General features: G+C 70.1%; 69 protein-coding genes (1 of these 69 cut by a window edge). 30 read left to right on the top strand and 39 right to left on the bottom strand.

Annotated features, from left to right (window positions below):
* From VGT80_RS04440 to VGT80_RS04345, 20 genes are all read right to left on the bottom strand, one after another.
* A protein-coding gene (locus VGT80_RS04440; protein WP_327453264.1) for a hypothetical protein crosses the window boundary here: on the bottom strand, positions 1–1,631 show its 5' portion. The gene continues 937 nt to the left of window position 1, outside the view; only the first 1,631 of its 2,568 coding nucleotides appear in the window; it begins with the start codon at positions 1,629–1,631; its stop codon lies beyond the left edge, outside the window.
* Entirely contained in the window at positions 1,631–1,792 is a 162-nt protein-coding gene (locus VGT80_RS04435) for a hypothetical protein (RefSeq protein WP_327453263.1), read from the bottom strand. The genes VGT80_RS04440 and VGT80_RS04435 overlap by 1 nt, the downstream gene beginning before the upstream one ends.
* Before the next feature lie 8 nt (positions 1,793–1,800).
* Positions 1,801–4,830: a transglycosylase SLT domain-containing protein gene (locus tag VGT80_RS04430; protein ID WP_327453262.1), complete on the bottom strand. Its 3,030-nt coding sequence runs from the start codon at positions 4,828–4,830 to the stop codon at positions 1,801–1,803.
* Complete coding sequence (locus tag VGT80_RS04425; protein WP_327453261.1) at positions 4,831–5,328, bottom strand: hypothetical protein; 498 nt, start codon at positions 5,326–5,328, stop codon at positions 4,831–4,833.
* The gene (locus tag VGT80_RS04420) at positions 5,329–5,790 is read right to left on the bottom strand and encodes a hypothetical protein (protein ID WP_327453259.1); all 462 of its coding nucleotides are present in this window, start codon (positions 5,788–5,790) and stop codon (positions 5,329–5,331) included.
* Positions 5,783–8,008 carry a hypothetical protein gene (locus tag VGT80_RS04415; RefSeq protein WP_327453258.1) on the bottom strand — a complete coding sequence of 742 codons (2,226 nt, stop codon included), beginning with the start codon at positions 8,006–8,008 and terminating at the stop codon, positions 5,783–5,785. The genes VGT80_RS04420 and VGT80_RS04415 overlap by 8 nt, the downstream gene beginning before the upstream one ends.
* A gap of 47 nt (positions 8,009–8,055) precedes the next feature.
* Positions 8,056–8,706 (bottom strand): hypothetical protein, encoded by a 651-nt coding sequence (locus tag VGT80_RS04410; RefSeq protein WP_327453257.1) that lies wholly within the window; start codon positions 8,704–8,706, stop codon positions 8,056–8,058.
* A gap of 115 nt (positions 8,707–8,821) precedes the next feature.
* Entirely contained in the window at positions 8,822–9,295 is a 474-nt protein-coding gene (locus VGT80_RS04405; protein ID WP_327453256.1) for a hypothetical protein, read from the bottom strand.
* A gap of 119 nt (positions 9,296–9,414) precedes the next feature.
* Positions 9,415–10,431 carry a phage capsid protein gene (locus VGT80_RS04400; RefSeq protein WP_327453255.1) on the bottom strand — a complete coding sequence of 339 codons (1,017 nt, stop codon included), beginning with the start codon at positions 10,429–10,431 and terminating at the stop codon, positions 9,415–9,417.
* Positions 10,432–10,630: 199 nt separating this feature from the next.
* Entirely contained in the window at positions 10,631–11,329 is a 699-nt protein-coding gene (locus VGT80_RS04395) for a hypothetical protein (RefSeq protein ID WP_327453254.1), read from the bottom strand.
* A gap of 56 nt (positions 11,330–11,385) precedes the next feature.
* Positions 11,386–11,550, bottom strand: a complete 165-nt coding sequence (locus tag VGT80_RS04390) for a hypothetical protein (protein ID WP_327453253.1) — start codon at positions 11,548–11,550, stop codon at positions 11,386–11,388.
* Between the two features lie 2 nt (positions 11,551–11,552).
* Positions 11,553–11,918: a hypothetical protein gene (locus tag VGT80_RS04385; protein WP_327453252.1), complete on the bottom strand. Its 366-nt coding sequence runs from the start codon at positions 11,916–11,918 to the stop codon at positions 11,553–11,555.
* Positions 11,915–12,256 carry a hypothetical protein gene (locus VGT80_RS04380; protein WP_327453251.1) on the bottom strand — a complete coding sequence of 114 codons (342 nt, stop codon included), beginning with the start codon at positions 12,254–12,256 and terminating at the stop codon, positions 11,915–11,917. Before VGT80_RS04380 ends, VGT80_RS04385 begins: the two co-directional genes overlap by 4 nt.
* Before the next feature lie 33 nt (positions 12,257–12,289).
* Positions 12,290–14,056: a portal protein gene (locus tag VGT80_RS04375; protein WP_327453250.1), complete on the bottom strand. Its 1,767-nt coding sequence runs from the start codon at positions 14,054–14,056 to the stop codon at positions 12,290–12,292.
* Entirely contained in the window at positions 14,056–14,247 is a 192-nt protein-coding gene (locus VGT80_RS04370; RefSeq protein WP_327453249.1) for a hypothetical protein, read from the bottom strand. The genes VGT80_RS04375 and VGT80_RS04370 overlap by 1 nt, the downstream gene beginning before the upstream one ends.
* Positions 14,248–14,308: 61 nt before the next feature.
* Positions 14,309–14,656, bottom strand: coding sequence for a hypothetical protein (locus tag VGT80_RS04365; RefSeq protein WP_327453247.1), 348 nt, complete (start codon positions 14,654–14,656; stop codon positions 14,309–14,311).
* Complete coding sequence (locus VGT80_RS04360; protein ID WP_327453246.1) at positions 14,653–16,014, bottom strand: phage head spike fiber domain-containing protein; 1,362 nt, start codon at positions 16,012–16,014, stop codon at positions 14,653–14,655. The genes VGT80_RS04365 and VGT80_RS04360 overlap by 4 nt, the downstream gene beginning before the upstream one ends.
* Positions 16,015–16,016: 2 nt before the next feature.
* Positions 16,017–16,670: a hypothetical protein gene (locus VGT80_RS04355; RefSeq protein WP_327453245.1), complete on the bottom strand. Its 654-nt coding sequence runs from the start codon at positions 16,668–16,670 to the stop codon at positions 16,017–16,019.
* 9 nt (positions 16,671–16,679) lie between these two features.
* Entirely contained in the window at positions 16,680–18,188 is a 1,509-nt protein-coding gene (locus VGT80_RS04350; RefSeq protein WP_327453243.1) for a hypothetical protein, read from the bottom strand.
* 249 nt (positions 18,189–18,437) lie between these two features.
* Positions 18,438–18,977 carry a hypothetical protein gene (locus VGT80_RS04345; protein WP_327453241.1) on the bottom strand — a complete coding sequence of 180 codons (540 nt, stop codon included), beginning with the start codon at positions 18,975–18,977 and terminating at the stop codon, positions 18,438–18,440.
* A 536-nt stretch (positions 18,978–19,513) separates the two neighbouring features.
* Here VGT80_RS04345 and VGT80_RS04340 point away from each other — a divergent pair.
* The 5 genes from VGT80_RS04340 to VGT80_RS04320 all read left to right on the top strand — a co-directional run bounded on the left by VGT80_RS04340 (position 19,514) and on the right by VGT80_RS04320 (position 21,259).
* On the top strand, positions 19,514–20,077 hold the full coding sequence (locus tag VGT80_RS04340; RefSeq protein WP_327453239.1) for an LPD29 domain-containing protein: 564 nt from the start codon (positions 19,514–19,516) through the stop codon (positions 20,075–20,077).
* A 104-nt stretch (positions 20,078–20,181) separates the two neighbouring features.
* Positions 20,182–20,367, top strand: coding sequence for a hypothetical protein (locus VGT80_RS04335; RefSeq protein ID WP_327453237.1), 186 nt, complete (start codon positions 20,182–20,184; stop codon positions 20,365–20,367).
* 3 nt (positions 20,368–20,370) lie between these two features.
* Positions 20,371–20,556, top strand: a complete 186-nt coding sequence (locus VGT80_RS04330) for a hypothetical protein (protein WP_327453235.1) — start codon at positions 20,371–20,373, stop codon at positions 20,554–20,556.
* Positions 20,553–20,966 carry a hypothetical protein gene (locus VGT80_RS04325; RefSeq protein WP_327453233.1) on the top strand — a complete coding sequence of 138 codons (414 nt, stop codon included), beginning with the start codon at positions 20,553–20,555 and terminating at the stop codon, positions 20,964–20,966. The genes VGT80_RS04330 and VGT80_RS04325 overlap by 4 nt, the downstream gene beginning before the upstream one ends.
* Positions 20,966–21,259: a hypothetical protein gene (locus VGT80_RS04320; protein WP_327453232.1), complete on the top strand. Its 294-nt coding sequence runs from the start codon at positions 20,966–20,968 to the stop codon at positions 21,257–21,259. Before VGT80_RS04325 ends, VGT80_RS04320 begins: the two co-directional genes overlap by 1 nt.
* Positions 21,260–21,469: 210 nt before the next feature.
* On the opposite strand, the gene VGT80_RS04315 is transcribed toward VGT80_RS04320, so the two are convergent.
* From VGT80_RS04315 to VGT80_RS04285, 7 genes are read right to left on the bottom strand one after another with little or no spacing between them, the layout of a single operon-like run.
* Entirely contained in the window at positions 21,470–22,321 is an 852-nt protein-coding gene (locus VGT80_RS04315; RefSeq protein ID WP_327453230.1) for a DNA adenine methylase, read from the bottom strand.
* A complete protein-coding gene (locus tag VGT80_RS04310; protein ID WP_327453228.1) occupies positions 22,318–24,207 on the bottom strand; it encodes a hypothetical protein in 1,890 nt (629 codons plus the stop codon). The genes VGT80_RS04315 and VGT80_RS04310 overlap by 4 nt, the downstream gene beginning before the upstream one ends.
* Positions 24,207–24,443, bottom strand: a complete 237-nt coding sequence (locus VGT80_RS04305; RefSeq protein ID WP_327453226.1) for a hypothetical protein — start codon at positions 24,441–24,443, stop codon at positions 24,207–24,209. Before VGT80_RS04305 ends, VGT80_RS04310 begins: the two co-directional genes overlap by 1 nt.
* The gene (locus VGT80_RS04300) at positions 24,440–25,561 is read right to left on the bottom strand and encodes a DUF7146 domain-containing protein (RefSeq protein ID WP_327453224.1); all 1,122 of its coding nucleotides are present in this window, start codon (positions 25,559–25,561) and stop codon (positions 24,440–24,442) included. The genes VGT80_RS04305 and VGT80_RS04300 overlap by 4 nt, the downstream gene beginning before the upstream one ends.
* Positions 25,558–25,890: a hypothetical protein gene (locus tag VGT80_RS04295; protein WP_327453222.1), complete on the bottom strand. Its 333-nt coding sequence runs from the start codon at positions 25,888–25,890 to the stop codon at positions 25,558–25,560. The genes VGT80_RS04300 and VGT80_RS04295 overlap by 4 nt, the downstream gene beginning before the upstream one ends.
* Positions 25,887–26,432 carry a hypothetical protein gene (locus VGT80_RS04290; protein WP_327453220.1) on the bottom strand — a complete coding sequence of 182 codons (546 nt, stop codon included), beginning with the start codon at positions 26,430–26,432 and terminating at the stop codon, positions 25,887–25,889. The genes VGT80_RS04295 and VGT80_RS04290 overlap by 4 nt, the downstream gene beginning before the upstream one ends.
* Before the next feature lies 1 nt (position 26,433).
* Entirely contained in the window at positions 26,434–26,802 is a 369-nt protein-coding gene (locus VGT80_RS04285) for a hypothetical protein (RefSeq protein WP_327453218.1), read from the bottom strand.
* A 132-nt stretch (positions 26,803–26,934) separates the two neighbouring features.
* Between VGT80_RS04285 and VGT80_RS04280 the strand changes: the two genes are divergently transcribed.
* Positions 26,935–27,255, top strand: a complete 321-nt coding sequence (locus tag VGT80_RS04280) for a hypothetical protein (protein WP_327453216.1) — start codon at positions 26,935–26,937, stop codon at positions 27,253–27,255.
* On the opposite strand, the gene VGT80_RS04275 is transcribed toward VGT80_RS04280, so the two are convergent.
* Positions 27,224–27,490, bottom strand: coding sequence for a hypothetical protein (locus VGT80_RS04275; protein WP_327453214.1), 267 nt, complete (start codon positions 27,488–27,490; stop codon positions 27,224–27,226). The genes VGT80_RS04280 and VGT80_RS04275 overlap by 32 nt on opposite strands.
* 94 nt (positions 27,491–27,584) lie before the next feature.
* Here VGT80_RS04275 and VGT80_RS04270 point away from each other — a divergent pair, with 94 nt between their 5' ends.
* A complete protein-coding gene (locus VGT80_RS04270; protein WP_327453212.1) occupies positions 27,585–28,331 on the top strand; it encodes a helix-turn-helix transcriptional regulator in 747 nt (248 codons plus the stop codon).
* On the opposite strand, the gene VGT80_RS04265 is transcribed toward VGT80_RS04270, so the two are convergent.
* The gene (locus VGT80_RS04265) at positions 28,312–28,575 is read right to left on the bottom strand and encodes a hypothetical protein (protein WP_327453210.1); all 264 of its coding nucleotides are present in this window, start codon (positions 28,573–28,575) and stop codon (positions 28,312–28,314) included. The genes VGT80_RS04270 and VGT80_RS04265 overlap by 20 nt on opposite strands.
* A 203-nt stretch (positions 28,576–28,778) precedes the next feature.
* Here VGT80_RS04265 and VGT80_RS04260 point away from each other — a divergent pair, with 203 nt between their 5' ends.
* The 11 genes from VGT80_RS04260 (at position 28,779) to VGT80_RS04210 (ending at position 33,415) form a co-directional block, all read left to right on the top strand.
* Positions 28,779–28,949 carry a hypothetical protein gene (locus VGT80_RS04260; protein WP_327453208.1) on the top strand — a complete coding sequence of 57 codons (171 nt, stop codon included), beginning with the start codon at positions 28,779–28,781 and terminating at the stop codon, positions 28,947–28,949.
* Positions 28,946–29,242, top strand: coding sequence for a hypothetical protein (locus tag VGT80_RS04255; protein ID WP_327453206.1), 297 nt, complete (start codon positions 28,946–28,948; stop codon positions 29,240–29,242). Before VGT80_RS04260 ends, VGT80_RS04255 begins: the two co-directional genes overlap by 4 nt.
* 81 nt (positions 29,243–29,323) lie before the next feature.
* A complete protein-coding gene (locus tag VGT80_RS04250) occupies positions 29,324–29,578 on the top strand; it encodes a hypothetical protein (protein ID WP_327453204.1) in 255 nt (84 codons plus the stop codon).
* Positions 29,575–29,847 (top strand): hypothetical protein, encoded by a 273-nt coding sequence (locus VGT80_RS04245; RefSeq protein WP_327453202.1) that lies wholly within the window; start codon positions 29,575–29,577, stop codon positions 29,845–29,847. The genes VGT80_RS04250 and VGT80_RS04245 overlap by 4 nt, the downstream gene beginning before the upstream one ends.
* Positions 29,847–30,239: a hypothetical protein gene (locus VGT80_RS04240; protein WP_327453200.1), complete on the top strand. Its 393-nt coding sequence runs from the start codon at positions 29,847–29,849 to the stop codon at positions 30,237–30,239. The genes VGT80_RS04245 and VGT80_RS04240 overlap by 1 nt, the downstream gene beginning before the upstream one ends.
* 238 nt (positions 30,240–30,477) lie before the next feature.
* The gene (locus tag VGT80_RS04235) at positions 30,478–30,753 is read left to right on the top strand and encodes a DUF6948 domain-containing protein (RefSeq protein ID WP_327453198.1); all 276 of its coding nucleotides are present in this window, start codon (positions 30,478–30,480) and stop codon (positions 30,751–30,753) included.
* Entirely contained in the window at positions 30,741–30,935 is a 195-nt protein-coding gene (locus tag VGT80_RS04230) for a hypothetical protein (RefSeq protein ID WP_327453196.1), read from the top strand. Before VGT80_RS04235 ends, VGT80_RS04230 begins: the two co-directional genes overlap by 13 nt.
* Positions 30,936–30,997: 62 nt before the next feature.
* Positions 30,998–31,249: a hypothetical protein gene (locus VGT80_RS04225; protein WP_327453194.1), complete on the top strand. Its 252-nt coding sequence runs from the start codon at positions 30,998–31,000 to the stop codon at positions 31,247–31,249.
* A 60-nt stretch (positions 31,250–31,309) separates the two neighbouring features.
* A complete protein-coding gene (locus VGT80_RS04220) occupies positions 31,310–32,584 on the top strand; it encodes a hypothetical protein (RefSeq protein WP_327453192.1) in 1,275 nt (424 codons plus the stop codon).
* Positions 32,585–32,857, top strand: a complete 273-nt coding sequence (locus tag VGT80_RS04215; RefSeq protein ID WP_327453190.1) for a hypothetical protein — start codon at positions 32,585–32,587, stop codon at positions 32,855–32,857.
* Positions 32,858–33,097: 240 nt separating this feature from the next.
* Entirely contained in the window at positions 33,098–33,415 is a 318-nt protein-coding gene (locus VGT80_RS04210) for an Hpt domain-containing protein (protein ID WP_327453188.1), read from the top strand.
* A 32-nt stretch (positions 33,416–33,447) separates the two neighbouring features.
* Here VGT80_RS04210 and gcvA read toward each other — a convergent pair whose 3' ends face one another.
* A complete protein-coding gene (gcvA, locus tag VGT80_RS04205; protein ID WP_327453186.1) occupies positions 33,448–34,404 on the bottom strand; it encodes a transcriptional regulator GcvA in 957 nt (318 codons plus the stop codon).
* Between the two features lie 173 nt (positions 34,405–34,577).
* Between gcvA and cobA the strand changes: the two genes are divergently transcribed.
* From cobA to VGT80_RS04170, 7 genes are all read left to right on the top strand, one after another.
* Positions 34,578–35,426, top strand: a complete 849-nt coding sequence (gene cobA / locus VGT80_RS04200) for a uroporphyrinogen-III C-methyltransferase (RefSeq protein ID WP_414693892.1) — start codon at positions 34,578–34,580, stop codon at positions 35,424–35,426.
* Complete coding sequence (locus VGT80_RS04195; RefSeq protein ID WP_327453184.1) at positions 35,423–35,782, top strand: DUF2849 domain-containing protein; 360 nt, start codon at positions 35,423–35,425, stop codon at positions 35,780–35,782. The genes cobA and VGT80_RS04195 overlap by 4 nt, the downstream gene beginning before the upstream one ends.
* A 5-nt stretch (positions 35,783–35,787) precedes the next feature.
* Positions 35,788–37,440: a nitrite/sulfite reductase gene (locus tag VGT80_RS04190; protein WP_327453182.1), complete on the top strand. Its 1,653-nt coding sequence runs from the start codon at positions 35,788–35,790 to the stop codon at positions 37,438–37,440.
* The gene (locus VGT80_RS04185) at positions 37,424–37,924 is read left to right on the top strand and encodes a DUF934 domain-containing protein (RefSeq protein WP_327453180.1); all 501 of its coding nucleotides are present in this window, start codon (positions 37,424–37,426) and stop codon (positions 37,922–37,924) included. The genes VGT80_RS04190 and VGT80_RS04185 overlap by 17 nt, the downstream gene beginning before the upstream one ends.
* A gap of 2 nt (positions 37,925–37,926) precedes the next feature.
* A complete protein-coding gene (locus VGT80_RS04180) occupies positions 37,927–38,670 on the top strand; it encodes a phosphoadenylyl-sulfate reductase (protein WP_327453349.1) in 744 nt (247 codons plus the stop codon).
* Between the two features lie 25 nt (positions 38,671–38,695).
* Positions 38,696–39,511 carry a ferredoxin--NADP reductase gene (locus VGT80_RS04175; RefSeq protein ID WP_327453178.1) on the top strand — a complete coding sequence of 272 codons (816 nt, stop codon included), beginning with the start codon at positions 38,696–38,698 and terminating at the stop codon, positions 39,509–39,511.
* Positions 39,512–39,589: 78 nt separating this feature from the next.
* Complete coding sequence (locus tag VGT80_RS04170; RefSeq protein ID WP_327453176.1) at positions 39,590–41,110, top strand: FAD-dependent oxidoreductase; 1,521 nt, start codon at positions 39,590–39,592, stop codon at positions 41,108–41,110.
* Positions 41,111–41,119: 9 nt separating this feature from the next.
* Here the strand turns inward: VGT80_RS04170 and VGT80_RS04165 are convergent, their stop codons facing one another.
* Complete coding sequence (locus tag VGT80_RS04165) at positions 41,120–41,599, bottom strand: 3D domain-containing protein (RefSeq protein WP_327453174.1); 480 nt, start codon at positions 41,597–41,599, stop codon at positions 41,120–41,122.
* A gap of 185 nt (positions 41,600–41,784) precedes the next feature.
* Between VGT80_RS04165 and VGT80_RS04160 the strand changes: the two genes are divergently transcribed.
* From VGT80_RS04160 to VGT80_RS04150, 3 genes are read left to right on the top strand one after another with little or no spacing between them, the layout of a single operon-like run.
* Positions 41,785–42,369, top strand: a complete 585-nt coding sequence (locus tag VGT80_RS04160) for a glutathione S-transferase family protein (protein ID WP_327453173.1) — start codon at positions 41,785–41,787, stop codon at positions 42,367–42,369.
* Positions 42,370–42,422: 53 nt separating this feature from the next.
* Positions 42,423–43,427 (top strand): S1/P1 Nuclease, encoded by a 1,005-nt coding sequence (locus VGT80_RS04155; protein WP_327453171.1) that lies wholly within the window; start codon positions 42,423–42,425, stop codon positions 43,425–43,427.
* A complete protein-coding gene (locus VGT80_RS04150) occupies positions 43,427–43,885 on the top strand; it encodes an NUDIX domain-containing protein (RefSeq protein ID WP_327453169.1) in 459 nt (152 codons plus the stop codon). The genes VGT80_RS04155 and VGT80_RS04150 overlap by 1 nt, the downstream gene beginning before the upstream one ends.
* Here VGT80_RS04150 and VGT80_RS04145 read toward each other — a convergent pair.
* Complete coding sequence (locus VGT80_RS04145; RefSeq protein WP_327453167.1) at positions 43,882–44,343, bottom strand: low affinity iron permease family protein; 462 nt, start codon at positions 44,341–44,343, stop codon at positions 43,882–43,884. The two genes, VGT80_RS04150 and VGT80_RS04145, sit on opposite strands and share 4 nt — an antisense overlap.
* Positions 44,344–44,419: 76 nt before the next feature.
* Here VGT80_RS04145 and folD point away from each other — a divergent pair, with 76 nt between their 5' ends.
* On the top strand, positions 44,420–45,319 hold the full coding sequence (gene folD, locus VGT80_RS04140) for a bifunctional methylenetetrahydrofolate dehydrogenase/methenyltetrahydrofolate cyclohydrolase FolD (RefSeq protein WP_327453165.1): 900 nt from the start codon (positions 44,420–44,422) through the stop codon (positions 45,317–45,319).
* Positions 45,320–45,334: 15 nt separating this feature from the next.
* On the opposite strand, the gene VGT80_RS04135 is transcribed toward folD, so the two are convergent.
* Genes VGT80_RS04135 through VGT80_RS04120 form a run of 4 tightly spaced genes read right to left on the bottom strand, consistent with a single transcriptional unit; the run spans position 45,335 to position 48,841 of the window.
* A complete protein-coding gene (locus VGT80_RS04135; RefSeq protein ID WP_327453163.1) occupies positions 45,335–45,955 on the bottom strand; it encodes an ABC-type transport auxiliary lipoprotein family protein in 621 nt (206 codons plus the stop codon).
* Positions 45,952–46,890 (bottom strand): MlaD family protein, encoded by a 939-nt coding sequence (locus VGT80_RS04130; protein ID WP_327453162.1) that lies wholly within the window; start codon positions 46,888–46,890, stop codon positions 45,952–45,954. Before VGT80_RS04130 ends, VGT80_RS04135 begins: the two co-directional genes overlap by 4 nt.
* Complete coding sequence (locus VGT80_RS04125; protein ID WP_414693891.1) at positions 46,890–47,717, bottom strand: ABC transporter ATP-binding protein; 828 nt, start codon at positions 47,715–47,717, stop codon at positions 46,890–46,892. Before VGT80_RS04125 ends, VGT80_RS04130 begins: the two co-directional genes overlap by 1 nt.
* A complete protein-coding gene (locus tag VGT80_RS04120) occupies positions 47,714–48,841 on the bottom strand; it encodes an ABC transporter permease (RefSeq protein ID WP_327453160.1) in 1,128 nt (375 codons plus the stop codon). Before VGT80_RS04120 ends, VGT80_RS04125 begins: the two co-directional genes overlap by 4 nt.
* 244 nt (positions 48,842–49,085) lie before the next feature.
* Between VGT80_RS04120 and VGT80_RS04115 the strand changes: the two genes are divergently transcribed.
* Positions 49,086–49,469: a hypothetical protein gene (locus tag VGT80_RS04115; protein ID WP_327453158.1), complete on the top strand. Its 384-nt coding sequence runs from the start codon at positions 49,086–49,088 to the stop codon at positions 49,467–49,469.
* A 54-nt stretch (positions 49,470–49,523) separates the two neighbouring features.
* Here the strand turns inward: VGT80_RS04115 and trhA are convergent, their stop codons facing one another.
* From trhA to VGT80_RS04100, 3 genes are read right to left on the bottom strand one after another with little or no spacing between them, the layout of a single operon-like run.
* Positions 49,524–50,195, bottom strand: a complete 672-nt coding sequence (gene trhA / locus VGT80_RS04110; RefSeq protein WP_327453156.1) for a PAQR family membrane homeostasis protein TrhA — start codon at positions 50,193–50,195, stop codon at positions 49,524–49,526.
* Positions 50,188–51,252 (bottom strand): LLM class flavin-dependent oxidoreductase, encoded by a 1,065-nt coding sequence (locus tag VGT80_RS04105; protein WP_327453154.1) that lies wholly within the window; start codon positions 51,250–51,252, stop codon positions 50,188–50,190. The genes trhA and VGT80_RS04105 overlap by 8 nt, the downstream gene beginning before the upstream one ends.
* On the bottom strand, positions 51,249–52,172 hold the full coding sequence (locus VGT80_RS04100; RefSeq protein ID WP_327453152.1) for an alpha-L-glutamate ligase: 924 nt from the start codon (positions 52,170–52,172) through the stop codon (positions 51,249–51,251). The genes VGT80_RS04105 and VGT80_RS04100 overlap by 4 nt, the downstream gene beginning before the upstream one ends.
* Between the last annotated feature and the right edge of the window lie 83 nt (positions 52,173–52,255).

Genomic DNA, 52,255 nt, shown 5'->3' with positions numbered 1-52,255 from the left:
TCGGGCGCCACCTTGGCCAGGAAGGCGCGGGCGAAGCGCCGGCGGTCGGCCGCGCCGCCTTCGCCCATGCTGGCCATGGTTGCGTCGTCGAGGCCGCGGGCGTCGGCCATGGCCTGTTCCGTGGCGCTCATCCGCTCGGTGACGTCGGCGTTCATGTCGCGGGCGAGCGCGGCGCGCTGGGCGCCTTCCATCGGCTCGGTGCGCATGCGCACCAGCACCGGGGCCTTCATGCCCGTGGCGTCGAAGCCCTGGGCGGCCAGCTCGGCCTTGTAGCGCTCATAGGCCTCGCCGCCCTTCGCCGCCGAGCGGCGCAGCGCGATCGTCCGGCCGTTGCCGCTTTCGACCGTCCCGTCGGGCGCCACGATGGGCGCGCCGCCGGCGGCCGAGACGTCGTTCATCAGCAGCTTGGGGTTCAGCTCGGTCTCGAGCTGGTAATTCCGCGCCTGGGCGCCGGCCCGCTCGCGGTCGCGCGGCTGCAGCTCCGGCGGATAGGCGGGGTTCACCGACAGGTTGTCGTCGTGGCTGGTGGTCAGGTCGCCGAGCTCCACGAGGCCGTAGCGCACGGGAACCTCCGTCCCCCGCGTGGTGATCGCCTGGCTCTCCCCCCGGTCATCTGGCAGAGGCCGGAAGGAGGCGATCGCCGGGTCGGCCGTGCGCTCGTCCAGCCGCGACAGGCTGGGCGGCTCGAGCTCGCGCTGCACATACTGGCCGACGTCGACCGGCCGGTCGTCGGCCATGTCGTCGATGGCCTTGGCGAAGGCGCCCGCCCGGCTCTCCGGCGGCAGGGCCTGCACCGCCTCCGGCGGCGTGCCGGCCAGGCTGGCGTCACCTGCGCCGTCCTCGGCTGGCGGGACCGAGAACGGCGCAGGCTCCCCAGGCGCTCGAGCATCGGCCGACCGGCCGAGCAGGGATTTGAGCGCCTTGCCCCCGACGTGCACGCCGGTGTGCAGGATGGCGCCGGCCGCGATGTCGCGCAGGCCGTCGCCGAGGTCGTAGTCTTCGCCGGCATAGTTGGTGAGGGCCGCGTTCAGGCCCACATAGGGCGCGTTCAGCACCGCGCCCTTGGCCAGCTGGCCGGGGATCTCCGCCGCCAGGTTGCCGAGGCGGCCGAGCTTGGAGATCGCCAGCCCGGTCTCGCCGGCCCTGGCCAGCCCCATGCCCTCGAGCGCGGCCGTTCCCAGCCCGTCCGACAGCAGCATGACCGGCAGGCCCACGGGATCCAGCAGCGAGCCGGCCATGGAGGCCCCGAAGTCCCGAAGCGGCTGCGGGCGGGTGCGGGCCAGCACCGTGTCGCGGAACCGCCGGTCGTGCGCCTGGGCGCTCATCCACGCCGCGTCATCCGGCGTGGTCGGCTGGTTGAACCGCAGGTAGCCGTCGACCCCATAGCGCTCGTTGGCCAGCTCCGCCGGAAGCCGCTGGTCGAGGTCGCTGCCCGGCGACGGGTCGGCCGGGTCGAGGCCCAGGGTGTTCAGCAGCAGGTGCTGGCCATAGTGCAGCGCGCGGCCACCCATGGCGTTGGTGTCGTGGAAAAGCACAGGCGTACGCGCGTCCTGCGGCACAGGCAGGCTCAGCGCCCCGGCGTCGAGCCGGTCGAGGTCGACCTGCGGATCCTGGGCGAGACCGACGGGCATCAGGTCGGCGGCGGGGTTTCAAAGGCCGCCTTCACCCAGGCCAGGCAGTCGTCGAGGCTGCCCTCGAAGCTGGGCGTGGAAAGGCGGTTGCCGGAGGTCTCCGGCCAGACGCTGTAGGCGCCCTCCTGGCCGGGGCCGATCACATAGGTGGCGGGATCCATGGTCTCTCCTAGTGGTTGGCCTGAAGCCGCCGGAGCGCGACGGGCAGGACGCTGCGCACATAGTCGCGGGTCTCGGCGTAGGGGATGCGCTTCACCCAGTCGTCGACCGAGATGCGGCCCGTGCGCGGGTCGCCGAGGCTGGACAGCCAGCCCGGCTGCCATTGGTTGGTCTTGGGGTCGCGGTAGCCGTCCACGCGGCCGGGGCCGGCGTTGTAGGCCGCCAGGGCCAGCGCGATGCCTGGGCCGGTCCCATAGTGCTGCAGCTGGTCCTGCAGGGCGGCCTCGCCGATCCTGCGGTTATAGCCGTCGTCGTGCTGCGCCCGGTCGAGGTCGACGGGCAGGCCGAGCCTCGGCGCATAGGTCTGCACCGTGGCCGGCGTCACCTGCATCTGGCCGAGCGCGCCGGCGCTCGAGGCCTGGCCGCCGCGGAAGCCGCTCTCCTTGCCGTTGACCGCCCAGGCCAGCGCCGAGAACACCGCGGCCTTGGAGGCCGCCGGCACGGGCTGGCCGTCCGGCGTGCGCAGGGCGGTCGGCGGCGGGCTGGCGAGGGGCGAGGGGGCCGTGCCGTTGGCCAGGCCCTGCAGCTGGCCCCAGCTGGCGCGGACGGGGCGGCCGTAGCGATCGGCGGCCTGGTCCCAGGTGCCGTCCGGGTGCGGGACCATCAGGGTGAGGCCGCTGTCGTCGGGCGCCGTGACCCAGCGGCCGGCGTGGGCGATCTGCAGAGCGTAGAGCCGGCGGCGATCGTCGGGGCCGCCGGGGCCGGCCGGGGCGTAGAGGTTTGCGCCGTTGTTGGCGGTGAGCTGGCTCAGCATGGCCGCCGCGCCGGCCCTGGCGTCGCCCGCGCCGCTGCGCAGCGATACGGTCGGCAGGTCGCCCACGCGGTCGATCACCGGATGCAGGCCGGCGGCCAGCGGCTGGGGCATGCGCCAGGTGTCCACATAGGTGTAGCCGTCGGTCATGTCCTTGGCCGCCTGGGCCGCGGCAGTGCCGGGGTTCATGCCCTGGTGGGCCATCAGGCCGCGGGCGATCAGCACCGTGCGGTCGATCCGCGCCTGGGCCAGCGCCTGGGCGCCGGGCAGGGGCGCCACGCTGTCGAGGAACGGCTTGAGGCTGGTCTGCACCGCGGCCGTCAGATTGCCCTGCTGGCCCTGTGGAAGCTTCGCCTTCAGCGTCGGGTCGTTGAGCGCCGCCACATAGCGGCCGAGCTTGGCCGGATCGCTCCCGAAATCGACCATCGCCGCGACCTCGGACGGCGTCATGTGCGCGGCGAGCAGCTGCTTGGTGAGGATCGCCTGGGCCGAGACCGTCTGGCCGGTCTGGGTGCGCACGGAGGCCGGCAGGTCGGCGACCAGGCCCGCGAGCGATTGCATGGCCTGCAGCTTGCCCTCCGGCGGGGCGTTGATCACCGTGGCGGCGAGCCGCGCGGCCTCGGTCTGCGGCACCACCTGCCAGGCGCCGGGATCGAGCCCGGCGGCTTCCTGCACGCCCAGGCTCTGGCTGGCGATCGCCCGGCCGGCGGCCTGCCGCGGCTGGCCCGGGACCGCGCCCAGATAGCTCGTCCAGCCCTGCTGCAGGGCCGCGCCCCGGTCCTGGGCGACCGCGACGCCGGGGCGCCCGGCCTTGGCCGGGGCGGCCGTATAGGCCCACTGGCCGGGGTTGGCGCGGGCCTTCAGCTCGGCGGCGGCGGCGGCCTGCTGCACCTGGTAGGCGGTGATCTTGCTGGCATAGTCGGGATCGGTCGGCTCCGGCGGCGGCTGTGCCGCCAGGGCGTGCACCTGGCCGGTGGGCATGTCGTGGATCGCCCCGGCCGAGGCGAACGCCTGGTCGGCCGACTTCCACTGGGTGGCGTAGTGGGCGGCCTGTTCCGGGGACAGCTTGGCGACCACGTCGTCGAGGCTCACCTGCCCGGTGGACTTGCCCGTGGTCATCCGGGCATAGGTCTCGGCGTCGGCGCGGCGGCGCACGTCGTCGGCGGCCATCCACTCGTCGAAGCTCTTGGGGCCGTGCTCGCGCAACGCCACCTGCACGTGGGCCTCGAGCTCTTCCTTGACCTGCGGCTTCCAGAAGGCGTCATAGCGGCCGTCGGCGAGCTCCGCCTGGGCCTGGTTGACCTTGCCCTGGTCGACCAGTCCCTTGATCCGCGCCGTCGCGGCCTGCCCGTTCAGCTCGGTGAGGGCGTCCTTCTTCAGCCCCTTGGGCAGGGTGTCGACGATCGCCGGCAGGCCGGTGGCCACCACGTCGCCGTAGGCGTCCGGGTTTGACGAAATGCCGTTGATCAGCCGGTTTGCCTGGTCGGTGCCGTTCTTCAGCACGAAGGCGTCCTGCGCCTTCTGCTCGGCGACAGCGGCGGTGGCCATCTCCTGGGTGCGCATGGCGGCGAGCCGCACCTGCAGGTTGGGCTTCAGCCGGTCGGGGGTGGCCGCCAGCGCCGCCTGGGCCGCGGCGTCGGAGGCCTGGCCGATCTGATCCGTCAGCCCCTTCTGCGAGCCGTCGAAGGCGTCGATCAGGCCCTGCTTGGCCGGGGCGAACTGGGTCAGATAGGTGGTCAGGCCGCCGTTGATCTGGGTCTCGTCGGCCGCGATCCGGGCTTCGTTGATCGGCTGGGCGCGGACCTTCGCCTCATGGGCGATGGCCTGCTGGCCGATGCGGTTCACCTCGCCGTGCGCCAGGGTCTGGAACTCGGCCTTGACGCCGGGCGCCATGTCGGAGCCGTCGGCGATCCGCTGGCCGCGCTGCTGGGCCTTGTCGATCTGATCGGCCGCGAACCCCGGCTGGTCGCCGGTGTAGGCCGCCGCATCGGCCGCAAAGGCGTCCTCGTTGGCGTTCTGCAGCTTCAGGAACAGCGGCTGGGCCGCCTGCCGGTCCAGCTTGGCCTGGGCGCGGATCTGCAGGCGGTCGGTCTGGCGCGCCATGTCCGCGACGCCCTCGGCCTGGGCCCCGACGCTCTCGAGCCCGAAGTCGGTGGGCGCGACCACCTGGTCGGAGGGGCGCACGCCCTCGACGGTCGCGGTGGGCAGGCTGTCGGGGATCTTCGCCATTTAGTTGATCCCCATCAGCGGATCGTAGCCGGCGTCGCCCTTCAGGGTCTTCAGCGCCGTGGTCTGTTTGGCCAGCAGGCTCGAGCGCGCGAAGCCGCCCGCCAGGCTGCCGGCCGCCTGGATGCCCGAGCCGATCAGGTCCTGCAGCCCTTGGGTCTTGGCGACGCCCGCCTGGTAGAGGTGGGCGCGCTCCTCGGTCAGGCCGCGATAGGCCGCGGCGCGGGCGTTGAACATCGAGCGGTTGGCCACGTCCTGGATGACGCCAAGGGTCGAGCCGACCAGGCCGCCGCCGTTGGCCGCGCCCTGCACGGCCGCGTCAGCTGCGGCGCTCTCGCCCTGCTGCAGGGCCTGGCTGGTGGCGACGCCGGCCTCCTGGCCGGCCTGCTGGGCGGCGGCCTGCTCGGCCTTGGCGCGCGTGTTGCCGCCGAAGAAGCCGGTCAGCCCCTTGAACAGCGAGCCCACGGCGGAGATCCCGGCGGCGATCGTGAACGGGTCCATCTAGGCGGCCCTGACCATGAGTTGATAGATCACGCGGTCGCCGACGCGCTCGTCGATCACCTCGCCGTTGGCCCGGAAGCCGAGCTTTTCGAGATAGCCGCGGGCGCCCTCGATCGAGGCCCGCGCCGTGGCGGTCATCTGCTGCGGGCCGTTGAACAGGTCGACGCCGTCCAGCACCTGGCCGGCCAGCTTGCCGGCCTCAACCCATTCGCGGGGGCCCATGTCGCTCATCACCGCCCAGGCGTGCCAATGGCTGGGCGAGGCCTCGAACAGGCCGCCGACGCCCAGCACATAGGTGAACACCGCGCTCTCGCGCACCAGGGTCCACGTGCGTCCCGGCGGCGGGGCGCCCTTCCATGCCCAGCCGACGGCCGCCCGCTCCTGCTCGAAGTCGGCGCGCGGGGTGAAGCGATCCATGTCGCCGGGCCGGTAGGGGCGCAGGGAGAGGCGGGGCCTAGTCACCGTCGACCACCTGCGGCTTGAGGCTGTAGATCAGGCCGTCGTAGGCGGTCTCGTCGGTGATCGCGATGCGCGGGTCGCGGTCGCTGTCGCCGGCGATCGTCACGTCCTGGATCACCCGGCGCGACACCGCGGCCGGCACGTCCTGGGCGGTGCGCGGGCTGACCAGTTCGCCCGGGCGGCCGTCGAGCGCGACGACGGCGGAGGCGGTCTTCAGGCTGACCTTGCAGCCGGTCACCCGCTGGCGGCGCAGCAGGGCGCCTCCGAGCGCGGTGTCGAGCTTCAGAGACTTGAAGCTGCACTTCATGGGGTAGCCGACCTGCACCGAGCTGGCCGGCGCCGGCAGCACGATCGCGCCGCCGGTGACCACCTGGTCGGGGAGCTGCACGCCGTCGGCGAGGATCCGCACCGTCTCGCCCTCGCGGGCGCCCAGGCCGGTGACCGTGGTCACGGGCGCGCCGTGGTAGAGGCCCGCGCCGTCCATGAACAGCTGGTCGCTCACCTGCGAGAGCATCCAGATCTCGTGGCTGGTGACGCCTGCCTTCACATACGACACCTGCAGCCACAGGGTTTCCTTGCGGCCGGGGCCGGGCAGCACCACGATGTCCTCGGCCACGAAGCCCGGCGGCAGCGCCACGCGGGTGAAGCCGCGCACCTGCTGTTCCTTGTGATAGGTCATGGTCGCCAGGCCGCCGTCGGCGAGGCGCAGCCACAGGGTATTGTCGGGGTAGGGGACCCAGGCCAGCTGGACGATGCCGCGACTGGCGATATGGGCCGCCAGCACCGACAGATCGTCGCCGCTGGCGCCCTGCTGGGTGTCGATGGCGATTTCCCGCAGGTTCTGGCCGCCGCGGGTGACGAAGATCGCCCCCTTGTGCGCCTTGACCGGGCAGACGTCCGACGAGCCGTAGTCGGAGAGATCCTTGATCGTCACGCTGCGCGGGTCGATGGGCTCGTCGAGCACCGAGCCGGCCACCAAGTGCTCGCCCGTGGTGGTGAACACCAGCAGATAGGTGGCCTCGAGCGCGGCGATCAGCTCGCCGCCGTCGGTGCCGACGCGCCGGCGCACGGCGTCTGTGGCCACCACCACGCCCGTCGAGCCCAGGCCCGGCCCAAAATTCTCCGAGAGCGGCGAGAAGCCGGCCGTCTGGGTCAGGTCGAGGAAATCGAGGTTCGCGGCGGTGGCGCCCTCGACCAACCGCTCTTCGCGCAGCGCCGGCCACATGCGCGGCCAGCCGCGGTAGTCGGACCAGGCCCCTTCCGACCAGTAGGGCGTCGCCGTCCCGCTGCGGAACGGCATGGTGTGGCGGATCGTGCCCTGCACATGGGTCGGGCTGAGATAGGTGTCGATGCGCACGATCCCGGCGCCGTCGTGGCGATAGTCCCAGCCATTGCCGCCGTCGCTCTGCGAGCCGCTGAGGTTGATCGGCGGGTTGGTGACGTTCTCGGTGAAGGCCGACTGATGGTTCGAGCGATAGACCCGGCCGTTGGAGACCACATAGGTGCCGACCGCCGGCTTGCAGCCAGGGGCCCAGCCGATCACGCCGGGCATGCCGTCGGTCTGGCGGAACCGGAATTTGCCGCCGACGTGCGCGGGATTGAAGATCGGGTTGGAGGCGACCAGGTCGACCGTCAGGTCGACCGCCATCGAGCCCGCGCCGCCGAACGGGTTGGCGTCGGCCTCATCAGCGCCGGCCATCAGGGTGACGGTCACCGTCGTGGTCGGGTCCGTGTTCTCGGCGAGCCAAGGACCGTTCGGATAGAACTCGTGGCCGATGCCGACCGAGGTGAAGGTCCAGCTGGTGTTGGAATTGCGCACCAGGGTCTCGCCGCGGATGCCGTCGCGGTGGCGCAGGTAGATGACGTCGCCCACCTGCTTGTAGCGGATGCCGTCGAGCTGGGCCTGAGTGTAGGGGCTGGTCACCGACACCAGCAGGGTCGACCCGTCGCTCGTCCACACCTTCATCAGCGTGTCGCCGAATTCCAGCATCAGGGCGTCGTCGATCGACTTGCGGAACGGGATCATCCGCGCCTTGTTGGCCGGGTTCGGGGCGGTGAACACCTTCCAGAAGCCGCGGCGCTTGGCCAGCGGCCCGGCCAGGCGCACCACATAGTTGATCGCCGCCTCGCAGCCCTTCTCGACCGGCTGCAGGTCCGTGCGGTCCCAGGCCTCGTCGGCGATCTCGCCGCTCGTCCAGGCGTTTGCGAAGCCGGTCCCCATGGCGAAACTATCGGCCGCGCGACCGTGTGGACGGATGAACCGGGCCCCTAGCGGCTGATGTTGCGGATCGCCGCCGGTGTCGAGGGCGCGAGCGGCGGCTGGCCGCCTTCCTGGGTGCCGTCCACGGAGATCGCCAGCAGCACCGCCGTCTCGGCGGTCTTCTCCTGTTTCGACTGCTTGGCGAGGTCGCCGGTCACGGCGTAGGCCCCGCGCGCGGCGATGGTCTGGGCGATGGCGTCGCGCACGTGGATGTCCAGCGAGCCCCAGGACGCCCGGCGCACGTAGCAGACGTCGAGGTCGCCGTCGGAGCTCGAGCGGATCACCGTGCGCGACGCGCCGTCGTCGAGCTCGATCGAGCCCAGCTGCCAGCGCCGCCCGTCGCAGGTCCATTCCTGGCCGTTGACCACCTGGCCGGCGATCTCCCAGATCCGCAGGGCGTCGGCCGGCAGCTGGTAGAGGAACGGATAGCGCCAGTCGCTGCCGGGCGGGGCGGGGGTTGGCGCCAGGTGCGTATAGGTGAGGGCGCAGACGAAGCCGTGCCGGGCCAGCACCGCGTCGCGGGCGTCGTCGACGTGGCGCAGTAGCTTGGTGGCGGCGATCGAGCCCTGCAGGGCCGCGTCATCCAGCGCGGCGACCGGCTCCTGGCCCAGCGCCGCCAGGGCGGTGTTCATGGCCTTGACCTGGACGACGTCGGGCATGGATCGGGCTCCTTCGTGAGACAAACAGGGCCGGCCGGGAGGAAAGACCGGCCGGCCCTGCCGTTCGCTGGCGCCCTATTCCGTTGCGACGGGAGCGGGGCGCGAGGGCGAAGTCCTAGCGGTTGATGCCCGCGATCTGCCAGGCGAAGTTGACGTTGTTGTTGACCACGTTGGCCCCGGCGATGGTCCCCAGCAGCTCGATCACGCCGCCCGGATCGGCCCCGTAGCCCAGGGCCTTCCACAGCGGGATACCCATGCTGGCGGCCGTGAAGCCCTTCCAGAGATCCGCGTTGCCGGCGGCCGAGACGTCGATCTGGTTGGCGAGGCCGGTGGGGTGCGCCACGTCGCCGATGTTCATCTTCACCGCGGCCCCGAAGGCGTCGAACCACACCTTGGCGGTGGGCGAGATCAGCGCCGTGGACTTGAAGAACCCGAGCGAGACCGTGTCACCGATCACATTGGTGTTCAGGAAGACGACATTATCGCGGACCAGGATGTGGTCCGAGCCGTCCTTGAGGAAGTTCGACACGCCGGCAAAGCCCGCCTTGGCGACGAGGGTCCCGACGAGAAGTCCGAGCAGCTTGGCCATGGTGGTGGCCCTTTCCTAGTTGCCGTGACGCGCGGTCAGCGGCGGGGCGTCAGGCCCCAGTCAGAAGCTTTGGGGCCGACCCCAGTCCGAAGACTTTGGGGGCCGGCCCCGGCGGAGGCCTAGTTGAAGCCCGTGGTGTTCTCGGCGCAGTCCACTTCCCAGACGCCGCCGTCGTAGCGCCGCACGGCCCCGTGCTCGCTCTCGTAGTAGGCGTACCAGCGGTAGGCCTTGTCGGCGCGCTGGGTGATCCGCGTCTGGATGATCGGGCGGCCCCGGTAGAGCAGGGCCCGCTTGTGGAAGGCCAGGCATTGGCGGGTGGTGGCCGAGCCAGCGCCGGCGCCCTGGTACTTGGGCAGCGGGTTGGAGATCTTGTTGGACGCCAGGCGCACGAAGTTGAAGCCCATGAAGTAGCTGAGCGTGCCGTTCACCAGGCCCTGCACCGAGTTGTAGAACGAGGACGTGGCCGGGACCGACATCAGCAGGTCCTGCAGCTGGTTGGCGGTGCAGGCGAAGTAGTAGTCGCTGGGCTTGTCGCCGGGCGTCGGCTCGTCGATCTCGGAGTTGTCGAGCTGGGTCTTCACCTCGATCAGCTTGCCGATCGTCAGGCCGTAGCCACCGCTGCGGCCGACCGCCGCGATGGTCTCGTTCTCGTGCGAGGTCGCGTCGTTGGCGGCGATCACGTTGCCAACCGTGGCCAGGGTGGTGCCGGCCACATAGTTCTGGTTGTTGTCCTGCAGCAGCGGCGCGCCCAGGGCGGCCGAGATGATGGCGGTGTCGCGCTTCCGGCCGAGGCCGGCCATCATCGCCTGCATCACCAGGTTGGTCGGGTCCTCGAGCTGGCGCGCCAGGTCCTCGTTGTCGATGAACTTGCCGTCGTTGAAGCCCTTGAAGGTGCCGATGCGGCGGGTCACGTCCACGAAGCCGTCGGGGCTGTCGGGAACGCGGGTGGTCACGTCGGCCGGATCGGAGGTGCCGACGTCGTCGGCGTTGAAGAACTGTCCCGGCGTGGAATAGCCGAGGTCGCTGTCGACGCAGGTCAGCAGGCGCGAGCGCGACTGCTGCGGCGACAGGTTGAGGTTCGCCTGGAAGCCAGGAACGTAAAGGGTGCCTGCGGTGGCGCCGGTGTTGTCGGCCATGGGCTCGATCCTTGCTGCTACCGTCGCCGCGCGACGGAACGATCAAATGAGGGTTTGATCGGCAGCAGTCCCCGGATCACCGGATGCGAGCCTGGCTTTGCGCCCCTGGGCGACCGCCCCGCCGCCCGATCCACAAAGGGAGTGCCGGGCGGCGGAACGGATTTGCAGTCTCGATGGCTGAAGTGATTTGCCCTCGCCGTCAAGCCGGCGCGCGGCCGTCGGCCATGGCCAGCAGGCGCGAGCGCTCGGCGACCACGGCCGCGTGCTGCGGATGGTCCTTGTCGGTGAGCGCCTTGCCCTTGACCGGATCGGCGTTCAGCGACTGCACGGCCGCCCGGGCCTGGGCGGGCGTCATCGCCCTGGCGCCGGTGTCGGCGTCGCCGCTCTGGCCGCCGGCCGCGCCGGGCTCGGCCATCCGCTCGACCAGCTTGCCCAGCAGCTTGGCGAGGTTCGGATAGCCGTGGATGTTGTCGCCCTTCACGGCCTCGGCGAGCTCGGGGTCGCCGTACTTCTCGACCAGGCCGCGGATCTCGCGCAGCCGGGGCTCAAAGGCCTGGCCGAACTCCTTCTCGAGCGCGGCCTTGCCGGCCGTGGCCCGCTCGGCCAGCGCCGCGGTGGCGGCCTCCTGGTCGGCGGCCACCTGGGTCCCCATGAACTCCATCAGCCCCTGGGCCTGCTTGACCGACAGGCCGAGCTTGTGGGCCGTCTCGCCGAACGCGCCCACGAGGCCCTTGTCGGCGTCGGTGGCCTTGTCGTCGAGCTTGAAGCCGTAGCCGTCGGGCTTCTCCGGCATGCCGAGCTTGGCATAGACCGCCTTCATGCCCTCGGCGTCCTCCGGGTCGGCCGGCAGGTCGATGCGGCGCGCCGGGTCGATCCCGTAGCGCTGCTCGAGGTTCACATAGGCCTTGGCCAGCTCCTCGGGCGACTTGTAGCGCTGGACGGAGGGATTGGTCTTCAGGCTCTCGTCGGCGAACGTCTCGTAGAAGGCAGCCGCCGCGCCGCCGCCATCAGATCCGCCGCCAGATTTCCCGTCACCAGCGCCGCCAGCCCCAGCAGCAGCGCCAGCACCACCAGCGCCGCCGCCGCCGTCTCCAGCACCGCCCGCCGCGCCATCTTCAACGCTAGTCAAGCTCCTCGTCAGAGCCAGGTATGAAACGGAATTCCGCAGGTTCCTCATCGAATGTCCTTTCCTCTGGAAGGTCTCCGACCAGCGCCGCGACCGCGAGGCTGGCCTTGTCGAAGCCGGCGTCCGCCGCCAGCGTCAGCGCGCCGTCGAGCATGCCCGCGACGTATTTCAGGTTGTCGTTGCCGAGCAGGTCGCCGAACCCGCACTTGGCCAGGTGGTCGGCCAGCACCAGGCGCCCCAGGGCGTTGCCGAACACATAGGCGTAGGCCTGTTTCAGCGCCTCGGGGTCGCCGCGGCGCACCAGGTCCGCCAGCCGCGAGGCGTCGAACACCGGCCGTTCCGGTTCGGCGGCCTCGCTCATTTCACGAGCTCGTATTTCCGGCCGAACACGTCGGGCTTGCAGATCCCGAGCACGCCCTGGCTGTCGCAGGTGATCCAGTCGCCCGGCGCGGCCTCCATGGCGCCCAGCGCGGCTGAGCCGATGTAGAGCCGGTCGTTGCAGCGCGTGACCGTGCCGCCGTTGTCGGCGGCCACGGCGCGCGCCATGTGTGTCGCGGCGAAGCACTGCAGGTTCGCGGGAAACCACTCCGGGCAGGTCCCCGGCGTCACCTTCTTGGACTTCTTGTCCCACTCGCCGACCAGCTCGCCGTCGAAACGGGCGGCCTCGATCTCGATCGGCCGTGTGCGATAGCGGGGCATGCTTTCCTCTCCATGCCGGGTGAACGGGAGCGGCTAGGCCGCTTGGGCGAACGGTGAGGCTGGCGCGAAGGGCGCGGGCGGTCCGCCGGCGGTCGGCGGCGGCGGCGCGCCCTGGTCCTGGCCGGCGCCGGCGACGGCGGCCATGCCCTGGCCTGCGGCGCCCACGGCCTGCCCCGCCTTGGCGGCGATCTCGGCCTGGTGTTGGTCCTGCTGCTGCTGGGCCTGCTGGGCGCGGGCCTGGGCCACAGCCGCGCGCGAGCGGAGCACGCTGGCCGGCGTCCCCAGGCCGTCGGCGATCACCCGCAGGCTCTCCTCGAGGTCGACGGTCTGGCCGGCGGCCGGATCGGCCTTGGAGGTCAGCGCCCAGGCGTTGAGCAGCTGCAGCATGGAGCGGACGTTGCCGGAGAGCTGCGCCACGGCCAGCGGCCCGGCATATTCCCAGTCGACGTCGGCCTTGGCGATCGAGGGCGGGGCCGGCGCCAGCACGCCCTCGGCGGCCAGGGCCTCGAGGCTGCGGTCGCCCAGCACGCTCATCGGCTGTTCGCAGTTGGCGACGATCGAGCTCATGCCGCGCAGGCGGAGATCGCGCCGCTCGTTGACTTCCTCGGCGGTCATGTCGCCGGCCTCGCGCAGGCGCAGCCAGTCGGTGAAGTAGCCGATCTCGATGTCGTTGATCAGTTCCTTGCGGAAGGCGATCGCCTCGGTCGGGTTGCCGGTGAAGTCGAGCTTCAGGATCGCCTGGTCGGCGCGCTGCAGGCCAAGGCCCGCGGGGTTGTACGAATTGATCGCGCCCGGGCGGCGGTCGAGGCTCTTGCCGAACATCCGGGCCGGGACCGCCAGCGCCGGCTCGGCCTTCTGGCTGGCGCTGTTCTCGATCCCCTGCTGCAGGTGGTTGAGCACCATGACGTCGGGCAGCACCTGGCAGCCCGGCCCCTCGGCATAGGCCTGCCCCGGCATCGGGTCATAGCGGAACACCGAATAGGGGAAGCTGTCGTAGCCGGAGGTCTCGATGACCGCCTTCTTGTCCTCGGCGATCACCACATAGGCGAACGGCTTGGCCTCAGCCACGGCGCCGCCCTTGCCGCCCGGCCGCGGGCGGCAGGCGATGACGATGCTGGTCAGCTCCATCTCGTCGGCGGTGCGGCCCTGCTTCTCGGCGATCTGCTTCCAGCCCTGCAGCTCGGCCGCCGCCGGCCAGCGGGCGAACACCCGGTAGAGCGGCAGCATCATCTTGAAGTAGAGGGTGTCGATCACCCCTTCCTCGTTCTCGCTCCACCAGCAGGCCTGCACGGGGCGCGAGTTGAAGTAGGGTCCGAAGCCGCGCCGGCGACCGGTCCACAGCACGCCGCAGCCGAAGGCGCAGAACTCCTTGAGCATCGAATTGAGCCGCAGCATCAGCTGGGCGCGCGGCAGCATCAGGTGATCGAAGATCGACCACTCGAGGTTCGACAGGTAGTCGAGGCCGGCGGCGTCGAGATCCGTCGACCGTCCGGCCATGGCCAGGCCGCGCTTGACGTTGGGCAGCAGGAACGGCCGCGTGGGGTCCACCAGGTAGGCCAGCAGCAGGGCCGCCAGCCGGGTGTTGGAATTGGTCGCCGTCGAGCTTGTCACCCGGTGCGGGCGCAGCTGGTTGGGCCGCTGGGTGACGCTGAAGTCGCGGCGCGGCAGGATGTAGTCGGAGACGAGCTGCCACTTGCGGTCGTAGTCGACCCGGTTCAGCCGCAGGGTCTCGAACTGGCGCAGATAGTCGTCGACCTCGCGGGTCGCGCCGATGATCGCGGGCGCGGCTGGGTCGGCCATCAGTTGAGCCCCGTCAGGGTCGGCAGGCGGGCGCCGGCGGTCGGCGCGGTCTCGGCGGAGACGTTGTCAGCGTTGGTGCCGCCGGCCTGCAGGCGGCGCGCGAGGGCGCTGTTCAGCCGGTTGGCCGTGTCCGCCGGATTGACGACGGGCAGGGGGCTCGGAACCTTGGGACCGCCGAACAGACCGGACACGCTTTGCTCCTCGTCGAGAGGTTCAGGCTATGGGGACCGCGCGGCGGTCGGATGAACCGCCCTAGGGCAGCAGTTGGGCCCTCACCGCGTCGGCCGTGGCCTGGTCGGGGAAGGTGAGCGCGACAGTGGCGTGTGGATTGGCCGGATCGTCGCCGGCATAGACGGCCTGCAGGTTCACCTGGATGGCGTCACGGTAGGTCGCCAGCACGTCGGCGTGGGCGACATAGAAGGAAGCCGTGCAGATCACGTGCACGCCCGGCGCCGCGGGATAGGTGATGTAGGCGTGACCTTCCAGTGTGGCGGTCTGCGGATGGGCCATGTCGACGACAGATAGAGGGCCATCCAGTTCGGCGTGCGCCGCGGTCGCCGCAACGCTGACGAACAAGGCGATGCATAGAGCGCGGATCACTGCGAGGCTCCCTGAAGCTCAGTGTCAGAAAAGGCGCGCGGATAGACAACGGCCCGCCGGATGAAGCCATCCGGGTATCCGCCGGAGAACCCGCCGTTTGGGTTCGGTCCAAAGCCGAGCGTCGTCATCGAGAGCGGGGTGACGGAGGTCACGTGACTGCCCAGGACACGGCTCGCGGCAACATTCACATCGTTGGTCTGGAACCGCGCCGCCGCTCCGAACGGCGTGCCCAGAGCCGGTGCGACAATTGCGCCGGGGTTCGCGACGATGACATCGGCAACGACGACAAACGAACGGACGCTGCCGGAATAGTAGATGCCTTGTGAATTGTGCAGGTCGGGTGTGCTGGTGATGAAGTCCCCACCCAACCTCACCGGAAGCGAGACACCGGCGACCAGGGTGTAGGGCGTTGGGACGGAAAGGCCGCTGATCGAAATGCTGTCCGCGGCGCGGGTCGCCGTGGCTGAGGTGGTGGGGTTGTATGGGCTGGCGAAGCTTGCCTGCTCCAGCGTAGCGCCAAAAATGAAGGCGCCGCTGACCCCATCGCCAGCGTACGAGGTCGTGCTGTGGTCCAGGGCGAGCATCGGAACGATCGCGACGGACGTGCCCGTGTTGCTCGTGAAGGTGATGCTTAGGCGGCACCAACCGTTCACCTTGGCTGAAGCCGAGAACGTTGGGCTTGCGAAGCCAGCGCCGATATTCGAGATCGTGTCGGCAGCGCAGGTGGAGAGGTTGAAGAAAAATCGATTGCCATTCGCAACAGCGTCGCTGGCCTGAAAGTTCATCCATGTGCGCTCGGCCGCCTTTGCGTAGATCGTAGCCGTATAGGTGATCGCCGACGCCGCCTTGGAGACAACTTGGGCGTAATCATGCTGGGTCGCGGTGCTCGAGTTCTCAAGCAGCTTCCAGCCGGTATTTGTGGCGTCTGGGGCCGTGGTCGCGTTGGCCGTGGCGCTGGCGTTCTCGGCGATCCACGAGGTACTGAAAGTGTTCGACTGCAGCAGCAGGTTGGTCCGCGCCTCCCAGACGGCGAGGCCATTGTTGGTGATGGCGGGGATGTTGGAGGCGAAGCTGACGAGCGAGCCGTCCAGCTGCTCGGCATATTCCGTTGACGGGCGCGATACGCTCAGGCCGGGGACATCGGTGAAACTGACGTAGCGCGTGGCGCCCAGCTGGTAGCGCGGCACGCCGCTGGTCTTCACGCCAGCGAAGTCGATGGCGAGGACGGTGCCCTGGTACGGATCGGGCGCGCCAAGGATTGCCGCGCCGACGGGGCCGACCACCTGGGCCGAAGCCGGTGCGGCGGGGATGTGAAGCGCGAGGACCGCGAAGGCTGCGGCGAGGAACCTGCGCAGCATGGTCAGTTGACCAGCGTCTCGAGGGTCACCGACATCAGCTTAGCGCCCTGCGGGGTGATCGCGCCGCCGGCGACAACCTCGCCGTAGATGATCTGCGAACCGCCGGCGCAATCGAAGTTGATCTCGCTGCCGATCGCGGGTGCACCGATGCCCTTCTCGGCGTCCGAAAAGTGCTGGTCGAAGGTCACGGGCATGGAGCCCAGATAGTTGCTCTCGGTCGTCAGCCACGCCCCATGGTCGCCGTTGGTGTTGGTCGGGCTGTCGCGGTAGAGCTTCAGGGTCACGGTGACGCCGGCAAAGCCGGTGTCAGGCGTCTTGATCCGCGCCCGCCGCACCATGCCGGTGCCCGCGTTGACCCGGCAGACCGTGAAGCTCAGCGGGACGACAGACCCGGCGGTGGCCGAATTGGCGATCAGATTGCCGGAGGCATAGGCGACGACGCTGGCCGGGGTGGTGAAGCTGGCGCCGGCGATCGTTGTATGGCCGCCGACCTCGCCGGAGTGGTTCTCGCCGGCCTTCAGCCCCACCTGGTTGGCGCCGGGGATGTTCTGGTCGATCTGGACCATCTCGGCGTGGGCCGGAGCGATCGCCAGGCAGGCGATGGCGCCGGCCAGGGCCAGCGCCGAGATGCCCGCGTTCAGGAAGCCTTTGCCCACCGCCGTCTCCTAGTCCGCGTAAATTCCCTTGGGCGCATCATCGGAGCCGTCACCGTGTGGACGGATGAAGCGGCCCTCCGAGGGTCCGATGCCCTCGATCGTGAGCGCCGCGTACTCGTCGGCCTCGCACACATGGCTGTAGCTGTTCTTCAGCGGGCCCAGCGCCTGGACGCCCTTGCGCAGGGGGTAGTGGAAGCCGCCCGCGTAGCCGGCCAGAAGCCCCCGGCAGCTCGGGTCGATGATCTTCGCCGGCTGCTTGACGCCGATGGTGGTCCGAAACAGCCGGATGATGGCCGAGCGGCGGTGCTTCGGCTGGTTGGAGGGCGCCAGCTGGGCCTCAATGTTCGTCAGGCTCTGCAGCTCCTGGGCCGTGGTGAACTCGGTCGAGGCGTTGCGGGACCCGGCGGCCGGATCGAGGCACAGCATGGCGCCCGGCGCGGCCTGGAAGCGGCTCTCCATGATGCGCCGGATCTCCGCCCCGAACTCCGGCGTCGACAGCTGCTCGGCGTCGGGCAGGTAGATCTCGGCCAGGGTGCGCCATTGGCCGCCATAGCTGCGCTGGCTGAAGGTGGCGGCCGGTTTCAGGGTGTTGGAGCCGGCGTCGATGCCGATATAGACCGGCGAGAAGCGGTCGACCTCGATCGAGGAGGCCGAGACGTGCACATCCTCGTCGAAGTCCGGGTGCACGGGCATGCCGTGGCGCCCGAAGCCCGGCTTCACCTCGATCATCCGGCCCTGGTCGTAGCGCTCGATGAACGTCCGCTGGAACTCGTAGAAGTCCTTTCGGATCTTGCGCAGGTTGACCATGTTCTCGGCCTGCGGGGAGAGGCCCGAGGGCTGTTTGTAGAGCCGGTCGACCTCCGGGGCCGCCGTGCCGTCGGGCATGCGCTTCAGGTAGAACCGATCATGGAAGGCCGAGCCGATGATCGGGGCGTTGGCGTCGCCGAAGATGCCGCTGAAGCCCGGCTCGGCGTGCTCGTCGCGGTCCTCGGGCTCCGGGTAGCGGCCGACGCGGGTCATGCCGAGCGAAAGGATCTGCGCCAGGTCGCCGTTGGTGTCGGCCTCGGGCAGGTGGATGGCGGTGATCTCGAAGCCGCGGAAGAAGTCCTCGATGTCGAGGTCGTTGACCGCCCGGAACAGCACCTCGAGGTGCAAGGTGGTGCGCTGGCCCCTGAGCGACACGTCGATGTCGAAAATGTGGTCGACCGGGTCGCCGCGCGCGCCGCGGAACTCGCCCATCGTCTCGGGGAGCACCTTGCGGTACGACGGGATGATCTGGTCATGGGCCCGCCGATAGGTCGGGCAGAGACACAGGATCTTGGCCTTGCGCTTTCCATCGCGAGGGCTAGGCTGCTGCCAAGTTGCGACGCGGAGATACCGACGGATCGAAGCCGTCGACTTCCCCCCACCCACCGGCCCTACGATCATCGCCACCGTGTGGCGGGACAGCTCGTAGGCCTTGGCGACCGGGCCGGCGAAATCCCAGCGGCGCAGGTCAAGTTCATTTTGCTGATGCACGCGGGCTTCCCCCGACCCTGACCCGTTCGATGAGGACAGGTTGGGGCCCTCCGACAGGCGGTCGGATGACGCGTGAACGGGGTTGTGCCTGACGGAAGAAGCCCCGCCTCTTCGACGACGCCCGCGAAAAGGGGGGTGGGGGGCCTGTCAGGGTGCCGGCCCTCCGACCAGCCAGGGTTCCCTCAGAGCGCGTCCGGCTGATTTGACATCAGCGGGCGGCCGGGCTGGAAGCCGTGCGCGATCAGCTGCTTAGGCTGTCTCGTCCGACTTCGGGCGTCCGACCTGCTCGACGTCGGCGGGCAAATCCCCAACGAATTCAAGCTCGGCCTCGTCGCTGAAGTCGGCGAGCTGCGAGGCCTCGGCCGCCTCGCCCTCCGGCACCAGGAACACGGTCGCCAGGGCCTTGCCCTTGGGGTCCGACGCGGCCGGCAGCTTCTGGTGGACGTAGCCCAGCAGCTCGGCGCGCTCCTTCTGCAGCAGCAGCCAGGCCTCCTTGGGGTCGCAGCCGATCGCCCGGGCCAGCTGGCGGGCCTTCACGGCCATGGCCAGCATCAGCAGGGGGATCTCCGGCTCGAGGATCCCGAAGTGCACCGCCAGCGCCTTGGCCTTCTTCAGGTCCGCCGGCCTCACCAGGGCGAGCTCCGCGGCCTGCTGGCCCGGCGTCATGCCGCCAAAGGTCGCCTCGACGTACCTGGCCAGGTCGCTCGAGCGCTTGTTGCGCGCGCCCGGCGGCCGGCCCCGACGGCGACCAGGTGGGCTCTCGACAAGGGGCAGGAGGTGCTGGCTCATTTTCGACGATTATTTTAGGGCGGTTCGGTGAGTTCTGGCTAGGGTTCTGCCATTTTTCCCGCATTTTCCGGGGATTAGGCGTCATAGAACCCTTAGAACCGTGAGAACCCTCAATCTCGTGCATGTGCAAGGCGACGAGCCCAACAGGCCGCGCATGTGTGAGCGGAGCCGGGTTCTCTGGGTTCTAAGGGTTCGATGGGCGCTAAGGCCCTGATCACGCTCGCCTTTGGGTAGAACCCTCGCCAGAACCCTCAAGGAACCCTGGCCGGCGGCGAAGCTGCACTTTTCACGCTAAGGGGGCTCGGGTCCGGGTCGGATGAGCGGGCCTAGCATTGGCTTCTAACCAGCGTGGGGTCCGGGCCAAGGGATAGGGAAGGCGGAGTGTCGGACGCACCGGCGCCCGCCTGCTGACGCAGCCGGCCGCCTGTCCGACACAAGGCTTTGCACGGCCGCTTGACGCGGCCTTGGGTGTCCGATATACGGACAGTTAGCGCCCTGGCAATGGGTCGGGGCGCGAAGGGAAAGGACCCATCGCCATGGCCAAAGTGGTCAACCATCCTGCCGCCGTGCATGCGGAAACCCGTTATCTGAGCTGCGCAGAGACCGCGAAGCTGATCCGCACGGCGCTGAAGGAAGCTTTTCCGGCCGTCAAATTCTCTGTGCGGTCGGATACCTACTCAGGCGGCGCGAGCATCCACGTCACCTATACAGACGGGCCTGCCGTGGCCGATGTAGAGCGCATCGCGAACACCTTCCAAGGTGGCTATTTCGACGGCATGACCGATTACAAGGGCGGCCATGTCCATGCGCTGGCCAGCGCCCCTAACGAGCCTGTCCACTTCGGGGCCGATTTCGTGTTCGTGCGCCAGGAGATCAGCGACCCTCACAGGGCCGCCACGCTCGCCGCCCTGGCGCTGCTGACCGACCTCGAACGCAACCACCTCGAAGCCCGCCTCCGCATCGGCGAGTTCGCCACGCCATTCCACATGGATCGCGGCGACCATGCCTACGTGCGCGCCGTCTGCGTCGCCACCTTGCCGCCGGCGGCGGCCAAGCCGTCGCCGACGGCCGAAGGGGTGCGCCTGGTGCGGAGCTATTGAGCCGCTGACGCTCTCGCCCTGCACCTGGCGCGCCGGGTGCAGTTTCGAGCGCCAGAGCTCGCCGTCGGGCAATGGGCCCGCCGGACCTTCGGAAAGGACCGACGATGTTCAGACTTGAGATTGACACACACAACGCGGCGTTCGACGACGGCGCCGCCTCGGAGGTTGCCCGCATCTTGCGCCAAGTGGCGAAGCGGATCGAGGCCGGCGAGCTCGAGGGCGAGCCTTGGGACGTTAACGGCAATCGCGTGGGCGCCTTCGAGCTCAACAGCCGCCGTCGGGAGGCCTGAGCGATGAGCGCCTTCAACCGCGAGGCCTTCGAGGCCGACGGCCGCTGGCTGATCAACTCCTATGAGTGCCCCTGCGGCTGTGCATGGGACGACGAATGGGCCTGCGAGGTCGACGACGATTGCCCGAGCTGCGGGACAACCTGCAGCCCGAGCGAGAGCGAGGATGTCACAGAGGAGGTCGACACATGACCCGCTTTTCCGTGATCGAGGGCGGCGTGCCGGCCGGCGCGCCGCGGCCGGTCGTCTGGAACCGCCCGCCGCTGACTGGCCAGATCATCGCCCTGGTGGTCCGCGACACCGGCGACGCCAGAGAGCCCCTGGAGGCCTGCTACGACGACGGGCGGCCGTTCCTGGTGGGGATCAGGCGCTTTCGGCCGCCGGTCGACCAGCCAGCGCTAGACGCCTGGATCGCCAGAGCCGTGGCTGACGGCTTGCACGTGGTCGACCAGCGGGCGCCATCGCTGGCCACCGGCTCGATCTCCACACGGCAAGCCATCGAGCTCGAACAGCGCCGGCGCGCCCAGCCGCGCGCGGCCGAGCCCTTGCCGGCCGGCGGCCTGTTTGATCTAGTCCGCCGCGATCAAGGGGAGCTTTTCTGATGGGCGATCTACGACAGGCCCCGCCAGGCGCGAAGCGCGCGGCCGGCGCGCGTTACCCGTCCGAGATCGTCGCCGAGGCCGGTGAGGAGCTTTTCGGGTCGGAATGGGCGGCGCCCATGGCTCGCCTCACCGACACGAACGAGCGGACCGTCAGGCGCGTTCGCCAAGCCGCGCGGGAGGGTCGGGATTATCCGGCTGCGCGCGGGCTGCTCGCCGCCCTCTCGGAGCGGCTGGCGGCGCTGGCGCGCGACCTGGGGCCGTTCCGTCGCCGCCAACCCCCGCCGGCGCCGTAGAGTTCGAAGATACGGGTTCGGCGCGGCCTTCCAGCTGCGCCAGGACCGCCTCCACCGGCCCGGCGACCAGCAGCTCGTGCAGGCCGCCGGTCACCGCGCCGAACACGATCCCGACGAGGCCCTTTCCCGACGGGCGCAGATAGGCCACCAAGTCGGGGTTGACGGGGTAGTGGCCGCCGTCCGCGGCTGCGATGTTTACAAATCTGGCCATCAGCCCTCATAGGCCGCGAAAAGGCCGCCAGCGGCGTGCTGGGCAGCGGGATTGATCCAGAGACATTCGGTGCGCGGGCGGCCACCGTGCGCATGAGCCGCGACTTCGCAGCGCTCCCAGCCCTTCAGCTTCTCGTCGTAGAGATCCGTCCGATACCCGGAGAGCATCACCATGCTCCCGCAACCGGCCAGCCAGGCCAGCAGCTCGGCGTGCTGGGCGTCGGTCATTTCGTGGGCGTAGGCGTGCTCGAGCGAGCCGTGAATTCGCTTCTTCGACCGGGTGGCGTGCACGTAGGGGGGATCGGCGAAGATCAAGGTTTCCGGGCCGTCCACGGCGGCCATCAGGTCCATGGCGGGCTTGTTCTCGATCACCACGCCGGAAAGCCGCTCGGAGATCTGCGCGATGGCGGCGGGCATACCCATCCAGTCGCCCTGCGGCGGCTTGCCCTCGCGCTCTGACAGCGCCCGGAAGCCGGTGCGCCGGCGCAGGGCCACCGCCGTCGATCCAAAGCCCATGAAGCTGCGCACCATCGTGCGCCTGGCGCGCTCGATCGGATCCTCAACCTCGAGATAGCTTTCCTCGAATTCGGCGCGCGCCCAGGGCGTCAGCTCGATCAGGCGCGCCAACTCCGCGCCGGCGCAGCGATCGCGGAGCACGCGAAACAGGTTCACCACCTCGCCGTCGAGATCGTTGTAGATTTCGCGGAAGGCCCTGGGCTTGCGCAGAAGCACGCTCGCCGCGCCGCCGTAGGGTTCTAGATAGGTCCGGTGCGGCGGCATCCGCTGGATGATCCGCGGGGCCAGGCGCCACTTCCCGCCCATGTACCTCAGCGCCGGCCGGGTGCAGGTCATGCCTCCAACGCCTCCGCCAGGTTGATGAAGATCCCCGAGGCCTTGCGGTCGAGGCCCTTGTCGCATTTGCCGTTTTCCCAGAGCTCGCGCGGCATCTGGCGCAGCACGCCGGCCCAGGGTCCGGGCGCGGCCATGCGGCCCGCCCAGGGCGTGCCGGCGAACAGCGTGTGCAGCGCAGGGTGCTTCGCGGGCACGAACAGGCGGGCGGAGAGGAAGTCGCCCTCCGGCGCGCCCTTGGGCCAGCTCACCGACAGCCCGACCTCGGGGAGGCGCACGAGCACGTCGTCGACGTGGCCCTTGTCGCGCCAGGCCTCGATATAGGCCGCCACGCTCTTTTTCGCGTAACTCCGATAGACGTCCGGCTGCGCCTGCAGCATGTGGGTGAAGCACCGGCGCCAGGTCTTCTCGCGCGTGGCCGTCTCCGCCAGCTGGTCGGCCGAGAGCCAGGCCGTCCATTGGGCCAGGTCGGCCTTGCCGGGCATGTCGTCGCTCAGCGCCACGTGGCAACCGGCCATCAGGGCCCCGAAGGTGTCGGCGGCGCGGTCCTCGTGGCCGGCGGCCAGCAGGGTCTCGCGCATCACGTCGCGCAGGGCGTCCCAGCGTTCCATCCACTTGAACATCCGGCGCAGCAGGTGACGGCCGACCGCCTGGGCCTTGGCCCCGTCGCGCAGGCCGAGATCCTTCAGCACGTCGACGGGCTTCTCGCCCTTCGCCGGCTTCACGCGCTCGCGCATCATCAGCACGGCCATGCGGCTGGCGTCCTGGGCGTCCATGGCGGGCAGCGCGATCGAGGAGAACAGGAACGAGCTCATCACCGCGAATTCCTGGCCGACGCCATCCTTGCCGCCGCGCTGCATCTTGTCGCCGGAGTAGGCGATGCGGGCGAGCTCGAGGATCTTGTCCGTCGTGCGGGTGTCCTCCTTGGCCTCGAGCTCGTCGACCATCACCGCGATGCTGTCCTGGCGGACCTTCTGATAGATGCCGGCCTGGGTGGTGTTCGAGGTGGAGACCAGGGCGCCGTTCATCACCAGGCGCAGCAGCTTCTGCAGGGTCGACTTGCCCGCGCCCTCAGTGCCGACGATGTAGGCCACCGGGCGCTGCTCGAGCGCCCCGCCCACCAGGCCGGTCATCAGCCAGCCCAGCGCCAGGCGCGCGTCGAGCTCGCCACGGTCCCAATTCCAGCTCTGCAGGGCCTGGAACAGCAGATCGCCGGGCGAACCCTCTCCGGCGACCTCGTAGCGCTCGCCGGGGCGGCCGATGCGCGGCCGGCCGGGGTAGATGAAACGGCCATATTCCCCCGGCGGGCGCCAGCGGCCGGCGATCCAAACCGCGTCGCCGGCGTGATAGATCAGGCTGCCGTCGTCGTCGCGCCACGCGCCGCGCCCGCGCACCCGGTCCTCGAGCTCGAAGGTCCCCTTGTAGGCGCAGGCCGCGAACAGCGCCTGGCGGGCCTGCTCGGCCTCCCAGTTGGTGACATAGCTCAGCCCCTTCTTGGGCGCCGACCAGCGTGGCCAGGCCCAGCTGAGGTAGAGCCCACGCCCGGCGAACAGGGCGTCGATGTGGCCCTTGCCGGCGTTGGGGGCCAGCACGTGCACGGAGCCCAGGGTGTTGAGGAAGTAGAAGCTCTCGCCGTCGGAGCCCTGGCCCAGCGATTTGACTGGGCAGTTCGACGGCAGGCCTGTGCGGCGATCGAGGTAGCCGGCCGTGTGCCAGCCGCCGGGCTCGATCATTTCCTCCGGTTCGCCGGGCCCAGCCACGTCCATGGGCGCGCCCATCAGCGGGTCGCGCATGGCCTGCTCGCGCAGGCTCATCATCGCCTCGGCGTCGTCCTCGAACGTCGGAAGCGCCGCGGCGATGTCCGCGAAGGGGTCGGTTGGGTCGGACATCAGGCGGCGTAGGCGTTGAGCCGCTGCAGGGCGCCAGTGAAGCCGTATTGCCAGGTCAATCGTTGCGCCAGCTGCACCCAGCGCAGCTCAAGGCGGCTCTCGATTGTGCAGCCGAGCTCGCCGCGCGACGCTGGCTGAAGCACCTGATCGGGCGTCAGGGGCAGGACGAAACTCAGATATTCTGGCGTCCATACATGGCGACGCCATTCCTCCCGGGCGCGTTGGGTTCTGCTCATATCGCTTTCCTCGCCCAGTCGTTGAAATCGGAGCCCACGGCGGAGTTGACCACCTCGAGCGGCCGGCCCTTGGCCTGGCTGCGCCAGTGGCCATGGATCTTCTGGAAGGCCTCGCGCGCCGCGGGCTTCCAGTCGTTCTCGCCCAGCAGCACCACGGCGCTGGCGCAGGGCGGCCAGTCCAGCAGCCCCATCAGCGACAGCGAGCCGGCCGCCCAGACGCGGTAGTCGGGCCGCGCGGCGGCCACCGTCAGGCAGGTCTCGATCCCCTCGCCGATCGCCAGCGGGCCGGTCTTGCCGGCGGCGGCGGCCTTGGTCGGCGACAGGCCCGTGGGGCCGCTGGAAAGCCGGATCGCCGAGCCCTTCACCGGGCCCAGCATCAGCTTGGCCTTCTCGCGGTCGGCCTTCCCCGAGCCGTCCGGCTTCAGGAACGTGAAATGCAGGGCGGCCAGCTTCTTGCCGCGGGTCATGGCGCTGACCATGGCGTTGCGCCACTCGTGCACCTCGCCGTGGGCGTCGACGTGCTCGAACAGCGGCGACCAGCGCAGGGCGCCGGGCGCATGGGCCAGCCGCTCGAGCGGGATCCGCCGCGCCTCGCGCAGGTAGCGTTCGGCCGGCGAGCCCATCAGCGGCGCGCAGCTGAGCCAGAACTTGAACAGGTCGGCGCTCTTGGCCTCGCCGTCGGCCAGCATCTTCGCCTCGGCCGCCTGGCGCTCGGCGTCGCGGCGCTCCCGCTCGGCCTCGATGTCGCTCTTGCGGCGCGGGTTGTCGGTGGCGCCGCGTCTTTCCAGCCCAAGGAAATCGAGCGCCCACCAGTACACGTCGATCTTGGAGCGCAGCTTCTCGACGCGCATCACCAGGTCGAACACGTCGCCGTGGTGCGCCGGGACCGCGTAATCCTTCCACGCGCCCACGCGGTAGCCGTCGACCCAGATCACGAACGACCCGGCCTTGCGGTCGGTGCGCAGCGGCGAGCGCGGGAAGATCCTCGCCCCGTCGCCCCTGGCGCCCGCCAGCTCGTTGCGCAGGTTCAGCCGGTCCAGCAGGTCCCAGATGCGGTCCTGCAGCCGCTTGCGGATCTCCGACCAGTCGTAGGGGAGGGGCGGCAGGGGTTCGGTCATTTGCCGCCGCCCGCCGTGTCGTTCAACAGCTTCAGGTCTGCGGGCGTCCGAACCGCGAGCAGTCGAATGTGGCGCGTCGGATAGGGGCCGTCGTGCTCTTGCAACGCGATCATCGACGGCCGGCAACACGTCGGGCAGTCGGCGACGATCCCGATGGGATCCGGCTCGCCGTTCGGCCCACGCTCCGGCCGCATGGCTCCCCAGTGCGACCAGGCGTCGGAGATCTGCCCGACCGTGACCGTCGCCTCGATCATGTCGGCCGTGCACCAGGGGCATCGCGGCCATTCCTCGTCGTCGACAACCACATCTTTGGGGAGGCGGTCCGTCACGCCGCGCTCCTGAGGGTCCGGGTCCCGTCGAGGTCGACCAGGGCCAGGCGGGTGCGCAGGCAGGTTTCCAGCGCCTCGCTCAGCCGCTCGACCCGGTCGCTCTCGGCGCAGGCCTCGCGCATGTCGGCGCAATGGCTGGCGACGGTGTCCTTGTTCAGCCCGATCGCGCGCGCCAGTGTCGCGTAGGGGCAGTCGAGGACCAGGATCACCAGGTGCACCGCCATCTTGCGGGCCTCCCAGGCGGCGCGCGGCGGCCTAGGCCCGCGGCCCCGGCTCTGGCTGGACAGCAGGTCGGCCGGCAGGCCGTAGGCCCCGCCGGTGATCTCGCCGGCGATCGACCAGGCTTGGAGGACGGCCGCGGGCTCGCCGGCCGGCGGGCGCCAGGGCGTCAGCAGCCCCTGCGCGGCCAGGGCCTTCATGTCGCGCTCGACGTCGACCGCCTGCCACTTCAGGCGCGTGCCCGTGGTCCCGTAATAGCGCTCGCCGTCCTGGCGGAAGTCGTAGCGATAGGTCTTGCGCCCCTTTTCCCGCCACACGGCCATGTCAGTCGTCCACGTAGGGCCAGCGAACGCGGCGCGTCTCTTCGCCCTTGACCGGCTCGCCGTTGGCCGCGCCGTGGGCGGTCTGCAGGCGGCAATGGGCCTGGGCGTCTTCAAGCGCCGTCTCGAGGTCGGTGGCGCGGTCCATGCGGCCGGTCGCCAGGCAGCCGCAGAACTCCTGGGCCACCCGCAGCGCCGTCACCCAGGGGTTGGCCGGGCTATAGGGCTCGCAGGGCAGCACCGCCTTGCGCGCCGCGCGGCTGGCGCGTTCCAGCGCCGTCGGAATGTCGATGGGCCGCCGCACCGCCGCCTCGGCCGCCGCCGCGAACCGCACCCAGGCGGCCACGTCCTCGGCGGAGCGGCGCACGGTCACGGCCGATCCCCAAAATAGGTGCGACATGCGGGCGCAGGATGAACGGCGCAGCTAGTTATCGCTTTGCGGGAACCCGCTCGCCCCCCTTCAGTGAGGCTGGGGCGAGTAAAACCAAGGTGATGGGGGCCGTATATGCCTGAGAGTTTGTCGTTCGGCGCGGTGGCGCCGATGTCCACCTGCGAGATCGCCGCTCTGTTGATGTTGCAACTTCTAAGTGAAGTGCACGCGGCCTTGTCGCCGGACAGCGAGGGCGGCGAAGTCTTGGGGAGAGCCCGTGAAATGCTCGCCGACTGGGAGACCCTCGGCCGCATCGTCGTCGCGCCGGGAACGCCGTTCGAGCCGGGCGCCGGCCGCGCGATCGGCGAGCTGCGCGATCTCCTTGACCGATCCGCGCCGCTGATGGCCCGCATCCGCCGCACCCCTATGCCGCCGCCTGGGCCGGCTGGGGCCTGAACGAGGCCTCGTCGACTTCATTGTCGGTGAGCTGGGCGATGGCGCGGGCCAGGGCCGCGTCGGGCTCGGTGCGCTCGGGATCGTCGAAAGGCAGGCACAGGGTGCGCACCTTCTCGTGGCTGGCGATCCGGTAGCCTTCCTGCACCTCGAGCGCGTCGGCGGTCGCCCGCACGGTGAGCCCGAATTCCATCCGCCAGCTGAAAAAGGCCGGCCGTGTGCGGCGTTGCGGCTTCATCGACGACGCCCCCTTGATCTTGCGTCGTCGCGATTTAGGAAGGTGCGCCGCCTGTCATTGTCAAGTTGAGAATTTGCTTTAACAAGCACACGGCATGTTGCTGGCGGCTCAACCTACGGTGCGGCAGTCCTGGCGGATGGCCGAACACCCGCCGGAGAACACCGACCGCCTCGTTTGGGGGCAGGCCCTGCGCGCCCTGCGCAAGCGCCACGGCCGCACGGTCAACGAAGCCGCCCAGGCCTTCGAGCCCGAACGCTACACGCCCGGAGATCCCGACAAGGGCGTCAGCGTCCAGCGCTGGAGCCAGATCGAGAAGGGCAATTATCGGTTCTCCGAGACCCAGCGGGCCCGGCTGGCCAAGGCGGCCGGCGGCGACCTCGAGGAATTCGAGCTCGAGCGCGCGCGGATCCTCGGCCACCAGCGGCAGGCTCCGGCCCGCGAGCTCGCCGAGCGCACGCCGCGGGGCCTCGTCATTCCGCTCTGGGGCCGCGCCGAGCTCGCGCCCGAGGGCTGGAAGGTCAAGGGCGCTGACGTCTCCGAGGCCAGCTTCAACCTCGAGGACCTGGCCCGCGCCTCGATCGGGGCGACCCACCTGGCCGACGATCTGATGCAGCCCAAGGCCGACGCCGGCGCCCTGGTGATCTTCGACCGCGCGCGCCGGCCGGCGCTGGACAAGGGCTGTGTGGTCGAGACCCTGTCGGGCGAGCTCTGGCCGAGGATCTACGCGGGCGAGGACGCCGACCACGTCATCGTGCGCAGCGTGGCCAGGCCCGACCGGCCGCAGGCCTTCCGCCGCGCCGACGTGCGCGGCGTCTATGCCGTCAGGTTCTGGGGCGACTAGCCGCGCGCTTCAGATAGGCGAGGAACGCCCAGCAGATCAGCTGCCCGTCGACCAGCGCGCCCACCAGCGCCGGCGCGGGGCCGGTCACGTCCATGGCCACGGCGGCGGCGGCGATCAGGGCCGCGGCGAGGGCGGAGATCCACCAGCGGCGCCCGACCAGGGCCACGGCCACGCTCAGGCCCAGCACCAGCGGATCGCAGGCGACGCCGGCCGAGGCATAGATCAGATCGAGGATCGGCTGCATGGCGCAGCTTCGCGCCGGCCGGGCCACCGCGCCAGCAACAGCCGCGTGTTTCATCCGGTGCAAGTTTTCTAGTTTCACAACTTGACAATGACAGCGGCGCAGGGACTTCAATGGGCCGTCCCGCGCCGGTTGGTCCCCCATCCCCAACTGGAAACGGCCACCTCGGCCGACCCGGCCGGCGCGGGCGCCTCGGGGGAGGAGCCATGTCATTCGATCCCACCGTCATCGTCTCGCGCGCCCCGCGTGGGGCCCGGCGAAAGCTGATCCGGCCGCCGTTCGGCAAGGCCGCGGCCTTCGCCGCCGTCTCGATCGCGGCCTGGATGCTGTTCGCCCTGGCGATCGGCTCGGCCATGCACGCCGGCGGCTTCCGATGAGCGGCCCCTACGTGCTGGCCACCAGCTGCGCCACGCCCGACCGGGAGTTCCCGAGCCTGGGCGCCCTGGCCGCGGCGCTCCTCGAGCAACGCTCCGACCATCCGCTGGCGCTGCGCCGCGCCCAGCTCACCCGCTGCGAGCTGCCCGGCGGCCACGTCCTGGCCGTGCGCCGGCTCGACGGCTCCTGTGGCGGGCGCGGCATGGCGCTGGGCTACGTGTTCCTGCCGGACTACGGCCGCGACGAGCCCGCCCTGGGCCGGCTGCTCGGCTGCCCGAAGGCGGTGGCGGTATGACCTGGCGCGTGTGGTTCATCGGCGCGCTCTGCGCCTTCGTCGGCATCGTCGCATGGATGGCGAGCACGGGGTTTCGCTTCGATGTCTAGGGCCGAACGCATCGACGCCTCGCCGATGGACCTCGAGCAGGTCCTGGCCGCCGCGAAAGACGCCTCAGTGGGCGCGGGAAAGATCATCGACGTGGCAGGGGTCGGCACGCTCGAGTACGCCCGCGCCGACCTTGAGGAGGCGGCGGAGCACCTCGCCCACGCCCTCTATGCCGTCCTGGCGTGGGACGATCGCCGCGACGGCGAGGCCAACCAGCTGCTCGGCGCGCTCGGGAACTATCTCCCATGAGCCCGAACCTCACCATGGCCCAGGCGGCCCAGGCGGCCGGCCTGTCCTACGACCGCTTCCGCAAGGTGTGGCCGGCGCTGTGCCGTGAGGACGGCTTTCCCGCTCCGATCCGTGGGCGCACCTGGGACGCCGAGGCGGTCGCCGCCTGGCGCCGCACCCGCTCGCACCGCAACGTCGTGGCCCTCCCCCCCGCCACGGCCAGCGCGGGTCCGGCCTCCGATCACGGCCGCCGGGCCCGCGCGCAACTTCAGATGCTGAGGGCCGGGTGATGGCCAGACGTGCGGACCTCTCCGAGGAAGAAGTCGAGCGGCTAGTCGCGCTTCGGGAACGTGGGCTTTCCGAGGCTGTCATCGCGCGCATGGTCGGGTGCTGCCAAGGTTCGGTCAGCTGGGCGCTCCTGCGCGAGGGGATCGATGTGCACCTCGATCGCCGCCTGCCGCCGGTTCCCGCCGAGCCAGTGGTGCAGCATCGCTGCGGCCACCTGGTGCGTCGCTTCACCCAGGCCGAAGACGCCCAACTTCTTGCGCTCGAAGCGCAAGGGCTCACCGTCCACGCGATCTCTCGCCGCCTCGGCCGGCGCAACAATTCGGTGCTGGGGCGTCTAAGGACCCTCGCCCGGCGCGAGGCGCGGGCTGAGCACCAGGCCATGGCCGCCGAATGAAGCGCCACATCTGGTTTCCCTTCCTCACCGGCACGCGCTGCGTCGTCTGCGAGCGGCCGAAGATCACCGAGTACGTGCTGACGCCGTGCCCAGGCTCAGCGCCAGAGGACCCCGCGCCGGCCGAGCCTGCGCGCCCTGTTCCCGCCAGCCCGGCCCTCGAGCCTGCCTAGCGGCCAGACCATCCGCCGGGGGACGGATCGAACATCCCTCTTTCAACTGAAGCAGAGGAAAAACGACCATGAGTGAAAGCACCCCGAAGCACCTGGCCATCGTCGTCGCCGACCGCGGCTGGGTCTGGGTCGGCACGGTGAACACCGAGGCCATGAGCGGGCCGCTGGTGCGCATCGAGGGCGCGCGCTGCGTCCGCCGCTGGGGCACGACCGAAGGCCTCGGCCAGCTGGCCCAGAAGGGCCCCCAGCCCAACACCAAGCTGGACACGGCCACCGATGTCGACGTCGCCTCCAAGGCGATCATCGCCATCCTGCCCTGCGAGCCATCAGCATGGGCCGCCTAAGCACCCTCGACGGCGAAGGTCGGGGAACGGCTCGAAGCGTCGGCGACGGCTACGGCTACGGCTACCGCGACGGCGACGGCTACGGCGACGGCTACGGCTACGGCTACGGCGACGGCTACGGCGACGGCTACGGCGACGGCGACGGCTACGGCTACCGCGACGGCGACGGCTACGGCTTTTAGCCGGCGGCGCCCTCGTCCCTTCGGGCCGAGTGCGCCGCTCCCTTTTCAATCACGAGACACCGATGAACACCCTCCTTCCCACGCCGGCGCATCGCCGGAAGGACCGCCGGCGCTGGCCGGGCATGAAATCCAAGGACGCCATGCCGGACATTCAGCTGCTGATGCACGAGCTCGCGGCCGCCGAGGCCGTGGCGAAGGCCGGCCCTGGCGGATTGCCGCTCGACCAGGTGGCCAGCACCTCGAGCGTCATCCGCATGCAACTCGCCGGCCGCGTCATCATTGGACCGGATCAGCGGGTGCGCGCGCCCACCTAGACAGCCGCGCCGAAGCGTGGCGCCCTCCGTCCTTCGCGCTCTGAGGAAAGGACCGCGACCATGCCTAAGCTTCGTAAGCAGCGCCGTCTGGGCCAGTTGCCCGCCGGCTTCAAGTGGCGTGACGGCCGCCCGCGCTGGGAGCCGTCGCCGACCCGCCGCCGGCAGGGCTGGAAGGGCTGCGACCTCCGGGGCCCGTTCGGGACCTGGCTCGCCAAGGGCCCGGCGATCGACAAGGCCGAGGCGATCTGCGCCGCCGTGCGGCTGTGGGAGGCCGGAGAGCCGGTTCCGGCCGTCTGGCTGGCCATCGCCCCCAAGGGCGCCGCGGCGGCCCGTGGCGGCCGTCTGGGGCCGCGCGCGATCACAACCCTGCTCGAGGCCTACTTCGCGTCCGACAAGTTCCAGCGGCTGGCCGAGAAGACCCAGGCCGACTACCGCTCCAAGCTGAAGCGCCTGTTCGAGACCATCGCCGGAGATCCCGCCAAGGCGGAGACCGTCAAGGCGCTGGACATCGACGTGCTGTTGCCGCCGGCCTTCGGCGAGGAGGGCGACTTCGAGCTCGAGCGCGCCTACGAGCTGCTGCGCGAGAGCGCTGGCCACCACATGGCCAACGGCGTGCTGGCCACCACCTCGGCCTGGCTCGGCTGGTGCGTGAAGAAGAAGCGGGTGTTCGCCGCCAACCCCGCCGAGCTCGTCGAGCGCGAGCGGCCCGACGGCCGCATCGTGGTCTATGAGTGGCCCGAGCTGGTCGCCCTGGTGCGCCACTTCGACGGCCACGGCCTGGCCTCGATCGCCGACGCCATCATCCTGGGCGTCGACCTCTCCTGGTCGCAGCAGGACCTGCTGTCGCTGACCCGCGCCCAGGTGAGCCAGGACCTCCACGTCAAGCACCGCCGGATCAAGACCGGCGTCGCCGGCAACCCGCCGCTGCTGGCGGTCGGCCGCCAGCGGGTCGAGGCGATCTTCGCCCGCTGGCGCGACAAGACCGTGCAGCCCCTGAACCTGATCGTCTGCGAGCTCACCGGCCAGCCCTGGGCGGCCGACACCTTCCGCCACCACTTCGCCCAGGGCCGCGCCGAGGTGGCCAAGCAGCTGCCCGCCGTGGCCGACAAGCAGTTCCGCGACCTGCGGGATACGACGATCACCTATTGCTACGAGGCCGGCTTGACCGTGCCGCAGATCTGCAGCCGCTCCCTGCACAGCCCGAGCCGCGCGCAGGTGGTGATCGAGGAGCACTATGGCGCCATCGGCCAGGCCATGACCGACGCGGCCGCCGAGAAGCTGGACGCCCACTTCAAGGCCATGGGCTACACCTTCGACGTGGCGGGGGAGGGTTAGATGGTCACCGAAGTCGTCGTATGCGTGAACTCAATCGTAGCCCGCGAAGCTGGGTTCCGGCCGGACCGCCTGCATCATGCAGATGATCGTATCTTGGCCTGGTGGCCCGGCTTGGGGGTCGATGCGCTTCGGGGTTACGAGCTCGAGCGCGTGACTTTCATCAACGACGTTTGGCGCTATGCGAATGAGCGGGACCGCCGCGAACTCGAGGGCGCGCGTATCATGCTCCGCGAGCGGCTGCGGCGCGGGGCCGAGGTCTGGATCGAGGGCTGAGCACCGTCCGACTTCAGCGCCCGAACGCGACCGCTGACGCCCGCCGGCGACCGCTGCAAGCTTCCGATTGTCCAGAAAAATCAACGGCCCCAATCGGAGCCCGGAGATTAAGAGTCAGCTGCTCTACCAACTGAGCTATGCACCCGCCGACGCTCCGGGCAGGATGGCCCGGCGGCGAGGGCGCGGAAAATACGCGAAAACGACGGGTTGGCAAGGCGCGTGGCGGAGGCGTGGTCGGGGATGGCGGAAAGCGGGGCCGGGGCGGTGGATTTCGACTACCTCGAACGCTTCGCGGCGGGCGACCGTGGGGTGGTCGGCGAGGTGCTGAGCCTGTTCCTGGACCAGGCGCGGATCTGGGCGCCGCGGCTGACGGCCGAGGACCCCGGCTGGCGCGACGTGGCGCACACCATCAAGGGCGCCGGGCGCGGCATCGGGGCCAATCGGCTGGGCGATGTCTGCGCCGAGGCCGAGGCCGAGGGCGAGGCGATGCTGCCCAAGGTGCGCGAGGCGCTGGCGCAGGCGGTGGCCGCGATCGAGGCCTATCAGGCCCGCGCCTGAGCCATATCGCGGGTTTGGGCCGTGCGGCTCGCCTAGATGCCGGCGCCGTTGTCGATGGTCGCCAGCGCCTCTTCGTGCGCCAGCGCCTCGGCCTCGATCCAGCTGGTGAAGGCCTTGACCTGGGGCAGCCGCCCCTTGGCCTTGGGATGGACGAGGTAGTAGGCGAAGTCGACCTGGGTGGCGATCTGCAAGGGCGCGATCAGCCGGCCGGCCTCGAGGTCGGCCTGGGCCAGGGTGCGCTTGGCCAGAGCCACGCCGCGGCCGTTCATGGCCGCCTCGATGACCAGGCTCGACTGGTTGAAGCGCGGCCCGCGGGCGCCGTCGATGCCCTTCACCCCGCGCGCGGCCAGCCACATGGGCCAGTCGGGGCAGCTGTCGTCGAGATCGGGCGAGCCGTCGTGCAGCAGGATGTGGTGCGCCAGGTCCTCGGGCCTGTCGAGCGGCGTCGTGGCGGCGAGATCGGGACTGATCACCGGGATCACCGTCTCGCTCATCAGGCGGCGCACCTCCAGCCCCGGATAGCGGCCGGAGCCGTAGCGGATGGCCACGTCGACCTCGCCGGCGGTGAGATCGACGAGCTCCATGCCGGCCTGCAGCCAGACGTCGACCTGCGGGAACTTGCGCTCGAAGTCGCCGAGCCGCGGCACCAGCCATTTGGCCGCCAGCGAGGGCGGGGCGGTCAGCGTCAGCCGGCGGCCATCGACGGCGGCGGTGAGCAGGGAGGCGGCCTCGGCCAGCCGGTCGAAGGCCTCGCGCAGCGCGGGCAGGGCGGTCTGGGCCGCGTCGGTGAGCAGCAGGCCCTTGGGCGTGCGCTTGAACAGGGACGCGCCGACGTAGTCCTCGAGGTTCTGGATCTGCTGGCTGACGGCGCCTGGGGTCACTGACAGCTCGTCGGCGGCGCGGCTGAAGTTCAGATGGCGCGCGGCGGCCTCGAACGCGCGCAGCGCATTGAGCGGCGGCAGGCGACGGCGCTCAGGCGTTCGTTCCATGAGTTTTCCTGACAGCCCCGGCAGAAGTCCTTGGCTTGCGAGTTGGCCCTTCAGAACCCTAATTGCAAGCGTCCGGCGGTGTATCGGCCCTTTTCATCGGCGGGTATGAGCGGGGCGGGCGCAGGTCCGTCCCGTCTCGTTTCAGGTGTAACAGCTTTTAGAGAACCTATTCCATGCCGCAGCGGCGCGACAGGTCCGGACGCAGAGATGGACTGGTGGTCCTGGGCGGCGCGTCCGCCCGCAAGGCCCCCGGGCCGGCCGGCGCGGTCTGGCTGGTGGGGGCGGGCCCCGGCGACCCGGAGCTGCTGACGATCAAGGCGCTGAAGGTCCTGCAGCGCGCCGACGTGGTGGTCCACGACGGTCTGGTGACCGAGGAGATCCTCGACCTGGCGCCGGCTGCGGCGCGGCGGATTTCGGTCGCCAAGCGCAAGTCGCGCCATTCCTACAGCCAGGACGAGATCAACCGCATGCTGGTCGCCTTCGCCCGCGAAGGCCTGATGGTGGTGCGGCTGAAGGGCGGCGATCCGTTCATCTTCGGCCGTGGCGGCGAGGAGCTGGAAGCCTGCCGCGCGGCCGGCGTCGAATGCCATGTGATCCCCGGCGTGACCGCGGCCCTGGCGGCCGGCGCCTCGGCCGGCGCGCCCCTGACGCATCGCGGCGCGGCCCAGGCCGTGACCTTCGTCACCGGCCATGCGGCGAGCGGCAAGGCGCCGGACCTCGATTGGGCGAGCCTCGCCAGGGCCAACCACACCGTCGTCATCTACATGGGCCTGTCGCAGGCCGCCCCGATCGCCGCGCGCCTGATGGAAGCCGGCCGGGCCGGCGCGACCCCGGCCCTGATCGTCGAGAACGCCTCGCGCCCCGATGAGCGGCGGGTGGTCACCACCCTGGCCGGCCTGGCGGAAGCCGCCGCGGCGCTCAGCGGCCCGGCCCTGCTGATCGTCGGCGAGGCCATGGCGCTGGCGCAGGCGGGCGGTGCGGAATCCCTGGTTTCGGACCTGGTGCGGGAGGCCCGCGCATGAGGGCGCTGACCGGCAATCGGCTGGGCGACGGCGAGGCGGTCTTCTGGAAGCACGGCCACTGGGTCGAACGCTTCGTCGACGCCGAACTGTTCGAGGACGACGTGACGGCCGAAGCCGCCGAGGGCAAGGCCAAGGCCGAGCTGACGGTGGTGGTCGACCCCTATCTGATCGACGTGATCGAATCCGAGGGCCTGTGGGCGCCGCTCAGCTACCGCGAGCGGATCCGGGCGCTCGGGCCAACCAACCATCCGCAACACGGCAAGCAGGCGCAAGGCGGCGAGGACATCGCGGCCCTGCAGCACGCGCACGGCGCGGCCCGCTCCACCGGCCGCGTGGCCCTGATCAAGCGGAAGTAGGGCGCATGTACCAGTACGACAGCATCGACCAGCAGATCGTCGCCGACCGCACGCAGGAGTTCCGCGAGCAGGTGGCGCGGCGCCTGGCCGGCGAGATCACCGAGGATCAGTTCAAGCCGATCCGGCTCTTGAACGGCCTCTATCTGCAGCTGCACGCCTACATGCTGCGGATCGCCATCCCCTATGGCTCGCTGAACGCGAAGAAGCTCAGGAAGCTCGCCTGGATCGCCTCGACCTACGACAAGGGCTACGGCCACTTCACGACGCGCACCAACCTGCAGCTGCACTGGATCAAGCTGAAGGATGCGCCGGCGATCCTGCAGCATCTGGCCGAGGTCGAGATGCACGCCATGCAGACCTCGGGCAACACGATCCGCAACGTCACCGCCGACCCCTATGCGGGGGCCACGGCCGACGAGCTGGACGATCCCAGGGTCTGGGCCGAGGCGATCCGCCAGTGGTCGACCCTGCATCCGGAATTCTCGTTCCTGCCGCGCAAGTTCAAGATCGCCGTGACCGCGGCGGTCAAGGACCGGGCGGCGACCAGGATCTACGACGTCGGCCTGGCCCTGCGGCGCGGCCGCGGCGGCGAGCTGGGCTTCGAGGTGATGGTGGGCGGGGGCCTGGGCCGGACGCCCTATCTCGGTCCGACGATCCGCGAGTTCCTGCCGACCCGACACCTGCTGAGCTACCTGCAGGCGATCCTGCGCGTCTACAACCGCCACGGCCGGCGCGACAACATCTGGAAGGCGCGCATCAAGGTGCTGGTCGCCTCGCTGGGCGCGGAGGAGTTCGCCCGCCAGGTCGAGGCCGAGTGGGCGGCGTCCGAGACGGAAACCACCGACCTGCCCGACACCGAGCTGGCCCGCATCCGCGGCGACTTCACGCCGCGGTTCGAGAAGCTCAGCCCCCGCTCCGAAGCCTATGAGGCGGCCAAGGCCGACCCGGCCTTCGCCCGCTGGACGCGCCACAACGTCCATCCGCACAAGCAGCCGGGCTATGCGATCGTCGACGTCTCGCTGAAGGCGCCGGGCCTGACGCCGGGCGACATGACCTCCGAGCAGATGGACGCGGTCGCCGACCTGGCCGAGCGCTATTCCCTGGACGACGTGCGGGTGCACTACACCCAGAACCTGATCCTGCCGCACGTGAAGCTGGACGACCTGCCGGCGGTGCATGCGGCCCTCGCCGCGGCGGGCCTGGCCACGCCCAACATCGACCTGGTCACCGACATCATCGCCTGCCCGGGCCTGGACTATTGCGCGCTGGCCAATGCGCGCGCGATCCCCATCGCCCAGCAGATCGCCACCCGCTTCGCCGACGACGCCCGCGCCGAGGCGATCGGCGAGCTGAAGATCAAGATCAGCGGCTGCATCAACGCCTGCGGCCACCACCACGTGGGCCACATCGGCATCCTGGGCGTCGATAAGAAGGGCGAGGAGTTCTACCAGGTCACCCTGGGGGGCTCCGGCGCCGAAGACGCAGCGCTCGGCCAGATGCTGGGTCCCGCCCTGCCGGCCGACAAGGTCGCCCCGGCCATCGAGCAGATGGTCGAGGTCTATCTGCGCGAGAAGCAGGACGGCGAGCGCTTCCTCGACACCTTCCGGCGCACCGGCGTCGCCCCGTTCAAGGAGGCCGTCTATGCCGACGCTCATTAGGTCGCAGAACGGCGCCATGGTGCTGGCCAACGACGCCTTCACCCACGTCGACGACGACCAGGACGTCCCGCCGGGCGACGTGATCCTGTCGCTGACGAGATTCCAGTCGGAAGGCGACCGACTGCTTTCCGAGGGCCGCGCCGTGGGCGTGCGGCTGACCACGGAGGAGGCGGTCGAGGTGCTCGCCTACGATCTGCCGCGCATCGCGGTGGTGGCGCTGGCCTTCCCGAAGTTCCGCGACGGCCGGCACTACTCCAACGCCCGCGTGCTGCGCGAGCGCTACGCCTTTCCCCGCGAGGTGCGGGCGGTGGGCGACGTGCTTCGAGAGCAGGCGGGCTTCATGTTCCGCTGCGGCATCGACGCCTATGAGCCGGCGGACGGCTCCAGCCCGGAGCAGTGGGAAAGGGCCACCCGCCGCTTCCGTCACGTGTACCAGCGGGCGGCCGACGGCCGGACCCCCGCCTTCGTGGAGCGCGGATCGTGAGCCTGGCCTTCGACGAAACCTATCGCACGAGCGGGAACCTGGCGGCCCGGCTCGACGCCGAGCTGCGCCACGCCCACCCGCGCACGGTGCTGGAAGCCGCCCACGAGACGTTCGGCGACAAGCTGGCCCTGGTCTCCTCGTTCGGCGCCGAGTCGGCGGTGCTGCTCGACATCGTCGCCAAGGTGGACCCGGCGATCCCGGTGCTGTTCCTCGACACCGGCATGCTGTTTGGCCAGACGCTGGACTATCGCCGCAGCCTGACCCGGCGGCTGGGCCTAACCGACGTGCGCGACCTGCGCCCCGCCTACAACGACCTGGCCACGGGCGATCCCAACGCCAAGCTCTGGCAGAGCGACACCGACGGCTGCTGCCATATCCGCAAGGTGCTGCCGCTGGACCGGGCGCTCTCGGGCTTCGAGGCCTGGATCACCGGGCGCAAGCGCTTCCACGGCGGCGACCGCCTGAGCCTGCCGGTGGTCGAGCAGACGCCGACCCATGTGAAGTTCAATCCGCTCGCCAACTGGACCCGGGCCGACCTCGACGCCTACATGGCCGAACATGACCTGCCGGCCCATCCGCTGGTCGAGCAGGGCTTCCCCTCGATCGGCTGCTGGCCCTGCACCCAGCCGGCCGACGACGGGTCCGATGTCCGCGCCGGCCGCTGGGCGGGGCAGGACAAGAGCGAATGCGGCATCCACCTGGCCCGTGCGCCCGGCGCGGTCGACAACGTCGGCGGCGACATCTAGACCGCCCCAGACAAGAGCAAGCGTGATGACGGATGTGATGGTGGCCCAGCCGGCCCCGAAGGCTTCCAGCGCCTTCTTCAGCGAGACCGTGACCTGGGTCCAGCACTGGACCGAGAGCCTGTTCTCGTTCCGCACGACGCGCGATCCGAGCTTCCGCTTCTCGAGCGGCCAGTTCGTCATGGTCGGGTTGGTGAAGGAGGACGGCAAGCCGCTGGTGCGGGCCTATTCCATCGCCTCGCCGGCCTGGCACGACGAGCTGGAGTTCTATTCGATCAAGGTGGCCGACGGCCCGCTGACCTCGCGCCTGCAGAACATCCAGGTGGGCGACGCCGTGCTGATCGGGCGCAAGCCCACCGGCACGCTGGTGCTGGACGGCCTGAAGCCTGGCAAGCGGCTCTACATGCTGGGCACGGGCACGGGCCTCGCGCCGTGGCTGTCGCTGGCCCGCGACCCGGAGGTCTATGAGCGCTTCGATGAGGTGATCGTCACCCACACGGTGCGCAATGTGGCCGACCTGAACTACCGTGAGCTGCTGTCGAGCGCGCTGGCGGAGGACGAATATCTGGGCGAGCTGATCGCCCCGAAGCTGAAATACTATCCGACCGTGACCCGCGAGCCGTTCCAGACGAAGGGCCGGATCACCGACCTGATCGAGAACGGCCAGCTGTTCCGCGACCTGGGGACCCCGCCCTTCGACCCGGCGGTCGACCGGGTGATGCTGTGCGGCGGGCCCTCGGTGCTGGTCGACCTCAAGCAGCAGCTCCTCGACCGCGGCTACCAGGAGGGCTCGATCGCCGAGCCCGGCGACTTCGTGCTGGAGCGGGCCTTCGTCGAGACCTAGCTGGCCGAGCGCAGGTCCATCGACCAATGTTCGGAACCTTCCACCTGTGAAATGATCGAACAGGCGGAGGGCCCCATCATGGCCGACGAACCAGCGCCCGCGAGCGGGCCCGACCTCACCAAGGGCGTGGATTTCGACTCCTTGACCGACGGCGAGCCGCTGCTCGGCCGCGTCGGCGAGGCGGCGGTCATTCTGGTTCGCCGCGGCGAGGCGGTGTTCGCGGTCGGCGCGCACTGCACCCACTACGGCGGACCGTTGGCGGAAGGGCTGGTGGTGGGCGATACGGTGCGCTGCCCCTGGCATCACGCGGCCTTCTGCCTGCGGACCGGGGCGCCGCTCAGGCCCCCCGCGCTCAATCCGATCGACTGCTGGCAGGTGGCGCGCGAGGGCGGCCGCGTCGTGGTGCGCGGCAAGGTCGAGGTCGCGCCGGCCGCCGGCCTGGAGGCCGCGGGCCATCCCGCCTCCATCGTCATCGTGGGCGGCGGGGCGGCCGGCAATGTCGCGGCGGAGACCCTGCGGCGCGAGGGCTACGCCGGGCCCATCACCCTGCTGAGCGCCGATTCCGCCGGGCCCTGCGACCGGCCGAACCTGTCGAAGGACTATCTGGCCGGGACGGCGCCGGAGGACTGGATCCCGCTGAGGCCGCCGGAATTCTACGCCGAGCATCGCATCGACCTGCAGCTCGAAACCCGGGTGACCGCGATCGACGCCGCGGCGCGCCAGGTGACCGTCGAGGGCGGCGCCCGCCACGCCTATGGCGCCCTGCTCCTGGCCACCGGCGCCGAGCCGGTTCACCTGAACGTGCCGGGCGACGACCGGCCCCACGTCCACTACCTGCGCACCCTGGCCGACAGCCGCGCGATCATCGCCGCGGCGCAGACCGCCCGCACGGCCATCGTGGTCGGCGCGAGCTTCATCGGCCTGGAGGTCGCCGCCGCGCTGAGGACGCGCGGGCTGGAGGTCCATGTGGTCGCGCCGGAAAAGATCCCGATGGAACGCGTGCTGGGCGCCGAGCTCGGCGGCCTGGTGCGCAGCCTGCACGAAGCCCACGGGGTGCAGTTCCACCTCGGCGAAGGCCTGGCCGCCATAGGGCCTGAGGCGGTGACACTGGCGAGCGGCGCCACCGTCCAGGGCGATCTGGTGATCCTGGGCGTCGGCGTTCGGCCAGCGCTGGCGCTGGCTGAGCAGGCCGGGCTCAAGATCGACCGCGGCGTCAGCGTCGATGCGTTCCTCGAGAGCAGCGCGCCGGGGGTGTTCGCCGCCGGCGACATCGCCCGCTGGCCCGACCCGCATTCCGGCGAGCCGATCCGGGTGGAGCACTGGGTGGTGGCCGAGCGCCAGGGCCGAGCCGCGGCGCGCAACATGTTGGGCGCGCGCGAGCGGTTCGAAGCGGTCCCGTTCTTCTGGAGCCGGCACTACGACACCTCGATCCACTACGTCGGCCACGCCGAGGCCTGGGACGAGCTGCAGATCGACGGCGCTGTGGCGGCGCAGGACTGCCGCGTGTCCTATCTGAAGGCGGGCAAGCTGCTGGCGGTCGCCACCGTGGGGCGAGACACGCAGAGCCTGCAGGCGGAGTTGGCGCTGGAGCGGGACTAGCCGGCGGGCCTAGCCTGGAGGGCAGCCCTTGAAGTCACCGACCTTGACGGCGGTGAGCCTGGCGAGGTTCAGGGCCTCAGCCTTGGCGGCCGAGCGCGGGCCCGAGCCGGTATAGAGGTCGATCCGCTGGCCCTTGATCGCCCCGCCGGTGTCGGAGGCATACCAGTAGCCGTCGTGCGCCGAGCCGTCGGGCAGCTTCATGCCGACGGTTTCCCGGATGAACAGGATGCTGCGCTTGGGGATCAGGTGGGAATCGATCGCCACGGTGCGCATGGCCACGACCTTGCAGCCGAGCGAATCCAGCGCGCCAACGCCCTTGGCGCCGGCGTGATAGAGCGTGGCCTTCAGGTTGAAGACCGGCCCGGTGGGCAGGTTGCCGGTCACGATCGAGGTGATCAGGTCACCTAGCGGATCGGTGGGCGCGGCGTGCGCGCCCGACCCCAAAAAGAGCAGGGGAAGAACGGCCAGGGCGGCGAGGCGGCGTCGCAAGACGGCGTCTCCTTCGTCGTTGAACTGGAGCCCTGGAGTCGTACCGGCTGAGTCTTAACGGGGCAACCCTCAAGGGCTGTGACACGACGCCCTGTTAGCTTTACTATACGGACCGGTTAGCTGACGTCGTTTGCCCCGCCGAGGGGAAACTGCGAGGCTAGGCTTTGCCCTCGGGGAGCGCGGCCGTGAGAATTTATGGGGACTCCATCTCGGGAAACTGCCTGAAGGTGAAGTGGACCGCCGATCATTTGCGACTCTCATATGATTGGATCGAGACCGAGGTTCTGAAGGCCCAGAGCCGCACGTCGGCGTTCCTGGCGCTCAATCCGGCGGGCCAGGTGCCGGCCGTGATCCTCGACGACGGTCGCCCGCTCGCCCAGTCCAACGCCATCATCCTGCACCTGGCGGAAGGCTCCGATCTGATCCCGGCCGACGCCTACGAGCGGGCGAAGATGTTGGAGTGGCTGTTCTGGGAGCAGTACAGCCACGAGCCCTATGTGGCGGTGGCCCGCTTCCAGGTGCGCTTCCTGGGCAAGCCGGCGAGCGAGCTGGAGCCGAGGATCGTCGAGCGCGGCAAGGCGGCGCTGCAACGCATGGACGAGGCCCTGGGCGGGCAGGATTTCTTCGTGGGCGGGCGCCTCAGCCTCGCCGACGTGGCGCTGGTGGCCTACACGCGCGAGGCCGGTGACGGCGGCTTCGACCTGGCCGACTATCCGAACGTGCGGGCCTGGATCGGCCGCGTCGAGCAGGCGCTGAACATCGCGGGCTGACGGCTTGCGTTCGCCCCCTTGCCTTTGACCGGGCCGGGCGCTCAAACGGGAGCATGAAGAGACTCCACGCCCTTGTGCTCGCCACCGCCCTGGCCTCGCCCACCGCCGCCCTGGCCTGGGGCTCGAGCGGCCACCGGATGATCGGCGAGGTCGCCGTGCGCGCGCTGCCCGCCGACGTGCCCGCCTTCCTGCACGCGCCGCAGGCGGCGCTTGACGTGGGTGAGCTGTCGCGGGAGCCGGACCGGGTGAAGGGCGCCGGACGCGCCGCCGACAGCGACCTGTCGCCCGGCCACTTCCTGGACCTCGGGGACGACGGCAAGGTGCTGGGCGGCCCGCTGCTGAGCGCCCTGCCGGCCACCCGGGTCGAGTACGAGACCCAGCTCAGGGCGGCAGGCCAGGACAGCTGGAAAGCCGGGTATCTGCCCTATTCGATCGTCGAGACCTACGAGCGCCTGGCCCACGATTTCGCCTACTGGCGGGTGCTGAAGGCCGCCGAGGCCAATCCCGCCTGGGCCGTCAACCGGGCCTGGTTCAGCGCCGACCGCCGACGGCGCGAGGCCCTGATCCTGGCCGACATCGGCGCCCTGTCGCATTTCGTGGGCGATGGCAGCCAGCCGCTGCATGTGACCCTCCACTTCAACGGCTGGGGCAGTTTCCCGAACCCCGCGGGCTATTCCAACGACAAGCTGCACTCCCCCTTCGAGAGCGACCTGGTCCAGGCGACGGTCAAGGAGGGCGCGGTGGCGGCGCAGGTGGCGGCCTTCCACAGCTGCGGCTGCCCGATCGAGCAGCGGACCTGGGCCTATCTGGCGGCCACCGGCCAGCAGGTGATTCCGTTCTACGAGATGGTGAAGGCCGGCGGCCTGACGCCCGGCGATCCGCGCGGGACCCAGTTCGCCACCCGCCAGATGGCGATCGGCGCCACGGAGCTGCGCGACCTGATCGTCGAGGCCTGGGGCGTCAGCCGCCGCGAGAGCGTGGGCTACAAGCCGGTGGCCGTGGCCGATGTCGAGGCCGGCAAGGTCGACCCCTATCCGGGGCTCTACGGGACCGACTGATGACTATTCCACAGTTCGGGACGCCCCAGCCGGGACGTGATTATCCCGACCGCCCGGCCGCTTTCGCCATCGTCGAGAAGGCCGGCCAGATCGCGCTGGTCCGCGTGAGCTTCGAGGGCGGCGGCGGCCGCACGGACCTGCCGGGCGGCGGCATAGACCGCGGCGAGACCGCCCCGCAGGCCGCGGCCCGCGAATGTGGCGAGGAGGCGGGGCTGGTGGTCGAGATCGGCGAGGCGGTGACACGCGCCGACCATTTCTTCGTCAACGAGAAGGATGTCGCGAGGAACACGCGCGGGGTGTTCTACGCCGGCCGGCTCTTGCGCGACGACCCCTCGCTGAAGGTCGAGCACGACCACGCCCTGGTCTGGACCGACCCGCACGAGGCGCTCCTGAGCCTCGAGCGCGAGTCGCACGTCTGGGCGGTGGCCTGCTGGCTGAGGATGAAGGCCAGGCGCTAAGCCCGCTTGCGGGTCGAGGCGCGGCGCGTGGCGGCCTTGCGGGCAGTGCGGATCTCGGCCTTGCGCTCGCTGCTCGCGCGGGCCTCGGCGCGGCGGAGCACTTCGGGCCGGTGCCGCTCGCATTGCTCCAGGATCTCGTCGAGCTCGGTGTCCGACAGGTGCTCGATCCCGATGAACTCGTTCTTGGCCCTCGAAGCGCGGATCAGTTCATCGAGCTTGGCCTGCACGGCGGCGTTGTCGCGGTTCTGGGTGTTCTGGATCAGGAACACCATGAGGAAGGTCACGATGGTCGTGCCGGTGTTGATCACCAGCTGCCAGGTGTCCGAATAGTGGAACATCGGGCCCGTGGCGGCCCAGATCAAGACGATCAGACAGCATCCCAGGAAGGCCGATGGGCGGCCCGTAAAGCGCGAGGTGGCGCTGGCAGCCTGCGAGAACCATAGGCTCAGTTTGGGCATCGCGATTTTCGACTCCTCCAGCGTTTGCATAGGCTTGGCTGAACGGGTAGTCGGGGCGCCAGTTCCGGAGGCGCCCGTGGCCGAGCCAGCCCAGATCATCGACGGCAAGATCTACGCCGAACGCCTGCGCGAGCAGGTGACCGAGGAGGTGGCGCGGCTGGTGGCCGATCACGGGCTGCAGCCGGGCCTGGCCGTGGTGCTGGTCGGCGACGATCCGGCGAGCCAGATCTATGTGCGGTCCAAGGGCGAGCAGTCCAAGGCCGCCGGCATGCACTCGGTGACCCACAGGCTGCCGGAGACCACCACCCAGGACGAGCTGATCGCCCTGGTCGCGGCGCTGAACGCCGATGCGGCCATCCACGGCATCCTGGTGCAGCTGCCCCTGCCCAAGCACCTCGACGAGAAGGCGGTGCTGGCCGTGCTCAGTCCGGACAAGGACGTCGACGGCCTGACCATGGTCAACGCCGGGCGGCTGGCGAGCGGGGCGCCGGGCCTCTATCCCTGCACGCCGGTGGGCTGCCTGATCCTGCTGCGCGAGACGGTGGGCGACCTGACCGGCAAGCGCGCGGTGGTGGTCGGGCGCTCGGTGCTGGTGGGCCGGCCGGTGGCGCAGCTGCTGCTGCAAGCCGACTGCACGGTGACCATCGCCCATTCCCGCACCCACGACCTGCCGGCGGTCTGCCGCGAGGCCGAGATCCTGGTGGCCGCGGTGGGCCGGCCGCGGATGATCCGCGGCGACTGGATCAGGCCCGGCGCGGCGGTGATCGACGTGGGCATCAACCGGGTGCCGTTCGACAATCCCGAGCAGGCGGCGCTGGGCAAGACCAAGGTGGTGGGCGACGTCCACTTCAAGGAAGCCTCGCAGGTGGCCGGCTGGATCACGCCGGCGCCGGGCGGGGTCGGGCCGATGACCGTGGCGGTGCTGCTGCAGAACACCGTCACCGCAGCCAAGCGCGCGGCGGGGATCGCGGGCTAGGGCTCCGGCGGGCGATCAGCGCGCGCTGGCGTTGGTCCAGGCGACCAGCTGGCCCAGCACATCGCCGACCGCATGGTCGAAGGCCGCGACGATGGCCGTGACCCGGTTGTCGCCGGCGCGGACGCGGCTTTCGAACACCTGCTCGGCGACCAGGCTGCGGCTCCTGTCGCGCGTCAGCGTGGCATGCGCGCGGACCACGACGGTGGGGACGCCGCCGTCGCTGTCATAGCGGGCTTCGAAGTTGCGCACGTCGAGCCGCAACACATAGTCGGTGGGGGCCGGCGCGCCGCGCGGCACCAGGCGGACGTGGCCATCGGAGGTCTCGAAGGCGTTGGCCACCGCCTGGTTGAACATGACCTCGGCCGGGGCCGCCCAGCGCGCCTCGGCGACGTAGGCGGCGCGGTCGCCGGTCACCGTCAGGATGCGGTCGCCGACCGATTCCTGCTGGAACTCGCCGCCGCCGGAGAAGACGCCGATCGCCGCCGCGCCCGGCGCCGCCTTGGCCGCCGCGGCGGGGACGCCGAACCGGTAGAGCTGGGCGGGCTTGGTCTTGGGCAGGAGCGAGATGCAGCCGGCCAGCGACAGGGCCAAGAGGCCGGCCCCGGCCAGGCGGAGGAGGGCTTTCAGCGGGGTCATGGCTTCACCTTCACCTCTTGCGAGGGCGCCTTGCCGAGCGCGCCCTGCGGGCTGGATTCGATCTCGTTGATCAGCCGTTGCAGGGCCTCGGTGGCGCTGCGCAACTGGATCACCGCGGCGGTCACCTGCGGCAGGCCATTGTTGGCGAAGTCCGTGGTCGGGCCGGAGAGCTTGTCGACCAGGCCGCGCACCTGGGCGGCGGTGGCCTTGGCCTCCTCGGCGGCGTCGGCGATGCTCTTGAGGCTGCGGCGGCCGTCGCCGTCCACCAGCTGCTGGCTGGATTTCACCAGCTTGCTGACGTCCTCGATGGCTTGGTCGGCGTCCTTCAGCGTCTTCTGGGCGTCGGCGATGATGTCCTTGCGCTTCTTGAGCTCGGCGGTGACCGCCTGGGTGTCGGAGAGCGCCGTCGAGAAGGTCTTGATATTCTGATCCGACAGCACGCGGTTGACGCGGTCCAGCGCCTCGATGGTGCGGGTCAGCACCGTGCCGCCACCCTGCAGCAGGTCGGACAGCGCGCTGTGCTGGCTGCGCAGGATCGGGATGGTGCCGCGCGGCACGGTGTTCTTGAGCAGGGGCTTGTTGGCGGCGCCGGCGGTGATCTGCACATAGTTCACCCCGGTGATGCCCTGCGGCTCCAGCGTCGCGTAGGAGTCGGTCTTGATCGGCACGTCGGAGGTCACCCGGGCGCGGGCGATCACCCGGCTGGGATTGGTGCGGTCGAGCGCGATCTTGGTGACCTCGCCCACCTTGATGCCGTTGAAGCGGACCTCGCCGCCCTGGCTGAGGCCGTTGATCGGGCCCTGGAAGATGATGTCGTAGAGGTCGTACTCGGCGTTGATCCGCAGGCGGGCCAGCCAGACGACGAAGATCATCATGCCGATGAACAGGATCAGCGAGGAGAGACCGACCAGGGCATAGTTGGCGTTCTTTTCCATCAGGCCTCCGTCTTCGCCTTGGCCGCCGCGGCGCGTCCGCGCGGGCCCAGGAAATACTCGCGGATCCAGGGATGGTCCGACGATTCCAGCTTCCGCACGGGTGCGGAGGCCACGATCTTCTTGTCCGCCACCACGGCCACGCGATCGGTGATCGCATAGAGGGTGTCGAGGTCGTGCGTAATCATGAACACGCTGAGGTCCAGGCTCTCCGACAGATCGCGGATCAGCTCGTCGAAAGCCGCCGCCCCGATCGGATCGAGGCCGGAGGTCGGCTCGTCGAGGAACAGCAACTCGGGATCAAGGGCGAGGGCGCGCGCCAGGCCGGCGCGCTTCTTCATCCCGCCCGACAGCTCCGCGGGCTTCAGGCCGCCGGAATCGGGACGCAGGCCGACGAGGGCGATCTTCAGGTCGGCGAGCTCATAGACCTCCTTGCGGGGCAGGTCGGTGTGCTCGAACAGCGGCGCGGCGACGTTTTCCTGCACCGTGAGGTTCGAGAACAGGGCGCCGTTCTGGAACAGCACGCCCCAGCGCCGCTCGATGGCCGTCCAGCGGCGTTCGGAGACGTGGGCGGTGTCCTGGCCGAACACCTTGATGGTCCCGGCCATGGGCCGCTTGAGGCCGATGATGGTGTTGAGCAGGACCGACTTGCCGGTGCCCGAGCCGCCGACCACGCCCAGAACCTCGCCGCGCTGCAGGGTCAGGTCGAGGCCGTCGTGGACGATGTGGTCGCCGAATCCCGAGCGCAGGCCGCGCACCTCGATCACCGGACCGGGGGCGTCCAGGGCCGCTTCGTCGGCCAGCGCCTCTTGTGTCTCCCGGTCGTTCAAACGCCTAGCTCCATGTACATCAGGGCAAAGGCCGCATCGATCATGATGATGGCGAAGATGGCGTGCACCACGGCCGCCGTCACCCGCCGGCCGAGGGATTCCACGTCGACGCCGACCTCAAGGCCTTGACGGCAGCCGATGCCGGCGATCACCGCGGCCATCACCGGCGCCTTGGAGAGCCCGACCCAGAAGTTCTCGATACCGACGTTGTCGACGATCCGCTGCAGGAAGAAGGACGGTCCCAGGCCCAGCACGTTCCAGACCACGACCAGGCCGCCGAACAGGCCCGACAGCACCGCCACGAAGGTCAAGAGCGGGATGGCGATCAGCAAGGCGCCGAAGCGCGGGAAGACCAGCGCCTCGAACGGATCGACGCCCAGCACCTGCATGGCGTCGATCTCCTGGTTCATCTTCATGGAGCCGATCTCCGCGGCGAAGGCCGAGGCGGAGCGGCCGGCCAAGAGGACGGCGGTGATGACGATGCCGAACTCGCGTAGCACCGCGATGCCGATCAGCTCGACGCTGAACACCTCCGCCCCGAACTGCCGCAGCTGGTTGATGCCCAAGAGCGCGATCACCGCGCCGATGAAGAAGGAGGTCAGGGCCACGATCGGGATGGCGTCCAGGCCGGCGCGCTCGATGGTCGAGACCAGCGCCGCCCAGCGCACCCGCTTGGGATGGGTGAAGAGGTTCACCACCGTGCGGGCCAGGACCACCAGCAGGTGACCCAGGAAGACCATGGTCTCCAGGCCCTCGAGGGCGACGTTCACCACCCCCTTGCCGATACGGATGGTCAGTTCGTGGAAACCGGTGGGGGCGGGGCGGGCGACCGCCTTCCTGGCCGACGCCTCCCCGACCAGCTTCATCAGGCGCAGGGCCGCGGGCCGGCCCTTGACGCGGTCCAGGTCGTAGGCGGGGCCGGCGGCGCGGATCATCGAATAGGCGCCGGCGGTGTCCAGCCGGTTGACCTTGGTCAGGTCGAGGGTGACGCGCCGCTCGCCGCCAAGCGCGCGGGCAAGGCCGGCCGCCGCGGCGCCCACGCCCTCGGCCGTCCAGCTGCCAGTCAGCCGGGCGGTCGGCCCGTCCGGGCCGGGCTCGATCTTGTAGTCGGCGGGACTCTCCATACCGTCGCGCGGACTCCGAAACCTTTGCTGGGGCGCCCGCCTGAGTCGAACACCTCTGGACACGGAACCTAACAGAGGCGACGCATGGGCCGAACGTCCTTATGGCGCAGGTCGTTCCGCCGCGTCGGGGGTCAAGCTCGCGCGGCCGTGATCGCCTACAGCAAAGCTTGGCCTATATTTGGCCCAAGTCGGACGGGTATGAGCAGGGTTCGGATCCGCGGGGTGTCGGATCCGGGGAGTGACCGTGGAGAGTATTTTGACCCGCCCGATCGAGCTGGCCGGAAAGTCCGGCGCCCGCTATCGCTATACGACGCTGGAGGAGGAGCGGTTCCTGCCGCCCGCCGGCGCCAACTTCGTCATCGCCGAGCTGACCCGGGAAGGCGCCCGCGTGGTGTTCGCCGGCGAAACCGACAATCTCGCCAACCAGACCTGGCGCACGACGCTGGAGAAGGCCCGGCAGACCTATTCCAAGGCGAAGATCCTGACGCGGCTGAACGTCACGCGCGCCGTGCGCGAGGCCGAGCGCATCGACCTGATCGAACAGTACGAGCCGCCGCTCAATTCTGAGAACCGGCCGCGGGGGTCCGCCAAGTCCGACGCGGCTGGCGAAAGCTCGGCTCGCGAGTGACGGCCAGCAGCAGCGGTCACCGCTGTTGCGTCCGGCTGCGCGACGACAAGAAAATCAGCGGGTCGCCAGGACCACGCCCAGCAGCACCGCGGCCCAGTGGGCGCCGGCCGCGGCGACCACGTGGCCGTGCCAGATGGCGCGCGCATAGCGCAGGCGCTTGTTGAGGTAGAAGGCGACGCCGGTGGTGTAGAGCAGGCCGCCCACGCCCAGCAGCAGCAGGGCGACCCAGGTGGTGTTGCTGAGCATCGGCTTCATGGCGATCACCACCAGCCAGCCCATGGCGAGATAGACGCCGACCCAGAAGCGGCGGTCGACCTTGGTCAGGAACAGCTTGCCGAGCGCGCCCAGCCCCGCCAGCGACCAGATCGCAGCCGTCATGCCCCAGGCCCAGCCGCCGCTGAGGTTCTGGGTGGTGAAGGGCGTGTAGGAGCCGGCGATCATCAGGAAGATGCCCGCGTGGTCGAGCCGGCGCAGCCACGGCCGATGCTGGGCCTTGGCGAAATTGTAGGCGGTGGAGAAGGCGAGCATCGCCAGCAGGCCCGCCGCGTAGATCGAGACGCCGGCCACCAGGCTCAGCGAGCGGGCGCGGATGGCGAAGACCAGGAGGATGCTGCCGCCGACCAGCGCCAGGGTCAGGCCCACGATGTGCACCACCAGGTCGGCGCACTTGGCGGCGGGAGTCGGATAGTGCCGGGGCGGGTAGGGCTTGGCGGCAAGCTCAGTCACGGCCGACGGCCTCGGGTTGGCGGGCCGGCGGGCCCTGAGCGATGGGTGAGCCGATCACCTCGGCGGCGAAACGCTCCATCTCCTCGTACTGCGGGCTCATCTGCAGCAGCAGCAGGTCGACGCCGGCCGCCTCATAGGCCGCGATCCGCTCGCGGATCTGGGCCGCCGTGCCGATCAGGTTCGGGCGCAGGCCGCGGTTGGAGACGGAATATTCCTGCAGCTTCAGCTCGCGCTCCAGCTGGGTGCCGGAGAGCCACTGGTCGAAGTTGGCGAAGCCGGGCGCCTTGGGATCGAGCGTCGTGATCCGCGCCACCTCGGCGCGGGCCTCGGCCTCGCTGTCGCGCACGATGGCGTAGGCGGCCATGCCATAGGTCATGGGCGGCTTGCCCGCCGCCGCGCGGCGGGCGCGCATGTCGGCGACCTTTTCCGCCACCACCGGGGCCTCGTCGCCGTGCATGACATAGGCGTCGCACTGGTTGGCGATCATGGTCTTGGCCGCCTCGGACTCGCCGCCGGCGTAGATCACCGGCTTGCGGACCGGCTTGGGCTCGCAGATGGCGCCCTCCAGCTGGTAGCGCACGCCCTGGTGGGTGAACCTCGGTTCGCGCCAGAGGCCGTCGACGACCTCCAGCCATTCCGAGGTGCGGGCGTAGCGGTCGTCGTGCTGGTCGAACTGCAGGCCGTAGCTCTTGGCCTCCTCGGCCCACCAGGAGGACACGACGTTGAGCGCCAGCCGGCCGCCGGAGATGTTGTCGATATTGGCGGCCTGTTTGGCGAACAGGGCGGGCTGGTGGAAGTTCGGCCGCACGGCGACCATCAGCTCCAGGCGCTCGGTGACGGCGGCCAGCGCGGCGGCCGTCGACCAGGCGTCCAGCGCCGGCTGGTCCGTCCCCTTGATGTCGTTGAGGTTCAGCTCGGCGACCAGCGTCAGGTCATAGCCGATCTGCTCGGCCCGCTGGCAGAGCCTGCGGGTATAGTCCCAGGTGGCCGCCATGCCCTCGTCGGGCACATTGCGCAGCCAGCCGCCGAAGACGGGGGTCCAGAAACCGTACCTCACGCCGCCACCTGCGCCCGGGCGCCGATCTCGCGCTCCAGATAGTCAACCAGCTTTTCGTGCGGGTCCCAGCCCAGGACCTCCAGAGGTTTCGCAACAAAATTGGACAAGGCGTTGAGATCGTAGAACTTCGGACAGCCGTCGCGGTCGTCGATCATGTATTCGATGCCGCCCACGTCGAGGCCGCTCATCCGCGCGATGCGCTCCACCGCCGCGGTGATCTCGGCCGGCGGCTTGAACGCGCTGATGGTGATGGTGGGCTTGTCGACCATGCAGACGTCGGCCGGGCAGAGGTCGAAGGTCGAGCCCGCGCCATCCAGCGCCAGGGCATAGATCAGCTTGCCGTCCAGCACCTCGCAACGGATCACCCGCGCGTCGCGGGCGGGGACATATTCCTGGACCAGGGCCACGCCGTCGACGCCCACCGGGGTCAGCTTGTCGGCGACGGCGGCCTCCAGTTCCTCAGGGCTGTCGTAGCGGATCATGCCGGTCCCAGAGCCGCCGACATTGACCTTGACCATCACCGGGTAGCCGACCTCGGCGGCGAGGCGGGCGACGTCGGCGCGGCGGTGGGCGACGCGGGTCCTGGGGATCTCCAGGCCGGCGGCGCGGAAGAGGCTGAGCTGGCGGGCCTTGTTGGTGTCGTAGGCGAGCACGCCCGCGCCGTTCACCACCCTTGCCCCCAGCGCCTCCCAGTGGCCGAGCACCGCGGCCGAGTAGAACAGGGCGTGCTCCTCCTGGCGCAAAAAGGAGGACATGGCCAGACGGTTGAGGATCACCGGGGCGGGCAGGGTCGCATCGGCCGGATCGAAGGTGTGGCTCTGGATTTCGATCGGGATCCAGTCGAGGCCGCGCCGGTCCAGGGTGCGGAACAGGGCCTCGAACCACTGCGGGTGCTCGTAGAAGACGGCGAGGTCGGCCAAGGGAAGGCTCCGAGAACGGGCGCGCCCCGCGCCCCGCGACAGGCGCGCTACGAAGCCGCGTCAGGCGGCAAACTGCAAGCCCA

Origin of the sequence: Phenylobacterium sp. (genome assembly GCF_035944335.1) — a bacterium.
Lineage (GTDB): Bacteria > Pseudomonadota > Alphaproteobacteria > Caulobacterales > Caulobacteraceae > Phenylobacterium.
This window is presented reverse-complemented; position numbering and strand designations above follow the sequence as displayed.

What these genes read in the sequence shown, in the direction of transcription:
- VGT80_RS04435 (WP_327453263.1), bottom strand. Translation starts at nt 1,792, where the DNA reads ATGGATCCCGCCACCTATGTGATCGGCCCCGGCCAGGAGGGCGCCTAC.
- VGT80_RS04430 (WP_327453262.1), bottom strand. Translation starts at nt 4,830, where the DNA reads ATGGCGAAGATCCCCGACAGCCTGCCCACCGCGACCGTCGAGGGCGTG.
- VGT80_RS04425 (WP_327453261.1), bottom strand. Translation starts at nt 5,328, where the DNA reads ATGGACCCGTTCACGATCGCCGCCGGGATCTCCGCCGTGGGCTCGCTG.
- VGT80_RS04415 (WP_327453258.1), bottom strand. Translation starts at nt 8,008, where the DNA reads ATGGGGACCGGCTTCGCAAACGCCTGGACGAGCGGCGAGATCGCCGAC.
- VGT80_RS04410 (WP_327453257.1), bottom strand. Translation starts at nt 8,706, where the DNA reads ATGCCCGACGTCGTCCAGGTCAAGGCCATGAACACCGCCCTGGCGGCG.
- VGT80_RS04405 (WP_327453256.1), bottom strand. Translation starts at nt 9,295, where the DNA reads ATGGCCAAGCTGCTCGGACTTCTCGTCGGGACCCTCGTCGCCAAGGCG.
- VGT80_RS04400 (WP_327453255.1), bottom strand. Translation starts at nt 10,431, where the DNA reads ATGGCCGACAACACCGGCGCCACCGCAGGCACCCTTTACGTTCCTGGC.
- VGT80_RS04385 (WP_327453252.1), bottom strand. Translation starts at nt 11,918, where the DNA reads ATGAGCGAGGCCGCCGAACCGGAACGGCCGGTGTTCGACGCCTCGCGG.
- VGT80_RS04380 (WP_327453251.1), bottom strand. Translation starts at nt 12,256, where the DNA reads ATGCCCCGCTATCGCACACGGCCGATCGAGATCGAGGCCGCCCGTTTC.
- VGT80_RS04375 (WP_327453250.1), bottom strand. Translation starts at nt 14,056, where the DNA reads ATGGCCGACCCAGCCGCGCCCGCGATCATCGGCGCGACCCGCGAGGTC.
- VGT80_RS04360 (WP_327453246.1), bottom strand. Translation starts at nt 16,014, where the DNA reads ATGCTGCGCAGGTTCCTCGCCGCAGCCTTCGCGGTCCTCGCGCTTCAC.
- VGT80_RS04345 (WP_327453241.1), bottom strand. Translation starts at nt 18,977, where the DNA reads ATGAGCCAGCACCTCCTGCCCCTTGTCGAGAGCCCACCTGGTCGCCGT.
- VGT80_RS04340 (WP_327453239.1), top strand. Translation starts at nt 19,514, where the DNA reads ATGGCCAAAGTGGTCAACCATCCTGCCGCCGTGCATGCGGAAACCCGT.
- VGT80_RS04335 (WP_327453237.1), top strand. Translation starts at nt 20,182, where the DNA reads ATGTTCAGACTTGAGATTGACACACACAACGCGGCGTTCGACGACGGC.
- VGT80_RS04330 (WP_327453235.1), top strand. Translation starts at nt 20,371, where the DNA reads ATGAGCGCCTTCAACCGCGAGGCCTTCGAGGCCGACGGCCGCTGGCTG.
- VGT80_RS04325 (WP_327453233.1), top strand. Translation starts at nt 20,553, where the DNA reads ATGACCCGCTTTTCCGTGATCGAGGGCGGCGTGCCGGCCGGCGCGCCG.
- VGT80_RS04320 (WP_327453232.1), top strand. Translation starts at nt 20,966, where the DNA reads ATGGGCGATCTACGACAGGCCCCGCCAGGCGCGAAGCGCGCGGCCGGC.
- VGT80_RS04315 (WP_327453230.1), bottom strand. Translation starts at nt 22,321, where the DNA reads ATGACCTGCACCCGGCCGGCGCTGAGGTACATGGGCGGGAAGTGGCGC.
- VGT80_RS04310 (WP_327453228.1), bottom strand. Translation starts at nt 24,207, where the DNA reads ATGTCCGACCCAACCGACCCCTTCGCGGACATCGCCGCGGCGCTTCCG.
- VGT80_RS04305 (WP_327453226.1), bottom strand. Translation starts at nt 24,443, where the DNA reads ATGAGCAGAACCCAACGCGCCCGGGAGGAATGGCGTCGCCATGTATGG.
- VGT80_RS04300 (WP_327453224.1), bottom strand. Translation starts at nt 25,561, where the DNA reads ATGACCGAACCCCTGCCGCCCCTCCCCTACGACTGGTCGGAGATCCGC.
- VGT80_RS04290 (WP_327453220.1), bottom strand. Translation starts at nt 26,432, where the DNA reads ATGGCCGTGTGGCGGGAAAAGGGGCGCAAGACCTATCGCTACGACTTC.
- VGT80_RS04280 (WP_327453216.1), top strand. Translation starts at nt 26,935, where the DNA reads ATGCCTGAGAGTTTGTCGTTCGGCGCGGTGGCGCCGATGTCCACCTGC.
- VGT80_RS04275 (WP_327453214.1), bottom strand. Translation starts at nt 27,490, where the DNA reads ATGAAGCCGCAACGCCGCACACGGCCGGCCTTTTTCAGCTGGCGGATG.
- VGT80_RS04270 (WP_327453212.1), top strand. Translation starts at nt 27,585, where the DNA reads ATGTTGCTGGCGGCTCAACCTACGGTGCGGCAGTCCTGGCGGATGGCC.
- VGT80_RS04265 (WP_327453210.1), bottom strand. Translation starts at nt 28,575, where the DNA reads ATGCAGCCGATCCTCGATCTGATCTATGCCTCGGCCGGCGTCGCCTGC.
- VGT80_RS04260 (WP_327453208.1), top strand. Translation starts at nt 28,779, where the DNA reads ATGTCATTCGATCCCACCGTCATCGTCTCGCGCGCCCCGCGTGGGGCC.
- VGT80_RS04255 (WP_327453206.1), top strand. Translation starts at nt 28,946, where the DNA reads ATGAGCGGCCCCTACGTGCTGGCCACCAGCTGCGCCACGCCCGACCGG.
- VGT80_RS04250 (WP_327453204.1), top strand. Translation starts at nt 29,324, where the DNA reads ATGTCTAGGGCCGAACGCATCGACGCCTCGCCGATGGACCTCGAGCAG.
- VGT80_RS04245 (WP_327453202.1), top strand. Translation starts at nt 29,575, where the DNA reads ATGAGCCCGAACCTCACCATGGCCCAGGCGGCCCAGGCGGCCGGCCTG.
- VGT80_RS04240 (WP_327453200.1), top strand. Translation starts at nt 29,847, where the DNA reads ATGGCCAGACGTGCGGACCTCTCCGAGGAAGAAGTCGAGCGGCTAGTC.
- VGT80_RS04235 (WP_327453198.1), top strand. Translation starts at nt 30,478, where the DNA reads ATGAGTGAAAGCACCCCGAAGCACCTGGCCATCGTCGTCGCCGACCGC.
- VGT80_RS04230 (WP_327453196.1), top strand. Translation starts at nt 30,741, where the DNA reads ATGGGCCGCCTAAGCACCCTCGACGGCGAAGGTCGGGGAACGGCTCGA.
- VGT80_RS04225 (WP_327453194.1), top strand. Translation starts at nt 30,998, where the DNA reads ATGAACACCCTCCTTCCCACGCCGGCGCATCGCCGGAAGGACCGCCGG.
- VGT80_RS04220 (WP_327453192.1), top strand. Translation starts at nt 31,310, where the DNA reads ATGCCTAAGCTTCGTAAGCAGCGCCGTCTGGGCCAGTTGCCCGCCGGC.
- VGT80_RS04215 (WP_327453190.1), top strand. Translation starts at nt 32,585, where the DNA reads ATGGTCACCGAAGTCGTCGTATGCGTGAACTCAATCGTAGCCCGCGAA.
- VGT80_RS04210 (WP_327453188.1), top strand. Translation starts at nt 33,098, where the DNA reads ATGGCGGAAAGCGGGGCCGGGGCGGTGGATTTCGACTACCTCGAACGC.
- gcvA (WP_327453186.1), bottom strand. Translation starts at nt 34,404, where the DNA reads ATGGAACGAACGCCTGAGCGCCGTCGCCTGCCGCCGCTCAATGCGCTG.
- cobA (WP_414693892.1), top strand. Translation starts at nt 34,578, where the DNA reads ATGCCGCAGCGGCGCGACAGGTCCGGACGCAGAGATGGACTGGTGGTC.
- VGT80_RS04195 (WP_327453184.1), top strand. Translation starts at nt 35,423, where the DNA reads ATGAGGGCGCTGACCGGCAATCGGCTGGGCGACGGCGAGGCGGTCTTC.
- VGT80_RS04190 (WP_327453182.1), top strand. Translation starts at nt 35,788, where the DNA reads ATGTACCAGTACGACAGCATCGACCAGCAGATCGTCGCCGACCGCACG.
- VGT80_RS04185 (WP_327453180.1), top strand. Translation starts at nt 37,424, where the DNA reads ATGCCGACGCTCATTAGGTCGCAGAACGGCGCCATGGTGCTGGCCAAC.
- VGT80_RS04175 (WP_327453178.1), top strand. Translation starts at nt 38,696, where the DNA reads ATGACGGATGTGATGGTGGCCCAGCCGGCCCCGAAGGCTTCCAGCGCC.
- VGT80_RS04170 (WP_327453176.1), top strand. Translation starts at nt 39,590, where the DNA reads ATGGCCGACGAACCAGCGCCCGCGAGCGGGCCCGACCTCACCAAGGGC.
- VGT80_RS04155 (WP_327453171.1), top strand. Translation starts at nt 42,423, where the DNA reads ATGAAGAGACTCCACGCCCTTGTGCTCGCCACCGCCCTGGCCTCGCCC.
- VGT80_RS04150 (WP_327453169.1), top strand. Translation starts at nt 43,427, where the DNA reads ATGACTATTCCACAGTTCGGGACGCCCCAGCCGGGACGTGATTATCCC.
- VGT80_RS04145 (WP_327453167.1), bottom strand. Translation starts at nt 44,343, where the DNA reads ATGCCCAAACTGAGCCTATGGTTCTCGCAGGCTGCCAGCGCCACCTCG.
- VGT80_RS04135 (WP_327453163.1), bottom strand. Translation starts at nt 45,955, where the DNA reads ATGACCCCGCTGAAAGCCCTCCTCCGCCTGGCCGGGGCCGGCCTCTTG.
- VGT80_RS04130 (WP_327453162.1), bottom strand. Translation starts at nt 46,890, where the DNA reads ATGGAAAAGAACGCCAACTATGCCCTGGTCGGTCTCTCCTCGCTGATC.
- VGT80_RS04120 (WP_327453160.1), bottom strand. Translation starts at nt 48,841, where the DNA reads ATGGAGAGTCCCGCCGACTACAAGATCGAGCCCGGCCCGGACGGGCCG.